This is a genomic window from Burkholderia sp. Ac-20344, assembly GCF_017104975.1.
Classification (GTDB): Bacteria; Pseudomonadota; Gammaproteobacteria; order Burkholderiales; family Burkholderiaceae; genus Burkholderia.
Map to the genome: position 1 here is coordinate 1 of NZ_JAAGPP010000040.1, position 53,026 is coordinate 53,026.

Below are 53,026 nucleotides of genomic sequence, written 5' to 3' on the forward strand. Positions count from 1 at the left end.
GATTCTTACATCCGCTGGTACAACGCCAAGCGGATTAAGATCTCGCTTGGCTCACTGAGTCCGCTCGAATACCGGGAGCGCCTCGGGCTCGCGGCATAAACCAGTCCAAGATTCTAGCCGCACCCCCAAAGCGGACATTTCAATCTAGCTACTACAAAATTTAACGTCGATAATGTTGAAGACGTCAAATCGCTAACTAAAGCTGGTACTACACCCGGCAGAACGTTGTCTGGCGGGCGTTAGCGCGAAGTACCAGCGTGCGAAAACCCTCGGAAAATTTCTCCAAAGCGTGCTCCCACAGCGAGCGACGCTCATCGTCCTTGATGCGCTCGATTCGAACCGACGCCATCACCTCAAACGGATTCAATCCCAGAATTTCCGCCACGCGAAGGCACACCTCATCGTCGAGCGTTGCGCGGCCGACGCGATAGCCGCTGACCGTTTGGCGGGTTACTTGAAGAATTTTTGCTGCTGCGTAGTCGGAAGGCAGGTCGAGCCGCGCCTTCACCGCGTCGAGCCATTCGGCCGAAGTTTTCATGACAGACCCCTTACAAAAAGTACTGACCCGGCGTCAAGAGTAGTCGAACGACAGAGGGGATACAACGCACGAGTGTTACAGACGTACGAATGTCTTGGACATGTACGAGACATCCGTACTATGATCCGACCCATCGCCCGGGCCGGTGTCCTGACCCTCACTGGCGCGCCCTGACGGGGGCGCTCCCCGGGCGACCAACCCATCGGGAAGGGTCAGGTAGGGGCAGAACATGCGTAAAGAGCCGTTACAAATTCACCAGGCCGCGCTCGGTGGCTACACCATCGACGGGCCGTACAGAGTTCAGGCGAGAGCGGGCGAGCGGGGCGGGCTAGTAGCAAAGCCGTCCCGCTTTTTTGCGTTCCGCCGCCTGGTCGCGCGGCTCTTCCGGTCGGGGGTGTGACGTGCTCTTCGCCTTCGGAATCGGCTTTGCCCTGGGCGCGACGGCCGCCGTCGCCGTCGTCGGCGATGTGATCGCCATCGCGCTGTGCCATTCGGACGACGGGGAGGGCGGACCATGCGCCTGATCCGCTGCAAGCACTGCGGCTCGATGCGCCGCCCTGGCACCGCCTGCATGCGGTGCCTTCGTCTTTTCGTGTGGGGTGTCTGATGGGCGGCTCGAATCCCTCACTCGCCCCGAACCCTGCCGGCCTGACGCCGGACGCGCGCGGCTACGACGCGTTCTATGACGGCCTGATGCTCGACGACAACCCCTGCGAGTGGCTGACGGACGACTGGCACGCCTGGCGCGCCGGCTGGTGCCGCGCCGAAGCGAATTTCAGCGAGGGGGAATCGTTCTGATGACAGGCCCCTCATCCGCTTTCCTCGACCTGGGCTATACCGAGCCCAGCGAGCCCCGCCCCCAGCGCGCCCGTCGCGCTTCTGCCGTCCCCGTTCCCGTCCATCACGAAACCGCCCCGGGCGATCGCTCGGCCGCTGCGGCCGCGCTGCGCGCGATGCGCTCGCAGCTCGACGCGAAGAAGGGCTATCTGCCGTCCGACCAGGGCGTGCGTGCCGGCGACGATCCGTTCGCCCGCACGCAGCTGACGCTCGCGTACGAGCGGCTGCGCTCGGCCCTGGCGCTCTACAACACGTTCGCGGCCGACCTGGACGTGCCTGGCGCGCGCGCCTTCATTGGCGACGTCGAAGTGCGGGAGGGCGGCCAGTGACCTCGATCGGTGGGAAATGCCGGCGCTGCGGCGGCCGGTGGCTCAACGCAACCCGGTGCCCGCGCTGCGGCCGCGTCACGCGCGTGGGCGCGCTCGGCCGCGCCTTCCGGATGGGGAGGCGCGCCCCGTGAAACCGCACATCTTTCTCGACCGTTTGAACCGCCAGACCAGGTGGATTTGCCTTTCGACGCTCGGCCCCGTGATGGCGGGCTATGGCGTGACGCCGCTCGAAGCCTATACCCAGTGGTGGGAAGTCTGGGGCCGTTACAACGGGGCGCGCAGACCATGAAACGCACGATCAAGCGACGCGGCATGAAGCCGCGCATCTTCCGCTGCCCGTGCGGCTGCGGTGGCTGGTACGTCGACGGGCCGCTCGGCTACGTGTCGGGCCCGACGATCGCCATCGCGTGGCGCGCCTACGCGTCGGGGAGGTTCGCGTGGTGACCACCCCCGAAAAATTGCCGTCTGGTTTTCTTGGTATAAACGCGAAATCGATACACGCTCCCCGCACGCCCAATACCGACGCGGTTTCCCGGGCGAAGGCGAAGGGCCGTTTGCACGATCTGCTGCGCGTCTCGCAGTCGGTCATCTACGATCCGGCCGCGGCAAAGGAAGCGCAGCACCGCACGTGCTGGTGCCAGCGCGCGCTCACGTCCCCTGGCGAGACGCTCGGCGTGCGGCGCAACGTCGACGGCTCCGGCGCGAGCCTGGCCGGCGTGTCGACGTGCGGCTCGGTGTGGGCCTGCCCGGTCTGCTCGCTCAAGGTCTGCATGCAGCGCCAGGCCGAAGTGGCGGACGGCATGAAGGCCCACGTCGGCAACGGCGGCTACGTCTGGCTGATGACCAACACCTTCCCGCACGAAGCGGGCGAGCGCCCGCTCGCCGACATGCTCGCGCTGCAGGCGAAGGCGATGCAGAAGTTCCAGAACTGCCGCACGTACAAACGCATCCTCGGCAAGGGCGTGCGCGCCGGCTCGATCAAGGCGCTCGAAATCACGCTCGGCGCGCACGGCTGGCACCCGCACACGCACTCCCTGGTCTTCGCCACGCCCGACGCGTTCGGCGACGTGAAGGAAGGCGACACCGGCCGCATGGCCTCCCGACTGATCGACGAGCTGAAGCGCGCATGGTACGAGGCGCTGCTGAAGGTCGGCCTGTGCGAGCCGTCGCAGCTGTCCGACGTGCTCGACCATGGGCTCGACGTGCGCGGCGGCCAGTACGCGGCGGAGTACGTCGCGAAGTTCGGCCGTGACACGAAGTGGGGCCTGTCGCGCGAGCTGACGATGAACGCAGCCAAGACCGGCGGCGGCCAGAAGGGCGCGCACCCGTTCCAGTTACTCGAGTGGGCGGCGGCCGGCGACGGCCAGGCGGCCGCGCAGTTCCGCGAGTACGTCGCGGCTTTCACCGGCCGCCGCATGCTGACCTGGACGCCTGGCCTGAAAGCGGCGCTCGGCCTGGACGAGCTGGAACAGTCCGACGAAGAAGCGGCCGCCGCGCAGCTGCCCGAAGAAGAGGTGGTCGGCGCGATCTCGGCCGAAGACCTGTCGGTCCTCACCGCGCGCAGCATGCTCGGCCGCTTCCTCGCGTTCGTGTCGGAGTACTGCTACGACCCGTCGACGGCCCAGGCCGATATCGACGACTTCATGGCGTTCGCGCGCGAGCACGAACGCAGGGCGAGCGGCGCCATCAGCGCGCCGTACTGGAGCGCCCGCACCCGCAAGTTCTACGACCCGGAGAAGGAAACCCATGCCTGACACAAACGACACCCGCTTCGTGCAGGTCGAGCGCGCGACGCTGGCCGAAGCGCGCGACGCCGCGCGCGAGCTGCGCACGATGTACGACGCGCTCACGCCGTTCGAGCGCGGCCTGGCGGCGAAGCAGATCGCACCGATCAAGCGTCTCGTCGACGCCGTCGACAAGCTGTAACGGCACGCGGCCGGCCGCCCACGGCCGCACACCACCGAGAGGTAGACCATGTCCGAACTGCAATCCATCATCGCGGCCGTGAAAGAGAAGGCCGAAGAGCTCGTCGTGCTTGTCGCCGGCAACCTGCCGCACAACCAGACGCTCACCGAGCTGGCCAGCGCACTGCACGACGCCCTGGCCGATATCGACGGCCGCGTCGCCGCGATCGAAGCGGCCGCGAAAGCCGACCTGTCCACGCTCGAAGACGCGCTGACCGAGAAACTGACCGCGTTCGTCAACGGCAAGATCGACACGTTCGCCCAGGGCGTCACGTCGACGCTGCAGAGCCACATGTCCCAGGTGCAGCAGGCCGTCACGATCGCCGACAACGCGCACGCCGCTGTCGCCGCGCTGCAAGCCATCGTCCAGCCGAGCGGCACGTCGGCCTAAGGGGAGGGCGCACCCATGTCCACCCCTGGCAAGTACATCGGCACCACGCCCTGCAAGACGAAGGGCTGCTCGGAAGTCGTGAGGGTCAAGCTGAACAGGGGCGGACGCGCCTACGGCAAGTGCGATCGCTGCACCTGCCGCTTCGAGTTCGACGGCGTCGCGCACTCCCAGCGCTTCGTGCGCGAGGAAGTCACGCTGCTGGCCGACCCGTACGACGACAACCCCGGGAATCCCGGGGAAACCACGCCCCCTGGCGGCCCGGCACCGGCCGTCGATCCCAAGAAAACCCAGGAAAAACCGAAGCGGCGCTCGCTGCTGTCCGGCACTCCTTTCGAAGGGCTCTGACCATGATGGACGTTAAAGCGCTCGACCAGATCGGGCAGGAAGAGGCAGCGGAGCGCGTCGCGCTCGCCGAAGAACAGCAGCAGGAGCTGCAGGCCGAAGAGGCGAAGGAAGCCGCGTCGCTGTCGGACCAGTATTTCTTCGGGCTGAACAAGGCGCGCGGCGTCGTGCTCAAGATGCTGCCGGAGTGCACGGACGACTGGACCGACGACGTCACGCGCGAGATCGCGGACGCGCTGGCCGACTGCGACGCGTACTACGGCTGGGGCGGCGTCACGAACGCGCTCAAGCATCCGCTGCTGAAGCTGGTCGTCGCCGCCGTGCCGCTCGCCTGGAGCCTCGGCTTCGCTCTCCGTAACCGGCGTATCCGCGCGCAGATGGAAGCGGCGGCCGCCGGCAAGCATCACGTCGTGCGCGCCGTCGCGCCGGCACCGGCGAAGCCCGGGCAGAACGTCGAGCCGATGCCGGCTGCAGCTGCAGCGCCGGAACCGGCCGCGCCGGCCGGTGAGCCTGCCTTCGTCGGCGTCGACCCGGGCGCGCTGATGGCTGACCAGATGGTGGCGGCATGACGCGGCGCACCGGCACGCGGCACGGCGGCATCATCGGCGTGATCGGCCGCTCGCGCTCGGGCAAGGGCGTGTGGATCAAGCGATATTTCCTCCCGAAGGTGCGCGGCCCGATCCTGGTGTGGTCGCCGCTCGAAATCTCCCGGCCGGACGACTACGCGGGCGAGATCGGCGGCGAACGCGTATACACGATCCAGGAGCTGGTGAAGGCGCTGGCCGCCGGCAAGACGCGCCTGGTGTTCGTGCCGTCCCAGGACGATGCGGAGCGCGAAGCGCAGTTCGATCGCTTCTGCAGAATCCTGGAGAATCCCGGGTTCAAGCGCTGGACCGTTATCGTCGAAGAGCTGATGCTCGTGACGAAGCCGCACAAGGCCCCGACCGCCTGGAAGAGCATGACGACGGCCGGCGCGCACTCGCGTGAGATGACCCTCATCGGCGTCTCGCAACGGCCAGCCCAGGTCGATAAAGACTTCCTCGGCAACTGCACCGAAATTCACTGCTACGCGGTGTCGAACGTGGCCGATGCGAAGGTGATGGCCGACGTGCTGTTCGTCGACAAGGCCGAAATCCTCGGCCTGCAGAAGTTCCACTACATCCACCGCGACGCGGAGAAAGGCGAAGTGACGACGGGCGTCGTCTCGTACGAGTAGCGTCGAAACAACATTTTTTGCAGGCCCGGAAAGCCGGGAATCCCTGATCTGACAAGGGATTCCCGGCTTTTGTCATTTCCGGCGCCCGTCCGCAGGATGAGGGCTCTTTCACCCCATAGAGCGCTACGTGTCCGTCTCCGCCTACCTGCCTACGAAGCACCGGCTCGCCCAGGAAATCATCGCCACTACGGTGGGCGTCCTGGTCGCCGCCTGGATCATTTCGAAGTGGCCTGCCGCTAAGAAGCTGGTCGACGGAAACACGATCTGGTCCACGTCGCAATCTGACTTCCCCACCTCCTGAGGTCCATATGAAAAACCCGCACGTCAAGACCGCAATCGTCGTTCTCGGCACCTTTGCACTTTGCGCCTTCATCCAGAAGTCGGTGTTCCAGATCCCGGTGATCGGCCCGTACCTCCCGGGCGGCGCTAGCGCAGCCTAAGCGCCTCGCGGCAACGGTCCACCTTCACGAACATAGGAGCGCGCGATGCGCAAAGAGCAACTCGTCAACCTGCAGAACGTCAACCCGGGGCAGACCGCGCTGCTGTCGATCCCGTGCGGCCCGACGTACGAGCGGATCAAGCTGTACTTCACCGGCGGCCTGCTGATCTCGATGATCGACCTCATCACGATCAAGCAAAACGGCAAGCCCGTGTGGGCGGTGGCCGGCTCGGACCTGCTCGCACAGAACCTGTACGAGGGCAAGCCGAACCCGACCAACGTCGCGCTGATCGACTTCACGCGTCGCGGCGCGAAAAGCTCGGCGACGAAGAGCAGCGCGGGCGTCGTGGTCCAGTCCACGCAGGTGCAGGAAGAGCTGTTCACGTGCCTGGCTACGGCCGGTCTGCAGCAGTGCACGATGGAAATCAAGATCAACGCGGCCGCGCCGGCCGGCGTCGGCATGACGGCGTGGGCGCAGGAAAGCGACCCGTCGAAGAACCCCTGGGTGTTCAAGGAACAGTCGGCGACCTACGCGCTGATGACGGTCGGCCAGAACGACATTCCGCTGCCGGTGCAACAAGCCGGCTCGGTCATCACGAAGATCTACCTGCACCAGTCGAACTACGGCCAGGCCGGCGCGGGTTCGATCCAGTCGCTGCAGATCCGCAACAACCAGGTGATCATTTCCGAAGGCACCCCGGCGGTGTACCAGGACGACCAGACCGACTACCAGAAGGTGCCGCAGGCAGGCCTCTTCGTCGTCGACTTCGACCTGCAGGGCATGCGCGAGAAGTGGCTCAACACGACGCTGTCGAAGAACGTGTTCATCCGCATCATCACGCAGACCGGGCCGGTGTTCCTGACGGGCTACGCGAAGATCGTCGACCCGATCAACCGCTAACCGACCGGGAGGCGGCATGTCGCTCTATGACTTCTCCCTCGACGGGACCGACGTTGGTTCCGGCTCGTACGATGCGAGTGGGGCGGACGCGTCGACGCTGTACGGGATCTACGGACCCGATGCGACGAATTCGAACTACACGTATGCGACGAGCCCGGACACGTCGAACAACACGAGCCTGCCGTCGACGCTCGGCCAGCTGCAGACGAACGGCAGCACCGATTCCAGCGGCTCCAACGGCGCGCTGTGGCTCTCCGGCTTCCAGTCGCTGCTCGGCGCGGCGGTGGCCGGCGACGCGATCGCCAATGGCCTGACGGCGCAAGGCAACGTGCCGTACTACCGCGCGCCGAACGGTACGACCTACCCGGTCGGCACCGGGCCGAGCCTGACGCGCGGGAACGGCATGGGCATGCTGTTGCTGATCGGCCTGGTCGTGCTGCTGCTCGACCATGAAGGGAGGGGCTGATGACTTCCCCGATCACGGCGGGCGCGCCGTCCTGGGCCGGCATGCCGAACCTGTCTCTCGGGCTCGGCGGCGGCCCGTCCGGCGCGTACTCGACGACCAACAGCTCGTTCAACGACGGTTCGTTCGTCGTCTCGAACGGCGGCGGTTCGCTCGATACCGCGCTGGCCGGCACCGCGGCGGTCGGCAGCGGCATCCTGCAGCAATACCTTCCTTACCTCTTGCTCGGGGCGGTCGCATGGTACGTGCTGAAGCACCGCAAAGCGTGACCATGCGGCCGGCGACGCTCGACGAGATCGCCCGCATGTTCTCGCCCGTCGATCGCTGGATGACGACGGGCGAGGGCGCGGCCGCGTGCGCGGCGAAGGGTGATTGCTTCGTGCTCGAGCAAGACGGCGTGCCCGTGCTCGCCTGGTCGCTGAAGGTCGACGGCGACGAACTGTTCATCCAGGCGGCCGCCGGCCGCGCTGGTTTCGATCTGACCGAGTTCGGGCTCGCGCTCGTCGAGCGTCAGGCGGACGGCTTCCGGTCGATCGCCTTCCGCACGCGCCGGCGCGGCCTCATGAAAAAAGCGATCGACAACGGCTTCTACCCTGCCTGGCGCAAGGGCGATGTCGTGCTGATGCGAAAGGATCTGCGATGATTTTTCGACCACAACAGCTTCACCTGGTCCGCCTCGGCCTGCCGGCGACGCCCTGCAACGGCGGCAGCTCGGACAGCAAGACGAGCACCAGCAACCAGAACATCGACCAGCGGCTCGACGTAGGCGGCGGCGGTGTCGGCGCGACCGCGTCGAGCGGCGGTTCGGTCAACATCAACGTGACGCCGACCGACCAAGGATCGATCCAGGCATCGTTCGGCCTGGCGCACGACGCGCTGTCGGACGTGACCGCGATCGGCACGTCGTCGGTGAGCGCGAGCTCGCACACGGCGGAGCTCGCGATCAATGGCGCACTCGATAGCGTCGCGGGCGCACAGGCGGCGTTCCAGCAAGCCACGCAGGCCGTGCAGTCGGCCTACCAGGATTCGTCGCAGCAGGTGTCGGCCGCCTACCAGGACGCGAAGACCGGCAATCAGCGCGTGATCGTGATCGGCGCGCTCGTCGTCGTCGGCCTGGTCGTGCTCGCGCCGGTGCTGCGGGAGGCCGCGTAATGCAGACCATCACCACGCAGCTTCTCGCCGGCCAGCGCATGGCGATGCCGATCGCCGGCACGGTATTCCTGATCCAGGCGGCGGACCAGGGCAACAACCTGAACGTGCGCTTCTTCAGCAATAACGCTGTCGTCGGCGAAGTCGACAACGTCGGCACCGCGTTCAAAACGGCACCGGCCGGCGGCTTTAGCGGTATCGATCTGCTCGCGGCCGTCAATACGAACGTGACGTTCATCATCGCGACCGGCGACGTCGACCTGCAGCTGTCGAACCTTGGTGTGCAGATCACGAACACGCCCGGCAACCCGGTGCCGGTGTCGATCATCGGCGAGCCCGGCGCGCCGTTCCCGGTGCAGCCGGTGCCGGCCGGCACCGTGGCGACCGATCTCGCATCGGTCGCGGTCGCAAATGCCGGCGGAGTGCTCGTCGCGGCAGCGGCCGGCCGCAAGTCGCTGCGCGTGCGCAACGTCGGTCCTGGTCAGCTCGCGATCACGGCAGCGGCCGGCACGGCATTCGCGAACGCCGCGATCGTGCTGCAGGTCGGTGATACGTTTATCGAAACGGACGCCCCACAGGCCGCGTGGTATGCAGTGAGCGACACGAACACCACAGCCGCCATGCAGGTGGTCGCATGACGACGATCATTCGCAAAAGCGTCGCGCCAGGCGCGCAGGCACTGCAATCGGGAACGACGGCGCAGCGGCCCGCGCCGTCGTTCGTCAACCAGACCTATTTCGATACGACGCGCGGTTTCCAGGTCACGGCAAAGCAGCTCGCGCCGGTGATCTGGGTCGACGCGGCAGGAGTCCAGGTATGAAGAAGATCTTCGGCGCGGTGCTCGCGCTTATTGCAACGGCCGCGCTCGCACAGACGTTCCCGGTGCAAAACCTCCAGGTCAACGGCAATGCGACGCTCGGCGCGAACGTGTCGGTCACGGGCGGCACCGTCGACGGTGTCGCGATCGGCAACACGACGGCCGCAACCGGAAAGTTCACGACGTTGAACGCGACCGGCCCGTCGACGTTGAATGGTGCGGTCGCCTCGCAGGGAACGTCGACGGCTGCGCTCACGACCGACCAGGCACAGGTCACCGCGCAGCTGAACAACGCGACCGCGACGGCGGAGTACATCTACGGTGCCGCGATCGGTGCTGTAGGGCAAACCGTTTATGACGCCGCCGGGATTCGGGGCGTCGCCACGCAGACGGCCGGCTCGACCAACTGGACCGTCGACGGCCTCTCCGGCTTCGTGCTGAACAACCAGGCCGGCGGCACCGCGACGAAATCGGCGGTCGGCGTGTTCGGCGTGAACATCTGCGCCGTCGACAACTGCCAGTCGTGGGGCATGGATTCGATCGTCACCGATACGCTCGGCTTCACGGCCGCGACGACCGGAGTCGGCCGACAGCTCTACGGCAACGAATCGGACCTCAATGTATCGAGCCCGAACACGAACGGCATCGCGTATTTCGCGGGCGGCACTGCCCTTACGAGCGGCGCGTATCTCGTCGGCTTCCAGCTCAACAAGCTCGGGGGCGGGGCGGGTGCGAAGTGGTCGCGCGGCTTCGTTTCTCCGGACGGCAACGCGACGAGCTTCGGCTATGTGGGGCTCGCCAGCACGGGGGCGAGCCAGTCGAGCCAGGACATCACGTTCGCGTATACCGACAGCGGTGGAACCGAACATTACCCGCAGATCAAGGCCACGCCGAACGGTCTGCAAACGACGGCCGCCGCGATCATTCCAGGCAGCGCGAACACGACCACGCTGGGTAGCTCGACGCTGCCGTTTCAGCAGGTCTACACGCAGCTCGTGACGCTCGCGGCCTATACGGTCAGCACGCTCCCCACATGCAATGCATCGCTCGCGAACGCACTCGCGGCCGTCACGGATGCGAACGCGCCAAGCTGGAACGCGACACTCACCGGCGGCGGCTCGGTGCACATGCTCGCGTTCTGCAACGGCACGAACTGGACGGCGCACTGATGAGCGATAACGCTGGCCTCGCGGTGTTGGTGCTCGCGGCCGGCGCGGCTGCGATGCTGACGATGAGCGGCAGCGCGAGCGCGATCGGGCTCGCGCCGGATAACGGAAGCGCTGACGGGAGCGTCGACTGGACCGGTAGTTTGGATAACGTAGGAGCGGATTTGATGAACAACCTTGGCCTCAACAACACGACGCAAGCTGGCGACCCGGGCACGAATCTCCGCGCCTTCCTCGACATGATCGCGATGAGCGAAATCGGGCCTTCGCTGCTCGCAAACTCGGACAACGGTTACAACGTCGTCGTGGGCGGTTCGCTGTTCGATAACGGATACGCGGACCATCCGCGCATCGTCGTGCGCACGCGCTACGGCCTGAGCGATGCGGCGGGCCGCTATCAAGCCATGGCGGCGGTGCCTGGCCAGATCAAAACCAACACGTGGGACTGGATCAGCGCGCGGCTTGGGCTGACCGACTTTTCGCCGGCATCGCAAGACGCCATGGCGACGTACATCCTGCAGTGGAAGGGCGCGTACAACGACGTGCTCGCCGGCAACATCCAAAGCGCGATCTCGAAGGTTGCGGGGCAGTGGGCCAGCCTGCCGGGCTCGCCCTACGGCCAAAGCCCGCATGACATGGGCACGGTGCTGTCCTGGTATCAATCGGCCGGGGGGGCCGTCGCATGAAAGACACGGCCAACAATCTCGCGCTCGGGCTCGGCGTCGCGGTGCTCGGCTTCGCGCTGTATCGCTACTTCCAGGGCCAGGGCGCTACGAACGCGGCCGCTCCGTCGTCGTCGACGCCGTTCGTAGCATCGGGGCAGACGGGGAGCGGCTTCCCTGGCGCGCTGTCGACGCTACTGAATTTCGGCGGCTCGACGAACGGGCCGTCGCCGCTCGCCGTCGACAACCCGTATGCGTCCACGTCGTGGAATCCGGATGCGTTGAGCGCGGCCATGTCGCAAGACCTGGGCGCGGCCCTGCAGGCCGCGAACGAGCGCGGCGTCAACTCTTACGGCTTCTACCTGCCATGAGTCTCAAAGCGAACGCGGCAGGGCTCGCGATCGGTGCGGGCGTGATCCTGATCGGCCTGGCCTACGTGAAGCGCGGCTCGATCGTCGCGTCGGCCGGCCAGGCGATCAGCAACGTCGACGGCACGCTGACCGATGCAGCGCTGCAGATTCCGGGCGTGTCCGCGCTGACCGATCCGGCAACGGGCGACTTCAACCCGGCTGCAGCTGGCTACGCGTCAGGCCAGGCGACGCGGCAATGGCTCGGCGAGCAATGGGGCAGCGTGAAGAACTGGTTCACGCTCGCCGGCACGTCGCCCGACCCGACGTTTGACACCGGCAACAGTGCAGGGTGGGGCGGCGGCACCCCTGAGGTTTCACCGGGCAACGGTGCGGCGCCGACCGATTTCGGCAACTTCCTTTCGTTGTGACACCAGGAGAAAACCATGTCCTTCCTCGATCGGCTCGGCGAACCGAGCACTCACGCCGGCATCGGCGTGATCGCAACCGCGGCGTCGACGGCCGCCATCCAGCTCGGCGCGAACCCGACCAAGGTCGGCGCGATCGCCGCGATCCTGCAGGCGCTTGTCGGCCTGTTCGCCGTCTTCGCGCCGGAAAGCGCGTCGACGCCGCCCGCCGGCCAGTAACGGAGGGCCTATGGACGCAGCTCAATGGCTGACCATCGGCGTGAGCATCGTGCAGATCCTGGTCGTGCCGGTGGGCTGCTTCCGCTACATCTTGGGGGTCGAGAAACGCCTCACGCGGATCGAAGCCAAACTCGGAATCGCAGACTGATCGGAGGATCTATGTCGAAGCACCACAAGCGCCGCACGCCGGCACGCGACAGCAAAGGCCGCTTCCGCCGCCGGAAGTAAAAAAGCCCCGGGAAACCGGGGCTTTTTGCTTTCAGTCATTGCAACCTATCTCGACGAATTCGTGACCTGGCACAGATACCGGCGAGGTGACCACATGGGCGCGGCTCCCTTTTACCTGCATCCTGCCGAAGTCTATGGTGCCCTCGACGACAACACCGTAGCCGTACGTGTCTGAGCCTGGATGCTTCACGCCGGCGGGATACGGAACATCGTGCCCGTACGCATATACGGCGACGACCGGATCGCTGTTGAACGTGACGCCTGGACGCGGTTTGAAATAAGCCACGCCGTCCGTCATGTGCGGTTTCGACTTCGGCGCGGCCGTCAGCGAAACAAACTCGCCAGGCGTGGCGTACGAGCCGCACGAACGGATCGCCGGGGAAACATCCTCGGCATGCGCTGACAGGCAAGCGAAAGCAAGTGTTATTGCAATGGTGGTTTTCAAGATGGTCTCCTGTTGATCGCGCGCCAATTATGCAACGATCCGCAGGTGCGGCCGCTCGCGCTTGGGAGTCTCGAGCCCGGACGGCTGCCAGGCGGCGTTGAACGCGAAGCGCAGCCGGGTCGCGTCGCGCTCGACCGCACGTAATCGGAGAATTTCCGGAGCCCACCAGGGCACGCGCTGGCGGCCAGACATCCAGTCGGCCACGCTGCGCTCGCTGCGGCGCAGCTCGCGCGCCACGTCGGCGGCCGTGCGGCCGTTCATGTAGTAGCGGAATTCTTCAGGTTTCCCGTATCGTAGGTTTGGGTATCGCATCGTTCTTTTTGTCCGAAAAAAAAGCCGGGGAATCCCGGCTTTGCTAGTGTGCGACTTAGACCTTTCGGCCACTTTAATCAGATAATCGGATCAATTGTTTCGGGATCTGGTTTCGCGATTTAAACGTCGATAATGTTGATTATGTCAAATATGGAATTACCATCCCAACCCCCGCGGCAAGCAGCCACCAACCGATCTGAAATACGATGCAAATTCAATGTTGGCAAGATCCTTCATGAAAAATCGACAAACACATTTCGCATAACGAATTAACTATCCCATGGTGTACCTACTTTCCCGGCACACGACCCTGTCACGCACGCACCGACAAGTGCCCGGGCACCGCGTTTTTCAGGACTGCATGCCCTGCATCTTGTGCGAGAAATGCGCGCGCTCGGCCGTCTCCATCAACGCCAGGAACTCATCCTGCGTCATGTGGATCAGCGCTTCGTGGTCGCCGGCCTCGAAATAGACTTCCGGCTGCTGCGCGAGACGTTCCTCGAGAAACGTCTTCATGCCGTACGCCATGCAGACCGGCGGCAACGCGCCCATGTCGCAATCCTTGAACAGCTCGCGCAACTCGACCTCCCGGGCGAGCACGAGATGGCGTCCCGTCTTCACCCAGAGATCCGACAGGCGCACGGCGTGTGTGGTCGGCAAGACGGCAGCGACGTAGCCTTCGTCGTCTTCGAGGAGCACGGTTTTCGCGAGGCGATCGCCGGGAATGTGCGCGGCGGCGGCCGTTTCCATGCTCGTATGGCTATAGGGGTGGTACACCACTTCGTACCGCGATGATTTCTGGCGCAGGCAATCCTGCAGGGTGGCTGACATGGGCATGGCACACCTCGACTGAACGATCGGGCGAACGGCGTTCGCACCGGATTCGTTCAGCATAGGTCGCATTCGGGCGGATGGAAATCCTCACCTCTACCGCACTTCATACGCGCTCAATTTCCGGGTCCGGCCCCCGGGTCCAGTCCCTTTTCGTACAGCCATTCCCGATTGAAAAGCCGTGTGCGATAGATGTCGCCGCGGTCGCACAGCAAGGTCACGATCGTGTGCCCCGGGCCCATCCGCTGGGCCAGCCAGACCGCCGCCGCGACGTTGATGCCGCTCGATCCGCCGACGTACAGCCCTTCCTCGCGCAGCAGCCGGTAGACCATCGTCACGCACTGCTGATCGTCGATCCGCACGGCGTCGTCGATCGGCGTGCCCGCAAGGTTCACGGTGACGCGCGTCGAGCCGATGCCTTCGGTGATCGAGCTGCCCTCTGCGTCGAGGTCGCCCGTTTTCACGTAACGATAGAGCCCGCTGCCGTGCGGGTCGGCCAGCACGATCCGGACGTCCGGATTCTGCTCTTTCAGATAACGGCTCACGCCGGCCAGCGTGCCGCCCGTACCGGTCGCGCAGACGAACGCATCGATCGTGCCCGCCGTATCGCGCCAGATTTCGGGCCCGGTCGTCTCGTAGTGCGCCTGACGATTGACGACGTTGTCGAACTGATTGGCCCACACTGCGTTGTCGAGTTCGTCAGCGAGCCGCCCGGCAATCTTCTGATAGTTGTTCGGGTCACGGTATGGCGCTGCCGGCACCGGGCGCACCTCGGCGCCGAGCGTGCGCAGGATCGCCAGCTTTTCCGGCGATTGCGTGTCGGGAATCACGATCACGCAGCGATAGCCGCGCGCCGCGCAGATATGCGCCAGACCGATGCCGGTGTTACCCGCCGTGCCCTCGACGACGGTGCCGCCCGGCTGCAGCACGCCACGCCGCTCGGCGTCGCGGATGATGTAGAGTGCCGCGCGGTCCTTCACCGACCCGCCCGGATTCATGAATTCCGCCTTGCCCAGGATCTCGCAGCCCGTCTCGGCGCTGAGCTTCGTCAGGCGAATCAGCGGCGTGCGCCCCACGCAGTCGACGAAGCCTTGTCGCACGTCCATGTCTCCCTCCGTTGCCTTCGCGCAGCACGCGCGCCACACACAACGAAGGATAGGCCGCCCTCGCGGCTTTCGTCGCCGGCCGCCGCGTATTAAGCTTGAAGAGCCCATTGCGGCGCACGCGCCGCATCGCGAGACGAGGTCCGCCATGCTGCAACTGCAAACCGTTGCCGTCGACAAGCCCGAGACCGTGAACTTCATCCTCGGCCAGTCGCATTTCATCAAGTCCGTCGAGGACATCCACGAGGCGCTGGTCGGCACCGTGCCCGGCATCCGCTTCGGGCTCGCATTCTGCGAGGCGTCGGGCAAGCGGCTGGTGAGGCACTCCGGCACCGACGCGGCGCTCGTCGAACTTGCCTGCCGCAACGCCAGCGCGATCGGCGCCGGTCACGCGTTCATCGTGTTCCTCGGCGACGGGTTCTATCCGGTCAACGTGCTCAATGCGATCAAGGCCGTGCCGGAGGTCTGCCGGATCTATTGCGCGACCGCGAACCCGACCGACGTGATCGTCGCGGAAACCGCGCAAGGACGCGGGATCGTCGGCGTCGTCGACGGCTTTGGGCCGCTCGGCATCGAAAATGACGACGACGTCCGGTGGCGCAAGGATCTGCTGCGCACGATCGGCTACAAGGCGTAGATGCGAGCCGCCGGAGGCGGCCTGCAGACCTTGGCTGCATCGAAACCGCGCCGCGGCCGGGATTTCAGGACGGATGCCGCCCAGACCGTTAGTTGCGTTTAAGGGCGTGGGGCGCGCCGCCGTTCGTGTCGTGCCGCTACCGTCCGCCTGCCCTATACTGGCCGCAGCAAACTGACTGACGGCCGCGCCGACGCACCGGCCGCCGCGATTCTCCCCGGAGCGACCATGCATTACCAGCTGATCTACGAACTCGTCGACGATTACCTCGCCCGGCGCGAAGCGTTCCGCGCCGAACACCTCGCCCTCGCACAGGCCGCGACCGAGCGCGGCGAACTCGTGCTTGCCGGCGCGCTGCAGGACCCGGCCGACCGGGCCGTGCTGGTGTTCGAAGGGGATTCGCCGGAAGCGGCCGAGTCGTTCGCACGCGCGGATCCTTACGTGCAGAACGGCCTCGTGAAATCCTGGTGCGTGCGGCCATGGCGCGTCGTGGTCGGCAAGCACGCGCCGCCCCGCGCGTGAAGCGAGCCTACAGCCACCCTGCCCGCTTGAAGCGCCACCACAGCGCGAAATCGGCCACGACCATCACCGCGATGCAGCCGTAGAAGCCGTATTTCAGGTGCAGTTCGGGCATGTTCGCGAAGTTCATCCCGTAGATGCCGGCGATCATCGTCGGTATCGCGAACAGCGCGGCGAACGAACCGAGCCGCTTCGTCACCTCGTTCTCGGCCAGCGAGATCATCCCGAGGTTGACCTGGATCGCCGTGACCACCATCTCGCGCCGCCCTTCGATCGTCTTCACGATCCGCTGCAGATGGTCGTACACGTCGCGAAAATACGGCTCCATGCCGCTGCAGACTTGCGGAATGCGCCCGCCGGTGAGCTTCGCGAGCGGCTCGACCAGCGGCGCCGTGTGCTGGTACAGCATCACGAGCCGCCGCTTCAGCGAATAGAGATCCTCGATGATCGCGCGCGACGACGCGGGCGTGGCCTTCGCGAAGATGCGGTCCTCGAGTTCCTCGAGTTCGGTGCCGAGCCTTTCGAGGATTGGGAAATAGCGGTCGACGACCTGGTCCATTAGCGCGTAGAACACGAATGCCGCCCCTTCCCGGAGCAGATGCGGCTCGCGCTCGCAGCGCTTGCGCACGTCGCGAAAATCCTGCTCGGTATGGCTGCGGATCGACAGCACGTAGTTCGGGCCGACGAACACGTTCAGCTCGCCGACATTGAATTCATCGTCGTGGTCCAGCTCGACCATATGCAGCACCGCGAACAGCGAATCGCCGTACTCCTCGATCTTCGGTCGCTGGTGCCCCTTGCGGGCATCCTCGAGCGCCAGTTCGTGCAGCCCGAACTCCTCGCCCATCAGGTCGAGTTCGGCGGGCGTCGGATCCTTCAGCGCGACCCACACGAAGCACTCGGGCTTCGACACGTAGTCGCTGATGGCGTCGATATCGATGTCGGCCAGCTTGCGGCCGTCCTGGTATGCAGCACAGTTGATCAGCATGGTGTTCGTGACGTTGCGGTTTACGCATCAGTTTACCGGTTTGCTGCGCGGGCGGCCCGGCTTGCGCGGCACGGCGATATTGGTCATGATCGGGCTGCGTGCACCGCAGCACGCGCCCCAGGACACTGCGGGACACACGCCGCACGGCCGTGCGGCCCAACCGTCAAGGAGACAGACCCATGTGGTATTTCTCGTGGATACTCGGCATCGGCGTGGCGCTCGGCTTCGGCATCATCAATGCGATGTGGCTGGAAGCGGAAGTATTCTCGCGCGGCGACAAGCGCAACGGCGCGTCGAGTCCGCAGCCGGGAGGCAAGGTTTCGTGACGCACCTGGTGTTCTTCTGCGGTCACGCCGGCACCGGCAAGACCACGCTCGCGAAGCGGCTCATCGGGCCGCTGATGCGCGCGACCGGCGAGGCCTTCTGCCTGCTCGACAAGGATACGCTGTACGGCCGCTACAGCTCGGCCGCGATGGGCGCGCTCACCGAGAATCCGAACGACCGCGACAGCCCGCTCTACCTGAAGCACCTGCGCGATCCCGAATACCAGGGCCTGCTCGATACGGCCCGTGAAAATCTCGCGCTCGGCATCGGCGCGCTCGTCGTCGGCCCGCTGTCGCGCGAAGTGCGCGATCGCCGCATTCTCGACCGCGCCTGGCTCGGCATCGGGCCCGACGTCACGCTGACGGTCGTCTGGGTCCACACGTCGGAAGACGTCGCGCACCAGCGGATCGTCGCGCGCGGCAATCCGAACGATGCCTACAAGCTCGCGCACTGGGACGAATACCGGCAGCGCCGCTTCGTGCCGACCGGTCACGAATGCGACGGCATCGTGATGTTCGACAACACCGCGCCATCCGATGCCGACGTCAATGCGCTGCTGTACCGCATCGCGCCGCCTCCGCCTGCGGCCACGATCGTCCCGCCGCTGCCGGCCTGACCGGCCCGCTTCTTCGCTCCCCGCAAATGAACAACGCCGGAAGCGCTGCTGCGCTCCCGGCGTCGTACGACCCTCGTGCCAGAGGCTGGCGGGTGGTCAGGCCACCGCGTGCACGCGCTCCATCGTGCCGCCTTCGTACAGCTTGCCGAAACGGTTCGACAGGAACGCCTTCAGCGACACCTTTTCCTGCGGGATGAAACCGCTCTGCGGCAGCTTCTTCTCGCGGAACAGATCCAGCACCGCGCACATCGCGCCGGCCGTCGTGATCTGGATCGCGCTCATGTGCATCCCGCACACGTCCTTCGCGAAAATCTTGCGCGTGAACACGTCCTGCACCAGCTGGCCGTCCTTCACGCCCGTCACCGTGATGAACACGAGCACGACGTCCTGCTTCGTCGACGGCACCGCGCGGCGCATGATCGACTTCAGCGTGTCGCGGTCGGTCGACAAGCGCAGGTCCTCGAGCAGGAACTGCACGAGATCGCGGTGGCCCGGATAGCGCACCGACTTGTAGTCGAGCGTCTCGACCTTGCCCGACAGCGTCTCGCACAGCGTGCCCAGGCCGCCCGACGTGTTGAACGCTTCGTATTCGGTGCCGTCGAGCGAGAAGTGCTCGAGGCCTTCGAGCGGCTGCACCCACTGCTTGCGGCCGTCGCGGATCGCTTCGCACGGCTGGCAGTATTCATTGATCAGGCCGTCGACGCTCCACGTCAGGTTGTACTTCAGCGCGTTGGTCGGATACTCGGGCAGCGCGCCGACGCGCATCTTCACGTCGCGCACTTCGCTGAAGCCGTTCACGAGCTCGTGCGCGGCAAGACCGATGAAGCCCGGTGCGAGGCCGCACTGCGGCATGAACGCACGGTCGGAGCCTTCGGCCAGTTCGCGGATCGCATGGGTGGCGCGCACGTCTTCGGTCAGGTCGAAGTAGTGAACGCCGGCAGCCTTCGCGGCAGCGGCGACGTTGACGGCGAGGTAGTAAGGCAGCGCGTTGACGAGCGCATCGAAGCCCTTCACTGCTTCGCGAATCGCGTTCGCGTCGGCCGAATCGACCCGTTGCGTCGCGATGCCTTCGCGCGACAGCTTCGCGAGCGCATCCGCATCGCGATCGAACGCGACGACTTCGTAGTCGCCCGTTTCACGCAGCATGTGAGCAATGGTGTGGCCGATCAGACCTGCGCCGACGATGGCGATTTTCATGCGCTTATCTCCTGATGATGGGTTGGTGTTGTGTACGGCGTCGAGCCATGTACACAGTGTAGGGACGCGCAAAATCAGTTCCAAGACGAAGAATGATGCGAAACGACCGGTAATTTCGACGTTTTGACCAAACATTTCGTCCAAACGACCAAATCATCTAAAAATCGCCTATAGGCGCTGGCCTCGAACGCGCTGCCTCGGGCTGCGTTCCCGAGGGCAAAAGGGAGGATGAGTGGCAAGGCGCAGGACGAGCGCACCGCATGCGCGCCGCGCGCGGCACGCCGGTCGACGCGAATGCGCGGGGAAATGCAGCAGAGCGGCGTCAGACGATGCGGAGGATCTGCCGTCCGCGTCCGCGCCGGTCACGAAACGCAGCGGCGCCGGGCGCGAACAAGCGACGCGCGTGCTTGCGACGCGCGCAAAACACGGCATACGTGAAGGGAAGAAAATCTGCGCAGCGAGTGTGCTGCGCCATCATGCACCGCGCTTGAACGTCAGCCGCCGATCGTCCCGCGATCGATCTTGCGCGACAGGATGATCGACGTCGTCGTGCGTTCGACGCCTTCGAGCGTGCCGATCTGGTCGAGCAGGTCGTTGAGCCGTTCGGGCGAATCGGCGCGCAGCCACGCAACGTAGTCGTACTCGCCACTCACCGCGCACAGCAGCTGCACCTCGGGCATCCGGTCGAGCTTGCGCAATACGTCCTTGCCGAACTTCGGCGTGAGGATGATGCCGACGTACGCGTAGATGCTCGCGTCGAGCACGTCCTGCCCGAGCCGGACGCTGTAGCCGGCGATCACGTTGGTGCGTTCGAGCCGCGCGATGCGTGCAACGACCGTCGTGCGCGCCACGTCGAGCTGGCGCGCGAGATCCGCGACGCTGGCGCGCGCATCGGCCTGCAGCAGCGCGACGAGTTGCCGGTCGAGATCGTCGAGTTGGTCGAGGCGGGGTGGGCGCATGAGGCTGGGCCGGAGCACGACGCACCGGCTGAGTGGAAGGTGACGCGATGATAGCGCCTAACGCCGGCCCGCCCAAACGGCATCGCGCGGATCCGATCCCAACCTTTCAATTTCGATTCGTATCGGATGTAAGCAAGTGTCGCATTCACTGCTGCGCCGTACTCAACGTGCTACTAATAATGGGCGACGCGAGATGCGCGCTTGCGGCAGTTGCCGCCGCGCCCGCTCGCAAGACACCACCCCGGAGAGCCAACCATGAAGAAAATCTCGCTCACCCTCGCTACGCTCGCCGTTGCAGCCAGCGCGTTCGCGCAAACCCCGGCGCAGCCGCAGGCGCCCGCCCAGGCCCCCGCAACGACGGCCGCGGCGTCGGCCCCGAGCGCCGAGCAGCGCGCGGCACGCCACGAAGCGCGCGTCGAGCAGCGCATCAAGTACCTGCACGACCAGTTGAAGATCACGTCGGCGCAGGAACCGCAATGGAAGACGTTCGCCGACACGATGCGCGACAACGGCGAAACGATGGGCCGCCTCTATCGCGAACGGATGGCCAAGCACGAAGTCTCCGCACTCGACGACATGAAGCAGTATGCGGAACTGTCGCAGGTGAACGCCGACGGCGCGAAGAAGCTCGCCGACGCGTTCGCGCCGCTCTACGAGAGCTTCCCGGCCGACCAGAAGGCACTGGCCGACACGACGTTCCGCGGCTGGCTGCATCACGGCGGCGAGCACCGCGGCAAGGGCAAGACGAAGGGCAAGGAAGGCAAGGCGGCAGCCGCGCCGGCCGCCAGCGCGCCCGCACAGCCCTGACACCCTCCCCGCCGGCGCCGTGCTGCCCGTCCGGGCCGAACGGCGCCGCGCCGCCGCATCAGGCGACCGGCGCGTCACACGGCGCGCCGGATTCGGGATAAGCTCCCGGCTTTTACAGCTTTCCCGCACTTCCCCGCCATGCTCGAACTCAAGCACCTCGACCTGCGTACCGATCCGCAGGCCCGTCGCGTCGTCAAGGACGAAACCGTCGCCGTTTCCTTCGCAGAGGCCGACGGCGAACTGATGAGCCTCGAAGGCCCGAACCGCTATGTGGCGGGCGACGCGCTGATCACCGGCTCGACCGGCGACCGCTGGGTCGTGTCGCGCGCGCGCTTCGACGCCAAGTATCTGCCCGCCGATCCGGCACTCGCACACGGCGCACCGGGCGCCTACCGGAACCGGCCGGCCGTCGTGCTCGCCCGCCGGATGGACGAGCCGTTCACGATCGCCCGCTCGGAAAACGGCGACACGCTGCGCGGCGTCGCCGGCGACTGGGTGATGCAGTACGCGCCCGGCGACTACGGTGTCGTGCAGGCACAGCGCTTCGCACAGGTGTACCGCGACGCGTAATGCAGCGCGCCGGCATCGCGCCGGCGCATACGGTCACGCGAAGTCTTCGTCGAGTTCGAGTTCGGCATCGCGCTCGACGGCCTCGCCGGCCGCGTGCCGCTCCTCGAGCGACCCGAGCATCGCCTCCGTATACGCATGCAGCACCGCATGGCTGCGCGCGCGCTGCATCGGCTTGAGCGCCAGATAGCGCGCGAGCGCGGCCGGCACGATACGGATATCGAGCGTCATCCGCTTCGGCGCCGAACCGAAACGCATCGCGAGCCAGTGCACGGACAGGAACCGCCCGCGCGCGTCGCTGCTTTCCGCAAAACGCGTCTGCTCCGGAAAGAGATCGCAGATCACGCGTGCGAGCGCGTCGAATTCCGCGCTCTGGCATTCGATCAGATAGTCATCCATTCCGTCTCTCCCGTCAGGCCGCCGATTGCGATGGCCGGCACGTCTTCACCAGCACCGCGACCAGGATCGCGGCCAGCACGAAATGCGCGGCCTCGACCCAGCCGGCCGGCAGCACGCGCACCTGGTACAGCAGCGCCGGCGCGGCCGCCAGCGCATGCAGCACGATCGCGAGCGGCAGCACGCCCGCACGGCCGGCGCGCACGCCGCGCCAGACCAGCACCGACAGCGCCAGCTGCAGCACGAACGCCGCGCAGCGTTCGAGCAGCAACAGCAGGATCGACTGTACCGACAGCGTCGCGAGCATCACGTGCAGCCGCACGACCGTATCGCCCGGCAGGTCGGCGAGCTGGGCCTCGAGCTGGCCGCGGCTCGCGAGCCACGCGAGATACGACCACTGGCCCCACACGAGTACGCCGACGAACCACGCTTCGGCGCCGCCGTGACCGATCCCGTAGCCGATTCCGCGGCTGTCGCCGGCCGACGGGCCGTAGCGGCGGTTCAGGAAACGCATCCCGAGATAGCGGCCGACTTCCTCGAACACGGCGGTCGCGAGCGCGCCGTACGCGACAAACGCGAGCGGCTGCGTCAGCCAGCCATCCGGCGGTGTCTGGCTCAGCACGAGCCCGTGGAACGCGCGTTCGAGGATCATCGCAAACAACGTGAAGACGGCCACGCCGACGATCGTGTCGCGGCGGTTCAGCGCCAGCGGCTTGCGCAGGATACGGAAGAGGACGAGCGGCAGGAGCGCGATGATCAGCGTAGCGGCGATCAGCACCGCCAGCGTGACGGGAGCGACAGTCATGTATTTCCTTGTTCGGGGCAGCGCACCTGACGCGCTGCGTGCCCCGAATGATACTCAGCTTGCGGTCGACGCGCGCGCGACCAGCTCGCCCGGCAACAGCGAGACACGCACGTCGCCCGCCGCGCCGTCGATCCGCTCGTGCACGAATTCGACGGCCTTGTAGCCGATTTCGTAGGTCGGCTGCCGGATCGTCGTGATGCCGATCAGCTCGGCCCATTCCGGATCGTCGATCGACAGCAGCGCCGCCTTCTGCTGCCATGCGGCGCCGAAACGCGCGCGCAGGTGGCGCGCAATCGCGAGCGCGACCGGCGCGTTCGCGGCGAACAGCGCCGCGCGCACGCCGCGCCGTGCCGCGTCGTCGATGCGGGCATCGATGTCGGCCAGCGCCGCCGCGTCCGCGTCGCGTTCGTTCAGGTCGAGCACGACCGTCGACGGCACCGGCAGCCCGCGCGCCCCCAGCGCCGCGCGGAACGCGGCCTCGCGCAGGCGCCGCGAGCTGACGCGCTCGAACGGCTGCACGACGAAATGGATCGCGTCGAAGCCGTGTTCGACCAGGTGCGCGAGCGCCGTTTCGATCGCGTCGGCGTTGTCGAGGCCGATCAGGTCGGCCTCGAAGCCCTCGACCGTCCGGTCGACGAGTACGGCCGGGATGCCGGCGCCGCGCAGCGGGCGCAGCACATCCTCGTCGGCGCCGAGCGCGTTGACGATCAGGCCTTCGACGCGGTAGGTCGTGAGCAGCTGCAGGAAGCGGCGCTCCATCTCGACTTCGTTTGCCGCGTGACAGATCAGCGGCATGTAGCCGAGCGCGTGGCACGCGGCCTCGACGCCCTGCAGCACTTCGACGGTGTAGGGATTGGTCAGGTCGGCCGCGAGCATGCCGAGCAAGCGGTTGCGGCCGCGCTTGAGCCCGCGCGCCATCTGGTTCGGCCGGTAGTTGAGCCGCGCGATTGCCGCTTCGATCCGCTGGCGCAGGTCGGTGGACAGCACGTGCGTCTCGCCGTTCAGGTAGCGCGACACGCTGGTCTTGCCCGTGCCGGCTTCGCGCGCGACATCGCTGATCGTCGCCGGACGCGTCGTGTTTGGTTGCGAATCGGTCACTGTCGTGCCTCGCGACGTACGATCCGCGCCGCTTCGTGAGCAGACGGACCTTTGTTGTTGGAAACGTAAGCCACCCGGTGGAATCTCCTGTCGATCCACGTTAGCGCTTTAGCGCTTACGTGGATCCCATGCTTCGCGGTCGATCCACGTTAGCGCTTTAGCGCTTGCGATGATCCCATGCTTCGCGGTCGATCGCCGCCGGCGCGTTGGCACCCGCCCCGGTCACGTGCAAAAGCAGTCGGCCGCACCGGATCTGGCGCGGATACCCGTCGCGGGACGCCACCGGCAGCATTGCCTGGCCGTCGATGCGACGCGCGGGCGATCATAACGCAGCCAGCCCTCCGGCACCAAGACCATCGACTCTAACGAAGCCGGCCCCCCACCGGCCGGACGTCGGCCAATGGCCGGTCCGTTCCCCCCGCAGCTTACGCGCGTGCGAGCGCATCCGGATTGACGAGATTCGTGCGCAGCGTGCCGGCCAGCGCGCCGACCAGGTTTTCCGCGGCACAGCGCGCCATCGCGTGGCGCGTCTCGTGCGTCGCCGAGCCGATATGCGGCAGTGCGACGACATTCTTCATCTGCAGCAGCGGCGAATCCGCCGGCAGCGGCTCCTTCTCGAACACGTCGAGACCCGCGCCGCGGATCGTGCCCGTGCGCAACGCATCGACCAGCGCGGCTTCGTCGACCACCGGCCCGCGCGATGCATTGATCAGGATCGCGCTGCGCTTCATCTTCTCGAATTCGGCCGTGCCGATCAGATGGCGTGTTTCCGGCGACAGCGGCACCTGCAGGCACACGAAATCCGACTGCGCGAGCAACTCGTCGAGCGTGACGCGCCGTGCGCCGTATTGCGTCTCGGCTTCCGCATGCGCGGAGCGATTCGCGTACAGCACCTGCATCCGGAAACCGAGCGCCGCGCGGCGCGCGACCGCGCCGCCGATCCGCCCGAGCCCGACGATGCCGAGCGTCTTGCCCTGCACGTCGGTGCCGTACAGGTCGGGGCCGATGCTGCGATGCCAGTTGCCGGCCTTCACCCACTCGGCCAGCTCGACCACGCGTCGCGCGGACGCGAGGATCAGCGAGAACACCGTATCGGCGGTCGACTCGGTCAGCACGTCCGGCGTATGCGCGAGCACGATCCCGCGCCGCGTGAAATCCGCGACGTCGAAGTTGTCGTAGCCGACCGAGATCGTCGACCACGCCTTCAGCCGCGGTGCGCGGTCGAGCATCTGCGGCGTGATCTTCAGGCTCGCGCCGATCGCGCCGTCCGCGCCGCCGAGCGCATCGGCGAGGGCTGCGGCGCCATCGGCCTGCACGACGTCCGCATGCTCGCGCAGGTACGCGAGGACGTCATCGGGCAGCGGCTTGTACGCGACGATACGGGGCTTCATCTGATTCATTTTCCTTGCAACGGCGCCGCGAGCGGATGCGAATCGCGCGCCTGGGGTTTGACGGACAGCGTGAGGATCACCGCGGCGACGAGCGCGGCGCTCATGAATGCGTACGACGCGACGGGCGAGCCGGTCGCACCGTTCAGGTAGCCGACGAAGTACGAGCCGACGAACGAGCCGAGCGCGCCCATGCTGTTGATCAGCGCCATCGCACCGCCAGCGACGTTCTTGGGCAGCAGTTCCGGCACGATCGCGAAGAACGGGCCGTACGGCGCGTACATCGCGGCGCCCGCGACGACCAGCAGCGCGTACGAGATCCAGAAGTGCGACGAGCCGAGTGCATACGATGCGGCGAACGCGGCCGCGCCGATCAGCAGGAACGGCCACACGAAGCCACGGCGCGAACCGACCTTGTCGGACGCCCACGACGCGGCGAGCATCGCGATCGTCGCGGCGAGATACGGCAGCGCGGACAGCCAGCCGGTCGCGACCATCCCGAGGTCGGAGCCGTTCTTGACGATCGACGGCAGCCACAGCACGAAGCCGTACACGCCGATGCTCCAGCAGAAATACTGTGCGCACAGCTTGATCACGGCCGGCGAGCGGAATGCCTCGCCATAGTTGCGCACGGGCTTGATCGCCGCCTGCTCGGCCGTGAGCGCGGCGTCGAGGTCGCGCTTCTCCTGCGCGTTGAGCCACGGCGAATCGGCCGGCTTGTCCTGCACGAGGAACCACCAGCACACGGCCCAGAGGACGGCCGGCACGCCTTCGGCGATGAACATGTGGCGCCAGCCGAATTCGTGCACGAGATAGCCGGACACGATCGACATCCACAGCACGGTCACCGGGTTGCCGAGGATCAGGAACGTGTTCGCGCGCGAGCGTTCGTTCTTCGTGAACCAGTTGCTGATGTAGATCAGCATCGCCGGCATCACGGCCGCCTCGACGACGCCGAGCACGAAGCGGATCGCCATCAGCGACGGGATGTTGCTGACCATGCCCGTGAGCGCCGCGCAGGCGCCCCACAGGATGAGGCTGACGAACACGAGCTTCTTCACGCTGCGGCGTTCCGCATAGATCGCGCCGGGGATCTGGAAGAAGAAGTAGCCGAGGAAGAACAGCGCGCCGATCAGCGACGACAGGCCCTTGCTGATTCCGAGATCCTGGTTGATGCCTGCCGCGGCCGCGAACCCGTAGTTCGCGCGGTCGAGGTAGGCGAGGCTGTATGTGATGAAGACGATCGGCATGATCGTCCACCAGCGGCGGGCAGCGAGAGTGTTGGCCATCAGAATGTCTCCTGTGTCGACCGGAGTTAGCGCTTTAGCGCTTACTCCGGTCCCATGCTTTGCGGTCGACCCGAGTTAGCGCTTTAGCGCTTACTCAGGTCCCGTACCTTGCCGTGCGCATGCACGACGAATTGAGTCCGCGGATTGTGCCGTGTCCGGCATCTCATTGCGCGGTGAAGGTTTCCTCTAAGCGATCGGCGCGATTGCTGACGTTTTCGAACCGATCGAGTGCGGCGCGGGTCGGCAGCCCTTCCGAGTCGCCGATCACCTGGATCGCGAGCGCGCCGATCCGGTTGCCGCGTGCCACGGCCCGCTCGATCGTCTTGCCCTCCAGCAGCGCGCTGACCACGCCGACCGCGAAGCCGTCGCCGGCGCCGACCGTGTCGACGACGTTCTGCACGCGCTCGCCCGTCACCGTTCCGTCGCAGCCGTCGGCCGTCCGGTAGTACGCGCCTTCGGCACCGAGCTTGATCACGACGCCGCGCGCGCCCTGCGCAAGATAGAAGCCCGCGATGTCGGCCGGCGTGTCGTGCCCGGTCAGCTGCCGCCCTTCGGCAACGCCCGGCAGCACCCAGTCGGCGAGCGACGCGAGCGCGTTCAGCGTCTTCGCCATCACGTCAGCGGACGGCCACAGCGTCGGGCGCAGGTTCGGGTCGAACGAGATCGTCTTGCCGGCCGCGCGCATTTCACGCGCGAGCTTGAATGCGAGTTCGCACGACGTCGCGGAAATCGCCGGCGCGACGCCCGTCAGGTGCAGGTGGCGCGCGCCGAGCACGTAGTCGTCCACGTAGTCGTCGCAGGACAGGTAGCTCGCGGCCGAGCCCTTGCGGAAATATTCGACGGTCGGGTCGCTGCCGTCGTCGTTGCGCGACTTCAACTGGAAGCCGGTCGGATAACGCGGATCGACAGTCACGCACGACGCGTCGATGCCTTCGCGCGCCAGCGTGTCGAGCACGTAGCCACCGAACGAATCGCGGCCGACGCGGCTCATCCAGCCGACCCGGAAGCCGAGCCGCGACAGGCCGATCGCGACATTCAGGTCGGCGCCTGCGACCCGCTTCGCGAATTGCGTCGCGTGCGCGAGATGGCCGGGCTCGGTCGCGACGAACATCGCCATCGCTTCGCCGTAGGTCACGACATCGAGTGCTGCTTTCATGAATGAATTCTCCAGGATCCTGCCGCCGTCACGCGGTTGCGAGCCACGCGACGCGCCGGCATGCATCGCCCGCCAGGTCGGCCGCATCGAACGGGAACTCGATGCCGCGCGGCGCCTGCTGCGGCAGCGCCGCGAGCACGCCGGTCACGAGCGGGTCGTTCGGGGCCGGTGCGGCGGCGAAACGACGCGCGCCCTCGCCCGCGACGGCCTTGCAATGAATGTATTCCACATGCGGCGCGAGCACTTGCGCGCAATCAAGCGGCGCCTCGCCCGGCCACTGCCAGTTGCCGATGTCGAACGTCATCCCGAGCGCATCGGGCATGCCGGCCGCGGCCAGTGCATCGAACAGCCCGCGGAACTGCGCGAGCGCGCCGCCCACCGCAAGCTGGCCGTTCTCGACCACCACGCGGGCCCGCGCGCCGCGCGACAGCGCGACGATGTCGGCCGCGTGCGCGTCGCCGGCGAAGCCGCCGAGCTGGAATTTCACGAAGCGCGCGCCGAGCGCGTCGGCTTCCGCGAGCGCGCTGCGCAGTGCGTCCGCATCGAGCGCGCCCGTGTCCGTGTACAGGTTGGCGGGCGTCGAATAGACCGACCACAGTCCGTGGCTGGCCAGTTGCGCGCCGAGCGCGGCCAGCGCGCCGGGCGCCGTGTCCTCTTCCGACGCGAACAGTTCACGCCGCACCTCGAAGCCGGTCGCGCCGGACGCCGCCGCGGTCGCGACGAATGCGCTGTGGCCCTCCTGACGCACGCGGTCCATCCCGAATGCGCTCGCCACGATCACGATGTCTGTCATGTTGCCCTTTTTTCACCGGAATGGAACCGGTTCCATTTGCTTGAAACGGATGGTGCGCTTCACGTTGGACCCACGCCATAGAGGAAATCCCTGAGACGGGGCACGACGCAAACGCACGCACGCCGGCTCGCATCGCGCGTTCCCGCGCCGGGTTCAGTCGCTCAGGCGATGTCGTGCGTGAGGCTCATCTCGAGGAATTGTGCCGCGACTCGCGACGGCGCGCCGCCATGCGGCACGAGGATGGAGAAGTGACGCGTGAGCGGCGCGGGTGCGAGCGACCGCAGGACGAGCGCGGCATCGTCGTGACGCAGCGACATCGCGGAAACGAACCCGACGCCCATCCCGGCACGCACGGCTTCCTTGACGGCCTCGACGCCCGCGATCTCGAATGCGACGCGCATCGGCGCCGCGCCTTGCGCGAACGCGCGCTCGACGAGTTGACGCACGGCGGAGCCTGCCTCGCGGAGCACGAGCGGATGGGCCGCCAGCGCGTCGAGCGTGACCCCCGGCGCGCATTCGGGCGCCGCCAGCGGATGCCCGGACGGCACGATCGCCACGATCTCGTCCTCGCGCCACGCATGCACCGCGGTGCCCGGCGGCAGCGCCTCGCCGGGCGGCCCTTCGATCATCGCGATATCGAGCGACGGCAACGCCGCGACCACGTCGGACGTATTGCCGCTCATCGTCTGGATGGCCACGCGCGGCGCGCGCGGCTGGAACGCCGCGATCAGGTACGGCAACAGGTAGCTCGCCGGCGTCGTGCTCGCGCCGATGCGCAGCGTGCCGGCCTCGAGGCCGCGCACCGCGTCGCGAAACGCACGCGCCTGCGCGAAGGTGTCGCGCTGCGCTTTCGCGTACTGCGCGAGCTGTTCGCCGACCGGGGTCAGGCGAATGCCGCGGCCTTCGCGCTGGTACAGCGGCTCGCCGAATTCGTCCTGCAGCAGCCGCAACTGGCCCGACACGGCCGGCTGCGACAGATGCAGCGCCACGGCAGCGTGGCTGATGTTCAGATGCTCGGCGACGGCGGCGAACGTTATCAGTTGATCCGGGGTCATGGGGATAAATTATCGGCTTTCCGGATAGCTTACGTCACAAATCACAATTTTTCATATCGATATAACGAAATTAGGATTACAGCATCGCAACACGCTCCATCACGGTGCTTCCATGTCCACTGCCCCGAGTCCCCATCTCAGCCATGCCGCGCCGTCGATGCGCGGCCAGTTGAACGGCGTGCTGTTCGTCGCGCTGTTCGCCGCCGCCGTCACGAGCCTGTCCCAGCTTCCCGCGATCGCGGGGCTCGGCCTGTCGCCGTTGATCGTCGGCATCGTCGCCGGGGCGCTGTACGGCAACGCGCTGCGCGACGGCATGCCGGCGAGCTGGGCGGCCGGCGTCAATTTTTCCGCGCGCAAGCTGCTGCGCATCGCGGTCGCGTTCTTCGGGTTGCGCGTGAGCCTGCAGGAAATCGCACAGGTCGGGCTGCCGGGCCTGACGGTGTCGGTGCTGGTCGTCGTCAGCACGCTCGTGATCGGCACCTGGGCCGGCATGAAGATCATGAAGCTCGACCGCGATTCCGCCCTGCTGACCGCCGCCGGCAGCGCGATCTGCGGCGCGGCCGCCGTGCTCGCGTTCGAGTCGACGCTGCAGTCGAAGCCGCACCAGAGCGCGATGGCCGTGGGCAGCGTCGTGCTGTTCGGCACGCTGTCGATGTTCCTGTACCCGCTCGCGTATCACGCCGGACTGCTGAACCTCGATCCGGCCGGCCTCGGCCTGTTCTTCGGCGGCACGATCCACGAGGTCGCGCAGGTGGTCGGCGCGGCGAGCGACATCAGCCCGCAGGTCGCGCACATCGCGACGATCGTCAAGATGACCCGCGTGATGCTGCTGGTCCCGGTGCTGCTGGTGCTCGGCTGGTGGCTCGCCCGCTCGGCGCGCGCCGCTGCCGGCGGCGCGCAAGGCAAGCGCAAGGTGGCCGTGCCCTGGTTCGCAATCGGTTTCCTCGGCTTCGTGATCGTCAATTCGCTGAACGTGCTGCCCGCCGACGTCACGCACATGCTGAACGTGCTCGACACCTTCGCGCTGACGATGGCGATGACCGCGCTCGGCATCGAAACCCGCGTCGCGCAGATCCGCGCAGCCGGCCCCCGCGCGCTGATGACGGGCCTGATCCTGTACGTGTGGCTGATCGCCGGCGGCTACGGGATCACCTGGGCCGTGCAGCACTGGCTTGGCTGAGTTGCCCGCCCGTGACACTTCGCGCGCCGCGCCCGACGGGATGGTCCCGCGGGCGCGGCGCAGTGCTATGCTTCGCGTCGTTTTCCATCGCCCTCTTTCAGCCGTGCTCTCGTTCCTGCTGAAGCTGCGCACTCGCGCCCAAACGCTGTTCCGCCTGTCGGACGCCCATACGATGCTGATCTGGTCGGCCATCGTCGGCGTCGGCGGCGCCTTTGCCACGATGGCGTTCCGCGAAGGCATCGACCTGATGCAGCACCTGATCTCCGGGCAAAGCGGCAGCTTCGTGCAGATGGCCAAGCGCCTGCCGTGGTACGTGCGGTTCTGGATGCCGGCCGCGGGCGGCTTCCTCGCCGGCTGCGTGCTGCTGCTCGCGACGCGCGGCGACAAGCAGGCCGCCAAGACCGACTACATGGAATCGGTCGCGCTCGGCAACGGCGTCGTGCCGGTACGCCAGAGCCTGTGGCGCAGCGTGTCGTCGCTGCTGACGATCGGCAGCGGCGGCTCGATCGGCCGCGAAGGCCCGATGGTGCAGCTCGCGGCGCTCGCCGCATCGCTCGTCGGCCGCTTCGTGCACTTCGACCCGCCGCGCCTGCGCCTGCTGGTCGCGTGCGGGGCGGCGGCCGGCATCACGTCCGCGTACAACGCGCCGATCGCCGGCGCATTCTTCGTGTCGGAGATCGTGCTCGGCACGATCGCGATGGAGAGCTTCGGGCCGATGGTCGTCGCGTCGGTCGTCGCGAACATCGTGATGCGTGAATTCGCCGGCTACCGGCCGCCGTACGAGATGCCGGTGTTTCCGGCCGTCACCGGCCCCGAGGTGCTGCTGTTCGTCGTGCTCGGCGCGCTGTGCGGCGTGCTCGCGCCGCAGTTCCTGCACCTGCTCGACGCGTCGAAGAACCAGTTCAAGCGGCTGCCCGTGCCGCTGCCCGTGCGGCTCGCGATCGGCGGCCTCGTCGTCGGCGTGATCTCCATCTGGATTCCGGACGTATGGGGCAACGGCTACAGCGTGGTGAACCACATCCTCCATTCGCCGTGGACCTGGCAGGCGCTCATCGCGGTGCTCGTGTTCAAGGTGATCGCGACGGCCGCCACCGCCGGCTCGGGCGCGATCGGCGGCGTGTTCACGCCGACGCTGTTCGTCGGCGCGGTGTTCGGTTCGTTGTTCGGGCTCGCGATGCAAGCGCTGTGGCCGGGCCATACGTCCGCGTACTTCGCGTACGCGATCGTCGGGATGGGCGCGTTCATGGCGGGCGCCACGCAGGCGCCGCTGATGGCGATCCTGATGATCTTCGAGATGACGCTGAGCTACCAGGTCGTGCTGCCGCTGCTGGTGTCGTGCGTGTTCGCGTATTTCGTCGCGCGCGCGACGGGCACGACGTCGATGTACGAGATCACGCAGCACCATTACCAGGACGCGCAGGAACGGATGCGGCTGCGCACCACGCAGATGCGCGCGCTGATCCAGCCCGCGCAGACGGTCGTGCCGCTCACGGCGAGCGTCGCCGACATGACGCGCGTGTTTCTCGAATATCCGGTGAAGTACCTGTACGTGACCGACGACGCCGGGCGCTTTCGCGGCGCGGTCGCGCTGAAGGACATCACGTCCGATCTGCTCGACAAGCGCGACACGACCGACAAGACGGCCGCGCACTACGCGCACACGCCGTTCCCGCTCCTCACGCCCGACATGCCGCTCGCCACCGCGCTCGAACGCTTCATGGCGTTCCAGGGCGAGCGCCTGCCGGTGATCGAAAGCGAGGCCGAGCCGACGCTCGCCGGGGTCGTCTACAAGACGTCGCTGCTCGATGCGTACCGGCGGATGACCGGCGAGCGCTGACCGGGCGGTTCGCCACCCGCAGCGCGAACGCGGCTCAATGTAAAGGACCGCTCAGTCCGGCGCACGCCCGAGCACGACGCGCGCGAAGAACCCCGCGAGCACCGATTCGGCCACCTCGGCCGAGACGTGCTGCGGGTCGGCCGTGTAGTACGACTGCACGCCGTCGCACAGGCACATCAGCCCGAACGCAAGCGTCTCCGCCGGCAGCAGCAGCGGCGTGCCCGCGCGCTCGGCGAAGCGCCGGATGAACTCGGCCATCTGCAGACGCTTGCCGTGCAGGAACTGGTTGAAGCACACGCGGAATTTCGCGTCGCGCGCGGCCTGCAGCTTCGCCTCGCCCCATAGCAGCGAATATTCGTCATCCTTGAACAGCGTCCGGTAATACGCGAGCGCCATCGATTCCATCTGCTCGCGCGCCCCACCCCCGTCGAAGATCGCCTGGAAGTCGGCCTGCACCTCCGCATGGTCGCGCTCCAGCAACGCCAGCAGCAGGTCGGACTTGCTGCGGAAATTCGAGTAGAACGCGCCGCGCGTATAGCCGGCCGCCGCCGCGATGTCCTCGACGCTCGCGGCGACATAGCCTTTCTTCAGAAAAATCCGGTGCGCGGCAATCAGCAGACGTTCGCGCGTCTGGTCCCTGCTCTGCTCGCGAGTTAAGCGCTGTGGTTTCATGGCGCGCAGTCTAGCACCCTTTACCTTTCGGATTCATCTTTGCATTCAGATACAGGTGTGCATTAGAATTCGCCACAGTTTCTGAAAGATGGTGTCCGCACGCCCGTGCCGGCACCGCTCGGGGCAAGCGCCCGCCGCGCTTGCCGGCTTCGTTCCGCTCTCGCTCTCACCTCATCTGGGGGTTTCGTGAATCGCTCCGGTTCCCGCGCCGCGCTGCTGATCGGCGCCGCGCTCGTCCTCGCCGCCTGTCATCCGAAAGAATCCGCGCCGCCTGCCCCGCGCCCCGTCGTCGCACTGCCCACCCATGCCGACGGCGCCGCGGTCGCCCGCACGCTGCCCGGCGAGATCCAGCCGCGCTACGCCACCCCGCTGTCGTTCCGCATCGCCGGCAAGATCATCGAGCGCAAGGTGCGCCTCGGCGATACGGTCAAGGTCGGCCAGGTCGTCGCGCTGCTCGATCCGTCCGACGTCGAGAAGAACGCCGCGAGCGCGCAGGCGCAACTCGAAGCCGCGACGCACAGCCTCGCGTTCGCGAAGCAGCAGCTCGACCGCGATCGCGCGCAGGCGCGCGAAAACCTGATCGCGACCGCGCAGCTCGAGCAGACCGAGAACAGCTACACGTCGGCGCTCGCGCAGCGCGACCAGGCGCAGCAGCAGCTCGCGCTCGCGAAGAACCAGCTCCGCTATGCGACGCTCGTCGCCGATCATGCGGGCACCATCACCGCAGAACAGGCCGACACCGGCCAGAACGTATCGGCCGGCCAGGCCGTCTACCAGCTCGCGTGGTCCGGCGATGTCGACGTCGTCAGCGACGTGCCCGAGGCCGCGCTGGCATCGCTCACACCCGGCCACACGGCCAGCGTCACGCTGCCGTCGCTGCCGGGCCGCCAGTTCGCCGCCAAGGTGCGTGAAATCGCGCCGGCCGCCGATCCGCAAAGCCGCACGTATCGCGTGAAGCTCACGCTCGCCGCGCCCGATCCGGCGATCCGGCTCGGGATGACGGCCAGCGTCGCATTCGACGGGGCGCCGCCCGCCGGCGACGCGCAGTCGATCACGCTGCCCGCGACCGCGCTGTTCCACGACGGCCAGCAACCGGCCGTGTGGGTCGTGCGCGCGAAGGACGACACGCTCGAGCTGCGCCGCGTCGACGTCGCGCGCTTCAACGAGCGCACGGTGACGGTGTCGCACGGGCTGCAGCCCGGCGAACGCGTCGTGCTGCAGGGCGTGCACACGGTCAGCGCGGGCGAGAAGGTACGCGCGATCGCGCCGCTGCATTCGGAGGACGTTGCATCGTGAGCGTTTCCTACGAAGAAGGCCGCTTCAACCTGTCGGCGTGGGCGCTGCGCCACCAGGCGCTGGTGGTCTACCTGATCGCGCTCGCGACGCTCGCGGGCATCCTCGCCTACACACGCCTCGCGCAGTCCGAAGACCCGCCGTTCACGTTCCGCGTGATGGTGATCCGCACGTTCTGGCCCGGCGCGACCGCGCGGCAGGTGCAGGAACAGGTGACCGACCGCATCGGCCGCAAGCTGCAGGAAACGCCGGCCATCGACTTCCTGCGCAGCTATTCGCGCCCCGGCGAGTCGCTGATCTTCTTCACGATGAAGGATTCGGCGCCGGTGAAGGATGTGCCCGAGACCTGGTACCAGATCCGCAAGAAGGTCGGCGACATCGGCTATACGCTGCCGCCCGGCGTGCAGGGCCCGTTCTTCAACGACGAATTCGGCGACGTCTACACCAACATCTGGACGCTCGAAGGCGACGGCTTCACGCCCGCGCAGCTCCACGATTACGCTGACCAGCTACGCACCGTGCTGCTGCGCGTGCCGGGTGTCGGCAAGGTCGACTATTTCGGCGACCCCGACCAGCGGATCTTCATCGAGGTGAACAACGCGCAGCTCACGCGCCTCGGCATCTCGCCGCAGCAGCTCGGCCAGGCGATCAACGCGCAGAACGACATCTCGTCCGCCGGCGTGCTGACGACCGCCGACGATCGCGTGTTCGTGCGGCCAAGCGGCCAGTTCGACAACGTCAACGCGATCGCCGACACGCTGATCCGCATCAACGGCCGCACGTTCCGGCTCGGCGATCTCGCGACGGTGACGCGCGGCTACGACGATCCGGCCGTCACCCAGATGCGCGCGAACGGCAAAGCCGTGCTCGGCATCGGCGTCACGATGCAGCCGGGCGGCGACGTGATCCGGCTCGGCAACGCGCTCGACGCGGAATCGAAGGACCTGCAGGCGCAACTGCCGGCCGGCCTCAAGCTGACGCTGGTATCGAGCATGCCGCACGCGGTCGCGCATTCGGTCGACGACTTCCTCGAAGCCGTCGCCGAAGCCGTCGCGATCGTGCTGGTCGTGAGCCTCGTGTCGCTCGGCCTGCGCACCGGGATGGTGGTCGTGATCTCGATCCCCGTCGTGCTCGCGGTCACCGCCCTCTTCATGTACCTGTTCGACATCGGGCTGCACAAGGTGTCGCTCGGCACGCTCGTGCTCGCGCTCGGGCTGCTCGTCGACGACGCGATCATCGCGGTCGAGATGATGGCCGTGAAGCTCGAGCAGGGCTACACCCGCGCACGCGCCGCCGCGTTCGCCTATACGAGCACCGCGTTCCCGATGCTGACCGGCACGCTCGTCACCGTGTCGGGCTTCCTGCCGATCGCGCTCGCGAAATCGAGCACCGGCGAATACACGCGCTCGATCTTCGAGGTGTCGGCGATCGCGCTGATCGCGTCGTGGTTCGCGGCCGTCGTGCTGATCCCGCTGCTCGGCTACCACATGCTGCCCGAGCGCAAGCGGCAAGCGCACGAGGCGCACCTGCCCGACGACCACGAGCACGACATCTACGACACGCGTTTCTACCGGCGGCTGCGCGGCTGGATCGACTGGTGCATCGAGCGGCGCTTCGTCGTGCTGCTGATCACGGGCGCGCTGTTCGTCGTCGCGCTGATGGGCTTCACGCTCGTGCCGCAGCAGTTCTTCCCGAGCTCAGATCGCCCCGAGCTGCTCGTCGATCTGCGGCTGCCCGAAGGCGCGTCGTTCGCGGCGACGCTGCGCGAGACCGAGCGCCTCGAGAAAGCGATCGACAAGCGTCCCGAGATCGACCACGCGGTGAACTTCGTCGGCAGCGGCGCGCCGCGCTTCTACCTGCCGCTCGACCAGCAGCTTCAGCTGCCGAACTTCGCGCAGTTCGTGATCACTGCGAAATCGGTGAAGGACCGCGAGAAGCTCGCGACCTGGCTCGAAACCACGTTGCGCGAGCAGTTCCCGGCCGTGCGCTGGCGGCTGTCGCGGCTCGAGAACGGCCCGCCGGTCGGCTACCCGGTGCAGTTCCGCGTGAGCGGCGACAGCATCGCGACGGTCCGCTCGATCGCGGAGAAAGTCGCGGCGACGATGCGCGGCGACGCGCGCACGGTCAACGTGCAGTTCGACTGGGACGAGCCGGCCGAACGCTCGGTGCGCTTCGAGATCGACCAGAAGAAGGCGCGCGAGCTGAACGTCACGTCGCAGGACGTGTCGAGCTTCCTCGCGATGACGTTGTCGGGCACGACCGTCACGCAGTACCGCGAGCGCGACAAGCTGATCGCGGTCGACATGCGCGCGCCGCGGGCCGACCGTGTCGACCCCGCGAAGCTGGCGGGGCTCGCGCTGCCGACCCCGAACGGCCCGGTGCCGCTCGGCTCGCTCGGCCGCTTCAAGCCGACGCTCGAATACGGCGTCGTGTGGGAGCGCGACCGCCAGCCGACCATCACCGTGCAGTCGGACGTGCGCGCCGGCGCGCAGGGCATCGACGTCACGCATGCGGTCGACGCGCAGCTGAACGCATTGCGCGCGCAGTTGCCGGTCGGCTATCAGATCAACATCGGCGGCTCGGTCGAGGAAAGCGCGAAGGCGCAGAAGTCGATCAATGCGCAGATGCCGCTGATGGCGATCGCCGTGTTCACGCTGCTGATGATCCAGCTGCAGAGCTTCTCGCGCGTGCTGATGGTCGTGCTCACCGCGCCGCTCGGGCTGATCGGCGTGGTCGCCACGCTGCTGCTGTTCGGCCAGCCGTTCGGCTTCGTCGCGATGCTCGGCGTGATCGCGATGTTCGGGATCATCATGCGCAACTCGGTGATCCTCGTCGACCAGATCGAGCAGGACATCGCGGTCGGCCACCGGCGTATCGACGCGATCATCGGCGCGACCGTGCGGCGCTTCCGCCCGATCACGCTGACGGCCGCGGCCGCCGTACTCGCGCTGATCCCGCTGTTGCGCTCGAACTTCTTCGGGCCGATGGCGACCGCGCTGATGGGCGGCATCACGAGCGCGACCGTGCTGACGCTGTTCTACCTGCCCGCGCTGTATGCGACGTGGTTCCGCGTGAAGCGCGACGAACGCGACCCGCAGGACGGCCCGCCGCCTGGCGGCACGCCTGCCGCGCCGTCGGGAGCCTGACCATGGATCGATCGATGAACCTGAAAACGAAAGCCGTGCGGGCACTCGCCGTGGCGAGCCTCGCCGGCCCGCTCGCGGGCTGTTCCTGGTTCGCGCCGAGCGGCGAGCCGCCCGCGATGCCGTCGCCCGCACACTACGGCACCACGCCGCAAGTCCAGCAGACCGTGTCCGCGCAAGGCGTCGCGCAGCAGTTCGAGGTCGGCGCGCAGCCTGTGCCCGACTGGTGGAAGCAGTACCGCTCCGATGCGCTGAACGCGCTCGTCGACGAAGGGCTGCGCAACAGCCCGACGTTGAGCGCAGCATCGCACTCGCTCGATGCCGCGCGCGAACAGTTGCGCGGGCAGGTCGGCAGCTCGATGCTGCCGTCGATCGACGCGGGCGGCCAGGCCACGCGCCAGCGTGCGCTCGGCGTGCCGATTCCCGCGCTCGGCGCGCCGACGCTGCTGTACGACACGTTCGTCGGCCAACTGCAGGCGAGCTACACGATCGACCTGTTCGGCGCGTCGCGTTTCGCGAACCGCGCGCTGGCGCGACGCGTCGACGTCAGCGCGTTCCAGCTCGAATCCGCGCGGCGCGCGCTGGCCGCGAACATCGTCACCGCGTCGATCACGGTGTCGGTGCTGAATGCGCAGATCAATACGACCGAGCGGCTCGTCGCGCTCGCCAACGACCAGGCGCACGATGCCGAGCGACGCTACGCGCTCGGTTCCGCATCGCGCAGCGACGCGCTGAACGCGCGGCAAAGCGCCGACACGTTCGCAGCGAGCCTGCCCGCGCTGCGTCAGCAGCGCGACTCGGCGCGCCATGCGCTCGCGGTGCTGGTCGGCCGCACGCCCGACCGGCCGCCGGCCGACCTCGCGCTCGCCGATCTGCACCTGCCCGAGCAGGTGCCCGTCGTCGTGCCGTCGGACCTGCTGCAAAGCCGCCCGGACATCCAGGCGGCCGACGCGGGGCTGAAGGCGGCCGCGGCCGAAGTGGGCCTCGCGACCGCGCAGATGTTCCCGCAGCTGTCGCTGTCGGCCGCGATGGGCAAAGGCGGCTTCAGCTGGCCGACGATGCTGTCGGGTGCCGGGTCGATCTGGAACATCGGCGCGTCGCTGAGCCAGCCGATCTTCCACGGTGGCGCGCTGCTCGCGCAGCGCCGCGCGGCGAAGGCGACCTACGAGGCTGCCGTCGACCAGTACAAGCAGGCCGTGCTCGGCGCGTTCCAGAACGTCGCCGATTCGCTCGCCGCGCTCGAGCACGATGCCGAGGCGCTCGACGCGTCGTCGCGCGCCGCGCTTTCCGCGCGTGGCGCATACGACGACGCAGCGGCCCGCGTGCGGCTCGGCGCGCTGCCGCCATCGGCCGCGCGCGCCAGCGAGCTGCAGTATCGCAATGCGCGGCTCGACGAGATCCGCGCGACCGGCGCGCGGTTCGCAGACACCGCGCGGCTTTACCAGGCGATGGGCACGCCGCCGGTCGACAAGGCCGGCCCGTCCGGCAAGGCCGACAAGGCGGCCGGCGACACCGCAACCGGCCAGCAAGCGCGCGCCGCCATCGACACCCCGCCCTCGCCGCAATAAGCCGCCCCTGCCATCGGGTGCGCGCGGCATCCCCCGCGCACCCGATTCCCGCTCTTCCGCTTGACCCTCACGTAGCGTAACGTTCGAGACTCCAGTGTGCGTACCGAACGGAGGAACGAATGCGACTGAAAGTGGGAGAACTGGCGAAACGCAGCGGGCTGACCGTCCGCACGCTTCATCACTATCACGCGATCGGTCTGCTGACGCCTTCGGCGCGCGCCGACAACGGCTACCGGCTGTACGACCGCAACGACATCGCCCGGCTCCACCAGATCCAGGCGCTGCGTCGCTTCGGCCTGTCGCTCACCGAAATCGGCGACCACCTGAACCAGCCCGGCACCCCGCTCGTCGATCTCGTCGCGAAGCAGATCGCGCTGCTCGACCGTCAGCTTGCGCAAACCGCGCAGCTGCGCGAGCGGCTCGTGAGCCTGCATGTGCAGCTCGCCGCGGGCTCGGAGCCGGAGCTGGCCGATTGGCTCACCACACTGGAGTTGATGACCGTGTACGACAAATATTTTTCCGAGGAAGAACTCGCGCGCCTGCCGATGTACCAGAAGAGCCAGGCAGGCGACGCTGAATGGATCGCGCTCATCGACGACGTTCGCGCGCTGCAGGACGCGGGCGTGCCCGCCGAGGACGAACGCGCCCGTGCGCTCGCCGGCCGCTGGATGACGCTGCTCGTGCGCGACACGAACAACGACCCGCGGCTGCTGGCGAAGCTGAACCTGATGCACGAACACGAACCGGCGATGCAGTCGAAGATCGGCATTTCGACCGCGCTGCGCGACTATGTGCTGCGCGCGTCGTCGGAAACCAAGATGCGGATCTTCGAGAAGTATCTCGCGCCGGACGAGATCCGCTTCATGCGGGCGCACTACGGCGAACGCTCGATGGCATGGCCGCAACTGATGGGCGACGTGCGCGACGCGATCGATGCGGGCGCCAAGCCGGATTCGCCGGAAGGCCGCGCGCTCGCACAGCGCTGGTTCGAGCTGTTCTGCAGCTACGCCGGCAACGATCCGGCCACGCATGCGAAATTCCGCCAGGCGATGATGAACGAGCCGGCACTGACGCGGGATTCGTGGGTCGACGACACGCTGATCGGCTTCGTGCGGGAGGCGATGGCGCAGCTTGCGCCTGCGCGTTGAGCCGGTTGAGTGCATGAAGGCGCGGGCGGCGGGCGGGTGTCCCGCTTGCCGCCCGTTTCACCATTTGCAGCCCGTATCGCGAACCGCATTCGGTACGAGCATCGGCAACGCCGCAGCCCTATACCTGAAGACGCGTGCCGGCAGCAGCCGCGACGGGTGCGTGTCGCCCACCCCGCCGTGCTCGCCGTGCGCATGCCTACCGATAATCGCGCACGCTGATCCCGTGCCAATGCTTCGTCATGTAGCGCAGAAATGCGGGATGGGCTTTCAGGTCCGCATTCGGTACGGGCGCCGCGCCGCCGTCCATGAACTTGCCGTTGACCGTGACGGTTTCCTCGCCGCGCAGCACGTACTTCGTGCCCTGGTCGATCAGGAAGTACTTGACCTGGTCGGCGCCGACGTCGCCGCGGCAGCCGATCTTGTACGCGAACAGGAACTGCTTGCGGCCGTTGCCGAGCAGGTCGCGCATTTCGATCGACGCAGGCACGACGTCGAGGATCACGTCGACCGGGCATGCCCTCACGTAGTCGCGCACCGCCCAGTCGGGCCGGCCGTCGAACGTCGCGGCAACCTTGAGCTCGACGTCATCGCCGGACGCGGTCCTGGCGAGCGTCACCGCATGCGCGCCGGCCGCATCGGTCCACGTGTATTCGGCGGCGGCCTGCGCCAGGTTGCACAGCGCAGCGGCTGCCAGAAACAGGCAAGGCGAAAGGAAGCGTCTCTTCATCGGCGAGGGGGTGGCTGGATCGAACGCGCCATTCTCGACAAAGCCGCCTGCCGCTGCCAGCCGCCCGCCGTACGACCGTTCAGCGCTCGCGCGCCCCGAGCCCGAGCGCCTTCATCCGCCGGTACAACGTCCGCTCGCTCATCCCGACCTGTTCGGCGAGCGCCTTGCGCGTGCCGTCGAACGTGCGCGCGATGCGCACGAGCTCCGCATCCGGCACGCCGCGCGCATCGGCCGTACGGTCCTGCGGCGCCGCCGATGCGGCGACCAGCTCGGCCGGCAGATGCTCGATCCGGATCGTCCCGTCGTCCGCGAACAGGCACGCGCGTTCGAGCACGTTGCGCAGCTCGCGGATGTTGCCCGGCCACGCATACGCATCGAGACACACACGCGCACGCTCGGTCAGCACGAACGGCCGTGCGCCTGCGTCGCCCGCGCTGGCGCGCGCATTCGCGATCCGCCGCAGGATCGACTCGGCCAGCAGCGCGACGTCCCCGCGCCGGTCACGCAGCGCCGGCAACGGAATCGGAAACGCGTTGATCCGGTAGTAGAGGTCCTGCCGGAACCGGCCGTCGTCGATCATCTCGCGCAGCGGCTTGTGCGTCGCCGCGACCAGCCGGAAATCCGCGCGCAGCGCCTCGACGCCGCCGACGCGGCGGAACGTGCCCGACTCGATCAGCCGCAGCAGCTTTACCTGCATCGGCAGCGGCACGTCGCCGATCTCGTCGAGAAACAGCGTGCCGCCCTGCGCGGTCTCGACGAGGCCCGGCTTGCGCTGGTTCGCGCCCGTGAACGCGCCCTTCTCGTAGCCGAACAGTTCGCTCTCGAACAGCGTCTCGGCGATCCCCGAGCAATCGACGACGACGAACGGCCCCATCGCGCGATCGCTCGCCTCGTGCAGCGCGCGGGCGAACAGTTCCTTGCCGGTGCCCGATTCGCCGAGCAGCAGCACCGGCAGCATCGAAGGCGCGACGCGCTGCAGTGCGCCGAGCGCCGCATTGAACGCGTCGGCGCCGCCGACGAGCCCTTCCGCACTGGGTTGCGCGGACGCGCTGCGCACCGTCGTCAGCCGCTCGACATACGCGATCACGTTACCGTGTGCATCGAAGATCGGCCGCAATTCGACGTCGACGTGCTCGGGGCCGCGCGGCGTGTGATGGATGTGCAGCACGCGGTTCAGCCCGCGCGATTCGAGCGCCTGCTTCATCGGGCAATGCTCGCCGGCCTGGTCGCACGGCACGTCGTAGTGATGCGAGACCTGGAAGCAGTGCCGGCCCACGTGCTCGACACCCGCGACGCCGAACTGGCGCCGGTACGCATCGTTCGCCGCGAGGATGCGGTAGTCGGGATCGACGACGATCATCGGCTGCGGATCCTGCTCGAGATACGCGACGAGCGCGCGCACGTCGGGCATGACGTCGTGGCGCGGCGCGGGGACGATCGGGATGGTGTCGTGCGGATTCATGCGGACGCTCGGTGAAAGGGCTGCCTGACGAACTGCCAGGAAGACTGCCAATTCTGCCACGACACTGCCAGATGTGGCAGTCAGCGGTGGCAGACAGATGCCGGCGACACCCGCGCATCGCTGCGGCCACACCAGAAATCCGAGCCGAATCAAGCCCCTGGCAGATCGGCCGGTGCCGCGGTGCAGGCTGGCACGCTTCTTGAGTCACCGATCCCGATTCAAGATGCAGAACCCGATCGAGGACACCCCGTGAGCGATGCCACCACGCTGTCGGTCGAAGGCTTTTTCGACCCGGCGACCCACACCGTCAGCTATCTCCTGCTCGATACCGCGAGCCGCGCGTGCGCGCTGATCGACAGCGTGCTCGACTACGACCCGAAGTCCGGCCGCACGCACACGGCGAGCGCCGACCGGCTGATCGCGCGCGTCGCCGAACTCGGCGCCGACGTGCACTGGCTGCTGGAAACCCACGTGCACGCCGACCACCTGTCGGCCGCGCCGTACCTGAAGGAACACGTCGGCGGCCGGATCGCGATCGGTTCGCACGTGCGCCGCGTGCAGCACGTGTTCGGCACGCTGTTCAACGCGGGCCCCGGCTTCGCGCACGACGGCCGCCAGTTCGACCGGCTGCTCGACGACGGCGACACGCTCGCGCTCGGCGCACTGACGATCCGCGCGCTGCACACGCCGGGCCACACGCCCGCGTGCATGACCTACTGCGTCGACGACGCGACGCAGCGCGCGGCATTCGTCGGCGACACGCTGTTCATGCCCGACTACGGCACGGCCCGCTGCGACTTCCCGGGCGGCGACGCACGCACGCTGTACCGCTCGATCGCGCGCGTGCTCGACCTGCCGCCCGACACGCGCCTCTACCTGTGCCACGACTACCAGCCGGGCGGCCGCGACGTGCAGTTCGTGACGACCGTGGCCGAGCAGCGCCGCGCGAACGTGCACGTGAAGGACGGCGTGACCGAGGACGATTTCGTCGCGATGCGCATCGCGCGCGACGCCACGCTCGCCATGCCCGTGCTGATGCTGCCGTCCGTGCAGGTCAACATGCGCGCCGGCCACCTGCCCGAGCCCGAAAACAACGGCGTGCGCTACCTGAAGATCCCGCTCGACGCGATCTGAGCCACCCGCCCCACCCGGAGAACCCCGACATGACCATCCGCAAGCTGACCGACACGCTGTCGGTCTCGCCGCAGATCGCGGCGGCCAACCTGCCTGCGCTTCACGCGGCCGGTATCCGCGCGATCATCTGCAACCGCCCCGACGGCGAAGGCCCCGACCAGCCGACCGTCACCGAGATCCGCGCGGCCGCCGCGCCGCTCGGCATCGACGTGCATTACCTGCCGGTCGATACGGGCAAGGTGACCGACGACCAGGCCGCGCAGTTCGGCACGCTCGTCGCATCGCTTGACGGCCCGGTGCTCGCCTACTGCCGCAGCGGCACGCGTTCGGCCACGCTGTGGGCGCTGTCGCAAGCCGGCCTGCGTCCGCTGAACGACATCGTCGCGACGGCCGGCGCAGCCGGCTACGACCTGCGCGCGCTCGCGTCGCGTGTCGTGCAAAGCGGCAAGCAGGCGGCACCGGCCGTCGACGCGCGGCACGACATCGTGATCGTCGGCGCGGGCGCGGCCGGCATCGCGGTTGCGTCGAGCCTGCTCGCGCGCGATGCGTCGCTCGATATCGCGGTGATCGATCCGGCCGACGTCCACTACTACCAGCCGGGCTGGACGATGGTCGGCGCGGGCGTGTTCCGGCCCGAGACCACCGCGCGCCGGATGACCGACGTGCTGCCGCGCGGCGTGCACCGGATCCAGGCCGCCGTCGCGGGCTTCGAACCCGACGCGCACACGGTCGTGCTCGACGGCTGCCGCCGCATCGGGTATCGCAAGCTCGTCGTGTGCCCGGGCCTCAAGCTCGACTGGCAAGCGATCGACGGCCTCGCCGACACGCTCGGCCGCAACGGCGTCACGTCCAACTACCGCTACGACCTCGCGCCGTACACGTGGGAGCTCGTGCGCGCGTTCCGCGGCGGCAACGCGCTCTTCACGCAGCCGCCGATGCCGATCAAGTGCGCAGGCGCGCCGCAAAAAGCGATGTACCTGTCGTGCGACCACTGGCGGCGCGCGGGCCGCCTCGAGGCCGCGAACGTCGAGTTCCTGAATGCGGGCGGCGCGCTGTTCGGCGTCGCCGACTACGTGCCCGCGCTGATGGAGTACGTGAAAAGCTACGACATCGCGCTGTCGTTCGGCCACAACCTCGTCTCGATCGACGGGCCCGCGCGCCGCGCGACGTTCGCGCGCGCGCTGCCCGACGGCGGCAAGGAAACCGTCGTGCGTTCGTTCGACATGATCCACGTCGTGCCGCCGCAGAAGGCGCCCGACTTCGTGCGTTCGAGCCCGCTCGCCGATGCGGCAGGCTGGATCGACGTCGATCCGGCGACGCTGCGGCACCGGCAGTTCCCGGACATCTACGCGCTCGGCGACGCCACCAACACGACCAATGCGAAAACGGCCGCGGCCGCGCGCAAGCAGGCGCCCGTCGTCGCGCACAACCTGCTCGCGTCGCTCGGCCGCGCGCACGGCGACGCCGCGTACGACGGCTACGGCTCGTGCCCGCTCACCGTCGAGCGCGGCAAGATCGTGCTCGCCGAATTCCTGTACGGCGGCAAGGTCGCGCCGACCTTCCCCGCGTGGCTGATCGACGGCAAGCGGCCGTCGCGGCTCGCGTGGCTGCTCAAGGAGCGCGTGCTGCCGCCGCTCTACTGGAAGGCGATGCTCAAGGGCCGCGAATGGCTCGCGAAGCCCGCGATCGCACGTTGACCGGAGCCCGCTGACGTCATGCTGATTTCCCTCGTACTGGGCGGTTTCGTCGGCGCCGTGCTCGGCCTGACCGGCGCCGGCGACGGCATCCTCGCGGTACCCGCGCTCGTCGTCGGCATGAGCTGGCCGATGCAGCAGGCCACGCCCGTCGCGCTCGTCGCGGTGGCCGGCAGCGCCGCGCTCGGTGCGCTCGAAGGCTTCCGCCGCGGGCTCGTGCGCTATCGCGCGGCGCTGCTGATGGCCGTGACCGGCGTGCCGCTGACCACGCTCGGCGTACGGCTCGCGCACGTGCTGCCGCAACGCCTGCTGCTCGCGCTGTTCGCGCTGACGATGCTGGTCGTCGCCGGCCGCCTGTTGCGGCAGGCGCTGCGGCACGCGCCGGTCGACGCGGAGGTATCGCCGCTGTGCGTCGGCCGCGTGAATCCCGATACGGGCCGGCTCGTATGGTCCTGGCCGGTTGGCGTCGCACTTGCGTCGACCGGCGCGATGACGGGCCTGATGACAGGGCTGCTCGGCGTCGGCGGCGGCTTCGTGATCGTGCCGATGCTGCGCAAGTTCACGAACGTGTCGATGCATGGCGTCGTCGCGACGTCGCTGATGGTGATCGCGCTCGTCGGCACCGGCGGTGTGCTCGCCACGCTCGTGTCGGGCACCCGCGCACCGCTCGACGTGACGCTGTGGTTCACCGTCGCGACCGCGCTCGGCATGGCCGCGGGTCGCGGCGCATCGCGCCACCTCGCCGCGCGGCACGTGCAGGCCGGGTTCGCGGCCGTGCTCGTGTGCGTCGCGCTCGGGATGCTGGCGAAGGCGGCGTTCGGCGCGTGAGCCGGCGCACGATCGGGCGCGGGAATCGAACCCGCGTCCCGGTCGCTGAGGTCCTTCCTCCGACGCGATCGCGTACTGACCGGCGCCGCCCCACATCCGGCGTCACCCAACAAAACGCCCGGCCCGACTCGTCGTCGGCACCGGGCGTTTTTCATGGCGATCGCAACCTGAACGTCAGGTCGCGAACCCCGCCATCCGCTTGCGCTCCTGGCGCAGCATCACGAAGTTCGCGATCACGACGCCGGCCGTCACCGCGACGATGAACAGCGTCGCGAGCGCGTTCATCTCCGGGTTCAGCCCGAGGCGCACGCGCGAGAACACCACGAGCGGCAGCGTCGTCGAGCCGGGGCCCGACAGGAACGCCGACAGCACCAGGTCGTCGATCGACAGCGTGAACGACAGCAGCCAGCCGGCGATCAGCGCCTGCGAGATCAGCGGCAGCGTGATCGTGAAGAACACCTTCAGCGGCGTCGCGCCGAGATCGAGCGCGGCTTCCTCCAGCGACGGGTTCAGCTCGCGCACGCGCGACTGCACGATGATCGCGACGTACGAGATGCACAGCATCACGTGGCCGAGCCAGATCGTGAAGACGCCGCGCTCGGCCGGCCAGCCGATCCACTTCGCCAGCTCGATGAACAGCAGCAGCAGCGAGATCCCCTGGATCACCTCGGGAATCACGAGCGGCGCGTTGATCATCCCGCTGAACAGCGCGAAACCGCGAAAGCGTCCCATCCGCGCGAGCACGAAGCCGGCCCACGTGCCGATGAACACCGATGCGAACGCGGTCAGCACGCCGATCTTCAGCGACAGCCACGCGGCCGTCAGCAGTTCGTCGTCCTCGACGAGCGCCGAGTACCAGCGGAACGAGAAGCCCGACCACACGGTGACGAGCTTCGACTCGTTGAACGAATAGACGATCAGGCTGATGATCGGGATGTACAGGAACGCGAAGCCGGCAAACAGCGCCGCGAACTGCAGGTAACGATTCGGCTTCATCGGCGGCCTCCCTGCTCCTTCGCCTGGAAGTGCTGGAACATCGCCATCGGCACGAGCAGCAGCAGCACCATCGCGCAGGTCACGGCCGATGCCATCGGCCAGTCTGCGTTGTTGAAGAACTCGTTCCACATCACGCGGCCGATCATCAGCGTGTTTGCGCCGCCGAGCAGCTCGGGAATCACGTACTCGCCCACCGCCGGGATGAACACGAGCAGGCAGCCCGCGATGATCCCGTTCTTCGACAGCGGCAGCGTAATCTGCACGAACGCCTTCCACGGCTTCGCGCCGAGGTCGTACGCGGCTTCGAGCAGGCGCAGGTCCATCTTCACGAGGTGCGCGTAGAGCGGCATCACGAGGAACGGCAGGTACGAATACACCATCCCGATGTACACCGCGTAGTTGGTGCGGTACAGCTCGATCGGCGTATGCGTCAGGCCGATCCACATCAGGAAGTTGTTCAGCAGCCCGTTGTTCTTCAGGATGCCGATCCACGCGTACACGCGGATCAGGAACGACGTCCAGAACGGCAGCATCACGCCCATCATCAGCAGGTTGCGGGTCGCCGGGTTCGAGCGCGCGATGTAGTACGCCATCGGATAGCCGATCAGCAAACACAGCAGCGTCGTGATCGCGGCCACCCACACCGAGTTCACGTAGGTCGCGAAATACAGGCTGTCCGTGAACAGGAACGCGTAGTGCGACAGGTTCAGCGCGACGTGCACGACGCCGTCGGCATACGACGCGAGCTCCGTGTACGGCGGGATGCCGAGCTGCAGCTCCGCGAAACTGATCTTGACGACCAGCACGAACGGCACGAGGAAGAACAGCACGAGCCACGTGAACGGGCCAGCCACGACCGCCGTGGCGCCCGTCAGGTTGAAGCGCCGCACCGGCCACGAAAGCATGGACTTGAATGCAGTCATGACGTCAGCACCACGCCGGCAGTCGCGCTCCAGCGCACGTAGATCTCGTCGCCGAGCGCCGGCGTGTCGAGCTCCGAAATCGCGAGGCTCGACACGTTCGCGATCACCGTCTTGCCGCCGTCGAGCCTCACGTGATACAGCGAATAGCCGCCCATGTACGCGACGTTGCCGATCCGGCCGCGCGCCCAGTTGAACGCGCCTTCGGGCGGCTTGCGCGTGAGCGCGATCCGTTCGGGGCGCACCGACACCGTGACCGGCATCCCGAGCGGGCCCGAGATCCCGTGGCTCACGTACAGCCGGCTCGGCAGCTCCGGCGATTCGATATACACGTGGTCGGGTTCGTCCTCGACGGTCACGCCTTCGAACAGGTTCGTCGAGCCGATGAATTCGGCCGAGAAGCGGCTGTTCGGATATTCGTACACTTCGTTCGGCGAGCCGATCTGCACGATCTGCCCTTCGCTCATCACCGCGAGGCGATTCGCCATCGTCATCGCTTCTTCCTGGTCGTGCGTGACCATGATGCAGGTGACGCCGACCTTGTTCAGGATGTTGACGAGTTCGATCTGCGTGCGCTGGCGGATCTGCTTGTCGAGCGCGGACATCGGCTCGTCGAGCAGCAGCAGCTTCGGTCGCTTGACCAGCGAGCGCGCGAGCGCGACGCGCTGCTGCTGGCCGCCCGACAGCTGATGCGGCTTGCGCTTCGCGTACTTGCTCATCTGCACGAGTTCGAGCGCCGCGGCCACGCGCGCCTTCAGCTCGGCCTTCGGCGTGCCTTCCTGCTTGAGACCGAATGCGACGTTCGACTCGACCGACATGTGCGGGAACAGCGCGTACGACTGGAACATCATGTTCACGGGCCGCTTGTACGGCGGCATCTGCGCGAGGTCCTCGCCGTCGATCAGGATCTTGCCCGACGTGACCGTCTCGAGGCCCGCGAGCATCCGCAGCAGCGTCGACTTGCCGCAGCCCGAGCTGCCGAGCAGCGCGAACAGCTCGCCCTGGCGCACGGTCAGGTTGACGCTGCGCACGGCTTCGGTGTCACCGAATTTCTTGACGACGTCGACGATCTGGACAAAGTTCTCGGCGCGCGCATCGGCGCCGGAGGAGGAAACGGAGAACGGCGCGCCCGCGACCGGCGCGCCCGACTGGCTATTCATGATGTGCTGCTTCTCTCCTGCGTTGAACGAACAAAGCCCCCGGGGGCACCAGGGGCTTCATGACTGCTGGGAACACCGGCTCGCGTCAGCGGCCCGACTTCAGCTCGGTCCACAGACGCGTCTGCAGACGCTGGATTTCAGGCGGCAGCGGCTTGAGCAGGAACAGCGTCTTCACGACGTCGGCCGGCGGATAGACGGCCGGGTCGTTCGCGACGTCGGGCCGCACGTACTTGCGGGCTTCGGCGTTGGCGCTCGGGTAGTACACCGCGTTCGTGATTGCCGCGTGCACCTTCGGATCCTCGATGTAGTTGATCCACTGCAGCGCGGCATCCTTGTTCTTCGCATCCTTCGGGATCGCCATCACGTCGAACCACACCGGCGCGCCGCCCTTCGGAATGTAGTACTCGATCTTGTACGCCTTCTTCGCCTCGATCGCGCGATGCTTCGCGATCACGACGTCGCCCGACCAGCCGAACGCGAAGCAGATGTCGCCGCCGACCAGGTCGTTGATGTAGCCCGACGAGTTGAATTGCGTGATGTACGGGCGGATCTTCTTCAGCACTTCCATCGCGGCCTTGTAGTCGGCCGGGTTCGTGCTCATCGGATCCTTGCCGATGTAGTGCAGCGCCGCCGCGAACATCTGGTCGGGTGCGTCGAGCACCGACACGCCGCAGGTCTTCAGCTTCGAGAGGTTTTCCGGCTTGAACAGGATGTCCCAGTTGTCGAGCGGTACCTTGCCCAGCGCCTGCTGCGCCTTCGTCAGGTTGTACGCGAGGCCGGTCGTGCCGTACGCCCAGGGCACCGAGTATTTGTTGCCCGGGTCCGCGCCGGCGACGAGCGCCATCAGTTGCGGATCGAGGTACTTGAGGTTCGGCAGCTTCGACTTGTCGAGCGGCGCGAAGATGCCGGCGGCGATCTGCTTGCCCGCATAGTTGCTGGTCGGCACGACGATGTCGTAGCCCGAGCTGCCCGTCAGCAGCTTCGCCTGCAGCGTGTCGTCGCTGTCGTAGTTGTCGTAGCGGACCTTGACGCCCGATTGCTTCTCGAAGTTCGGGATCGTGTCCTTCGCAATGTAGTCCGACCAGTTATAGACATTGAGCTGCGACTCCTTCGCCGCTGCCGCCGATGCACCCACGCACAGCGCGAGCGCTGCGAACCGGCCCACTACCTTTGCTTTCATCCCGTTCTCCCTCCGGCCGGACCTTGTGCCCGGCTGCCGTCTGCCTCGTCATGGCGGCGCATTCTGGTGCTCCGCCCCTCGAAAACCCCGAAAACTACCATCATTCGCGCGCCGTCACAAAAAAATCATGCCGGTGTCGCGCAAACGGAACAGATTCCCGCCGCCGGCCGGTCAGGCCGCCCGTGCGGCGGGATGTTCCCGGGGAATTCTATCGGGTAATCGGCGGCTGTCCACCGGGAAAAACGGGCGGCGGCGAAACCGCGTTCGCCGGCCCGATGCGCAAACCGTTCGTTGGCTGCGGTCGCGCCCGATGCCCGGCCGGACTGTCACGCCCCTGCACCCGTACAGCACGCCGGCCGCACCCGCCCGACCGTCCGGCCGCGATGCATTAAAATGGCGGCTGACGATTCAACTGCGCGAACCCTTCCGATGGCCTCCAATCTCCACGACCTGCCCGACAGCCCCTGCATCGGCGTGTGCTCGACCCTCTTCGACGAAGTCTGCAAGGGCTGCGGCCGCACGGCCGCCGAAGTGTCGAACTGGGTGTTCCTGAGCGACGACGAAAAGCGCGCGGTGTGGGAGCGCATCTCGCGCGAAGGCACCGCGATGCGCTTCCAGTACGACAAGCTGTAAATCCGCCGCGCAAAAAAAAGAGCGGCATGCCGACCGCCATGCCGCCAACCCCAACTCTGTTCTTTTCCCGCCGCGTCTAGAACTTCATCCCGACGCCCACGCCGACGATCAGCGGATCGATGTGCAGCGTGCCGATGCCCTTGTCGCCGAGCGTCGCATCGGTGCTCATCCAGATCTTCTTCACGTCGACGTTCATGAAGACCTTCTTCGTCAGCTGCACGTCCACGCCGAACTGCAGCGCGGGGCCGAAGCTGCTCTTGTTGATCGATACGCCCTCGCCGCCAACGTTGAGCCCGTTGTTGTAGAAGTACGTGTAGTTCACGCCCGCGCCAACGTACGGACGCACCTTGCCGGCATGGTTGAAGTGGTACTGCAGCAGCAGCGTCGGCGGCAGCACGCCCACGCCGCCGAGATTGCCGAGGCTCGACGTCACCTGGTGCCGCGACGTGCCGAGGATCAGCTCGACGCCGAGGTAGTCGCGGATCATGTACGTGAAGTCGAGCTCGGGCACGATCGCGTTGTTCACGCCGACGTTGAGCGCGCCCAGCGTGTCGCTCGCGCGTTCGTTCGGCTGGATGCTGATCGCGCGCAGCCGGACCAGGACGTCGCCCTGATTGATGCCGTCGCCCGGCGAGGCCGCGTGCGACAGCGAAGGCATCGCGGCGAAAGCGGCTGCAACGGCCGCAGCGGTGACACAAGTTCGAATCGTTTTATGCATGGTACGGCCCCCCAAAGAATGGTTTCCATTCTCCCTGTAGGGTCTTTTCGTCATCTTGATATTCGTCAAGCCAGCGTAAACGTGGGACGGTTTGCCGCAGGTTCGGTCGCACAGCCCGTCAGCAGCAGGTCGAGCAGATCGCGCACGCTGCGGATCGCACGGCCGAACGGCAGCGCTTCGCGGCCGCGGAAGAACAGCCCGTTCGCGACGTCGCCGCGCAGCGCTGCCGCCAGCCGCGTGTCGATGCAGAAATGGCCGAACTTCTCGATGCCGTCGCGCAGGCCGCATACGCTCAGGCATTCGAGCGCGGTCGGGCAGCGCTGCTTCAGCGCGCCGAGCTTGTTGCGGATGCGCGTCTCGTTGCGCAGGTAACGATCGAGCCACGGCGTTTTCACCGCGCGTGCGGGCAACCCCGTCACGCTGACGAATTCGACGATGTCGTCGGGTGTCGCGTCGGCCAGCACGCGCTTGAAGTGCGGATGCGCATCGCCCTCTTCCGTGACCGCGAACGGCGTCCCGACCTGCACGCCGTTCGCGCCGGCCTCGAGCGCCGCGCGCACCGTATCGTGACTGTTGATCCCGCCCGCAACGATCAGCGGGATCGTTTCGCGCGCAAGGCCGAGCGACGCCATCACCTGGGCGGTCTCGTCGAGCACGCGCGCGAAATCGAAACGACCGTCGTGCATGTCGTCGATCTGCGTGACGCCGAGATGGCCGCCCGCATGCGCCGGATGCTCGATCACGATCGCGTCGGGCAGGCGCCCCTTCTTCATCCACTTCTTCAGCACGAGTGCGATCCCGCGGCTGTCCGACAGGATCGGAATCAGCGCGATGTCGTGCCCTTGCGTGAGATCGGGTAGGTCGAGCGGCAGGCCCGCGCCCATCACGATCGCATCCGCGCCCTCGTCGCACGCGACCCGCACGTAGTCCGCATGCGCGCTCACGGCCTTCATCACGTTGACCGCGATCATCCCGCGCCCTTCGCTGTAGGTCTTCGCGAGGCGGATCTCGCGTG

General features: G+C 67.2%; 68 protein-coding genes (1 of these 68 cut by a window edge). 43 read left to right on the plus strand and 25 right to left on the minus strand.

From position 1 onward, the window contains the following. A partial coding sequence (locus G3N64_RS15025) for an IS3 family transposase (protein WP_205784712.1) occupies positions 1-99 on the plus strand: 99 nt, incomplete at its 5' end. A gap of 109 nt (positions 100-208) precedes the next feature. Here the strand turns inward: G3N64_RS15025 and G3N64_RS15030 are convergent. Then, entirely contained in the window at positions 209-538 is a 330-nt protein-coding gene (locus G3N64_RS15030) for a helix-turn-helix domain-containing protein (protein WP_205784663.1), read from the minus strand. 401 nt (positions 539-939) lie between these two features. Between G3N64_RS15030 and G3N64_RS40195 the strand changes: the two genes are divergently transcribed. From G3N64_RS40195 to G3N64_RS15150, 26 genes are all read left to right on the plus strand, one after another. Continuing rightward, the gene (locus G3N64_RS40195) at positions 940-1,062 is read left to right on the plus strand and encodes a hypothetical protein (RefSeq protein ID WP_277399108.1); all 123 of its coding nucleotides are present in this window, start codon (positions 940-942) and stop codon (positions 1,060-1,062) included. Between the two features lie 82 nt (positions 1,063-1,144). Next, entirely contained in the window at positions 1,145-1,336 is a 192-nt protein-coding gene (locus G3N64_RS15035) for a hypothetical protein (protein ID WP_205784664.1), read from the plus strand. Beyond that, positions 1,336-1,704 (plus strand): hypothetical protein, encoded by a 369-nt coding sequence (locus G3N64_RS15040; protein WP_205784665.1) that lies wholly within the window; start codon positions 1,336-1,338, stop codon positions 1,702-1,704. The genes G3N64_RS15035 and G3N64_RS15040 overlap by 1 nt, the downstream gene beginning before the upstream one ends. Before the next feature lie 127 nt (positions 1,705-1,831). Beyond that, positions 1,832-1,993: a hypothetical protein gene (locus G3N64_RS15045; protein ID WP_205784666.1), complete on the plus strand. Its 162-nt coding sequence runs from the start codon at positions 1,832-1,834 to the stop codon at positions 1,991-1,993. Then, positions 1,990-2,148: a hypothetical protein gene (locus tag G3N64_RS15050; protein ID WP_205784667.1), complete on the plus strand. Its 159-nt coding sequence runs from the start codon at positions 1,990-1,992 to the stop codon at positions 2,146-2,148. The genes G3N64_RS15045 and G3N64_RS15050 overlap by 4 nt, the downstream gene beginning before the upstream one ends. Positions 2,149-2,258: 110 nt before the next feature. Then, positions 2,259-3,458 (plus strand): protein rep, encoded by a 1,200-nt coding sequence (locus G3N64_RS15055; protein ID WP_205784668.1) that lies wholly within the window; start codon positions 2,259-2,261, stop codon positions 3,456-3,458. Then, positions 3,451-3,630: a hypothetical protein gene (locus G3N64_RS15060; protein WP_205784669.1), complete on the plus strand. Its 180-nt coding sequence runs from the start codon at positions 3,451-3,453 to the stop codon at positions 3,628-3,630. Before G3N64_RS15055 ends, G3N64_RS15060 begins: the two co-directional genes overlap by 8 nt. A gap of 48 nt (positions 3,631-3,678) precedes the next feature. Next, positions 3,679-4,059, plus strand: a complete 381-nt coding sequence (locus tag G3N64_RS15065) for a hypothetical protein (RefSeq protein ID WP_205784670.1) — start codon at positions 3,679-3,681, stop codon at positions 4,057-4,059. Positions 4,060-4,074: 15 nt separating this feature from the next. Next, entirely contained in the window at positions 4,075-4,404 is a 330-nt protein-coding gene (locus G3N64_RS15070; RefSeq protein WP_107313009.1) for a hypothetical protein, read from the plus strand. Between the two features lie 2 nt (positions 4,405-4,406). Beyond that, positions 4,407-4,970 (plus strand): hypothetical protein, encoded by a 564-nt coding sequence (locus G3N64_RS15075; RefSeq protein ID WP_205784671.1) that lies wholly within the window; start codon positions 4,407-4,409, stop codon positions 4,968-4,970. Next, a complete protein-coding gene (locus G3N64_RS15080; RefSeq protein WP_059728446.1) occupies positions 4,967-5,617 on the plus strand; it encodes a hypothetical protein in 651 nt (216 codons plus the stop codon). The genes G3N64_RS15075 and G3N64_RS15080 overlap by 4 nt, the downstream gene beginning before the upstream one ends. 127 nt (positions 5,618-5,744) lie before the next feature. Next, positions 5,745-5,918 carry a hypothetical protein gene (locus G3N64_RS15085; protein WP_185733033.1) on the plus strand — a complete coding sequence of 58 codons (174 nt, stop codon included), beginning with the start codon at positions 5,745-5,747 and terminating at the stop codon, positions 5,916-5,918. Between the two features lie 7 nt (positions 5,919-5,925). Further along, on the plus strand, positions 5,926-6,057 hold the full coding sequence (locus G3N64_RS40200; RefSeq protein WP_260449303.1) for a hypothetical protein: 132 nt from the start codon (positions 5,926-5,928) through the stop codon (positions 6,055-6,057). Positions 6,058-6,102: 45 nt separating this feature from the next. Then, positions 6,103-6,957 (plus strand): major capsid protein P2, encoded by an 855-nt coding sequence (locus tag G3N64_RS15090; protein WP_205784672.1) that lies wholly within the window; start codon positions 6,103-6,105, stop codon positions 6,955-6,957. A gap of 16 nt (positions 6,958-6,973) precedes the next feature. Further along, positions 6,974-7,423, plus strand: coding sequence for a hypothetical protein (locus tag G3N64_RS15095; RefSeq protein ID WP_059728448.1), 450 nt, complete (start codon positions 6,974-6,976; stop codon positions 7,421-7,423). Further along, positions 7,423-7,689: a hypothetical protein gene (locus G3N64_RS15100; RefSeq protein ID WP_107313011.1), complete on the plus strand. Its 267-nt coding sequence runs from the start codon at positions 7,423-7,425 to the stop codon at positions 7,687-7,689. Before G3N64_RS15095 ends, G3N64_RS15100 begins: the two co-directional genes overlap by 1 nt. Beyond that, on the plus strand, positions 7,659-8,063 hold the full coding sequence (locus G3N64_RS15105) for a hypothetical protein (RefSeq protein ID WP_205784673.1): 405 nt from the start codon (positions 7,659-7,661) through the stop codon (positions 8,061-8,063). The genes G3N64_RS15100 and G3N64_RS15105 overlap by 31 nt, the downstream gene beginning before the upstream one ends. Beyond that, positions 8,060-8,572 (plus strand): hypothetical protein, encoded by a 513-nt coding sequence (locus G3N64_RS15110; RefSeq protein WP_205784674.1) that lies wholly within the window; start codon positions 8,060-8,062, stop codon positions 8,570-8,572. The genes G3N64_RS15105 and G3N64_RS15110 overlap by 4 nt, the downstream gene beginning before the upstream one ends. Continuing rightward, positions 8,572-9,207, plus strand: coding sequence for a hypothetical protein (locus G3N64_RS15115; RefSeq protein ID WP_205784675.1), 636 nt, complete (start codon positions 8,572-8,574; stop codon positions 9,205-9,207). Before G3N64_RS15110 ends, G3N64_RS15115 begins: the two co-directional genes overlap by 1 nt. Next, on the plus strand, positions 9,204-9,389 hold the full coding sequence (locus G3N64_RS15120; RefSeq protein ID WP_205784676.1) for a hypothetical protein: 186 nt from the start codon (positions 9,204-9,206) through the stop codon (positions 9,387-9,389). The genes G3N64_RS15115 and G3N64_RS15120 overlap by 4 nt, the downstream gene beginning before the upstream one ends. Continuing rightward, the gene (locus G3N64_RS15125; protein ID WP_205784677.1) at positions 9,386-10,555 is read left to right on the plus strand and encodes a hypothetical protein; all 1,170 of its coding nucleotides are present in this window, start codon (positions 9,386-9,388) and stop codon (positions 10,553-10,555) included. The genes G3N64_RS15120 and G3N64_RS15125 overlap by 4 nt, the downstream gene beginning before the upstream one ends. Then, entirely contained in the window at positions 10,555-11,238 is a 684-nt protein-coding gene (locus G3N64_RS15130) for a glycoside hydrolase family 104 protein (RefSeq protein WP_241020980.1), read from the plus strand. The genes G3N64_RS15125 and G3N64_RS15130 overlap by 1 nt, the downstream gene beginning before the upstream one ends. Next, entirely contained in the window at positions 11,235-11,585 is a 351-nt protein-coding gene (locus tag G3N64_RS15135; RefSeq protein WP_124669030.1) for a hypothetical protein, read from the plus strand. The genes G3N64_RS15130 and G3N64_RS15135 overlap by 4 nt, the downstream gene beginning before the upstream one ends. Further along, positions 11,582-11,992 (plus strand): hypothetical protein, encoded by a 411-nt coding sequence (locus G3N64_RS15140; RefSeq protein ID WP_205784678.1) that lies wholly within the window; start codon positions 11,582-11,584, stop codon positions 11,990-11,992. The genes G3N64_RS15135 and G3N64_RS15140 overlap by 4 nt, the downstream gene beginning before the upstream one ends. A 15-nt stretch (positions 11,993-12,007) precedes the next feature. Further along, positions 12,008-12,208, plus strand: a complete 201-nt coding sequence (locus G3N64_RS15145; RefSeq protein ID WP_059728464.1) for a hypothetical protein — start codon at positions 12,008-12,010, stop codon at positions 12,206-12,208. Positions 12,209-12,218: 10 nt separating this feature from the next. Further along, positions 12,219-12,356 (plus strand): hypothetical protein, encoded by a 138-nt coding sequence (locus G3N64_RS15150; protein ID WP_155623362.1) that lies wholly within the window; start codon positions 12,219-12,221, stop codon positions 12,354-12,356. Positions 12,357-12,467: 111 nt separating this feature from the next. Here G3N64_RS15150 and G3N64_RS15155 read toward each other — a convergent pair whose 3' ends face one another. The 4 genes from G3N64_RS15155 to G3N64_RS15170 all read right to left on the minus strand — a co-directional run bounded on the left by G3N64_RS15155 (position 12,468) and on the right by G3N64_RS15170 (position 15,130). Continuing rightward, positions 12,468-12,881 carry a hypothetical protein gene (locus tag G3N64_RS15155; protein WP_205784679.1) on the minus strand — a complete coding sequence of 138 codons (414 nt, stop codon included), beginning with the start codon at positions 12,879-12,881 and terminating at the stop codon, positions 12,468-12,470. Positions 12,882-12,908: 27 nt separating this feature from the next. Continuing rightward, positions 12,909-13,193, minus strand: coding sequence for a hypothetical protein (locus tag G3N64_RS15160; RefSeq protein WP_205784680.1), 285 nt, complete (start codon positions 13,191-13,193; stop codon positions 12,909-12,911). 351 nt (positions 13,194-13,544) lie between these two features. Beyond that, the gene (locus G3N64_RS15165; protein WP_205784714.1) at positions 13,545-14,030 is read right to left on the minus strand and encodes a YbaK/EbsC family protein; all 486 of its coding nucleotides are present in this window, start codon (positions 14,028-14,030) and stop codon (positions 13,545-13,547) included. 110 nt (positions 14,031-14,140) lie between these two features. Further along, on the minus strand, positions 14,141-15,130 hold the full coding sequence (locus G3N64_RS15170) for a cysteine synthase A (protein ID WP_205784681.1): 990 nt from the start codon (positions 15,128-15,130) through the stop codon (positions 14,141-14,143). 145 nt (positions 15,131-15,275) lie between these two features. Here G3N64_RS15170 and G3N64_RS15175 point away from each other — a divergent pair, with 145 nt between their 5' ends. Together G3N64_RS15175 and G3N64_RS15180 are read left to right on the plus strand one after the other, a co-directional pair. Further along, positions 15,276-15,764, plus strand: coding sequence for an adenosine-specific kinase (locus tag G3N64_RS15175; protein WP_205784682.1), 489 nt, complete (start codon positions 15,276-15,278; stop codon positions 15,762-15,764). Between the two features lie 225 nt (positions 15,765-15,989). Then, on the plus strand, positions 15,990-16,283 hold the full coding sequence (locus G3N64_RS15180; protein ID WP_205784683.1) for a YciI-like protein: 294 nt from the start codon (positions 15,990-15,992) through the stop codon (positions 16,281-16,283). Between the two features lie 7 nt (positions 16,284-16,290). Here G3N64_RS15180 and corA read toward each other — a convergent pair whose 3' ends face one another. Continuing rightward, the gene (gene corA / locus G3N64_RS15185) at positions 16,291-17,268 is read right to left on the minus strand and encodes a magnesium/cobalt transporter CorA (protein ID WP_205784684.1); all 978 of its coding nucleotides are present in this window, start codon (positions 17,266-17,268) and stop codon (positions 16,291-16,293) included. Positions 17,269-17,447: 179 nt separating this feature from the next. Between corA and cydX the strand changes: the two genes are divergently transcribed. Together cydX and G3N64_RS15195 are read left to right on the plus strand one after the other, a co-directional pair. Continuing rightward, entirely contained in the window at positions 17,448-17,594 is a 147-nt protein-coding gene (gene cydX, locus G3N64_RS15190) for a cytochrome bd-I oxidase subunit CydX (protein ID WP_085039112.1), read from the plus strand. After that, positions 17,591-18,208 (plus strand): ATP-binding protein, encoded by a 618-nt coding sequence (locus G3N64_RS15195; RefSeq protein WP_205784685.1) that lies wholly within the window; start codon positions 17,591-17,593, stop codon positions 18,206-18,208. Before cydX ends, G3N64_RS15195 begins: the two co-directional genes overlap by 4 nt. Positions 18,209-18,304: 96 nt before the next feature. Here the strand turns inward: G3N64_RS15195 and G3N64_RS15200 are convergent, their stop codons facing one another. After that, entirely contained in the window at positions 18,305-19,405 is a 1,101-nt protein-coding gene (locus G3N64_RS15200) for a saccharopine dehydrogenase C-terminal domain-containing protein (RefSeq protein ID WP_011352168.1), read from the minus strand. 494 nt (positions 19,406-19,899) lie between these two features. Further along, positions 19,900-20,364, minus strand: a complete 465-nt coding sequence (locus G3N64_RS15205) for an Lrp/AsnC family transcriptional regulator (protein ID WP_006481526.1) — start codon at positions 20,362-20,364, stop codon at positions 19,900-19,902. A gap of 255 nt (positions 20,365-20,619) precedes the next feature. Between G3N64_RS15205 and G3N64_RS15210 the strand changes: the two genes are divergently transcribed. Together G3N64_RS15210 and G3N64_RS15215 are read left to right on the plus strand one after the other, a co-directional pair. Further along, positions 20,620-21,171: a Spy/CpxP family protein refolding chaperone gene (locus tag G3N64_RS15210; protein ID WP_205784686.1), complete on the plus strand. Its 552-nt coding sequence runs from the start codon at positions 20,620-20,622 to the stop codon at positions 21,169-21,171. Between the two features lie 138 nt (positions 21,172-21,309). After that, positions 21,310-21,741, plus strand: a complete 432-nt coding sequence (locus G3N64_RS15215; RefSeq protein ID WP_205784687.1) for a PGDYG domain-containing protein — start codon at positions 21,310-21,312, stop codon at positions 21,739-21,741. Between the two features lie 33 nt (positions 21,742-21,774). Here the strand turns inward: G3N64_RS15215 and G3N64_RS15220 are convergent, their stop codons facing one another. From G3N64_RS15220 to G3N64_RS15255, 8 genes are all read right to left on the minus strand, one after another. Continuing rightward, the gene (locus tag G3N64_RS15220; RefSeq protein ID WP_175956131.1) at positions 21,775-22,137 is read right to left on the minus strand and encodes a DUF3022 domain-containing protein; all 363 of its coding nucleotides are present in this window, start codon (positions 22,135-22,137) and stop codon (positions 21,775-21,777) included. A 13-nt stretch (positions 22,138-22,150) separates the two neighbouring features. Beyond that, entirely contained in the window at positions 22,151-22,939 is a 789-nt protein-coding gene (locus G3N64_RS15225; protein ID WP_205784688.1) for a YhfC family glutamic-type intramembrane protease, read from the minus strand. 54 nt (positions 22,940-22,993) lie between these two features. Next, entirely contained in the window at positions 22,994-24,037 is a 1,044-nt protein-coding gene (locus G3N64_RS15230; RefSeq protein WP_205784689.1) for a LacI family DNA-binding transcriptional regulator, read from the minus strand. 425 nt (positions 24,038-24,462) lie between these two features. Further along, positions 24,463-25,428 carry a D-glycerate dehydrogenase gene (locus G3N64_RS15235; protein ID WP_205784690.1) on the minus strand — a complete coding sequence of 322 codons (966 nt, stop codon included), beginning with the start codon at positions 25,426-25,428 and terminating at the stop codon, positions 24,463-24,465. 5 nt (positions 25,429-25,433) lie between these two features. Then, entirely contained in the window at positions 25,434-26,714 is a 1,281-nt protein-coding gene (locus G3N64_RS15240; RefSeq protein ID WP_205784691.1) for an MFS transporter, read from the minus strand. 163 nt (positions 26,715-26,877) lie between these two features. Next, a complete protein-coding gene (locus G3N64_RS15245) occupies positions 26,878-27,870 on the minus strand; it encodes a sugar kinase (protein ID WP_205784692.1) in 993 nt (330 codons plus the stop codon). A 28-nt stretch (positions 27,871-27,898) separates the two neighbouring features. Further along, the gene (locus tag G3N64_RS15250) at positions 27,899-28,663 is read right to left on the minus strand and encodes a sugar phosphate isomerase/epimerase (RefSeq protein ID WP_205784693.1); all 765 of its coding nucleotides are present in this window, start codon (positions 28,661-28,663) and stop codon (positions 27,899-27,901) included. Positions 28,664-28,824: 161 nt separating this feature from the next. Beyond that, on the minus strand, positions 28,825-29,718 hold the full coding sequence (locus G3N64_RS15255) for a LysR family transcriptional regulator (RefSeq protein WP_205784694.1): 894 nt from the start codon (positions 29,716-29,718) through the stop codon (positions 28,825-28,827). Between the two features lie 112 nt (positions 29,719-29,830). Between G3N64_RS15255 and G3N64_RS15260 the strand changes: the two genes are divergently transcribed. Together G3N64_RS15260 and G3N64_RS15265 are read left to right on the plus strand one after the other, a co-directional pair. Next, positions 29,831-30,898, plus strand: a complete 1,068-nt coding sequence (locus G3N64_RS15260) for a putative sulfate exporter family transporter (protein WP_205784695.1) — start codon at positions 29,831-29,833, stop codon at positions 30,896-30,898. Positions 30,899-31,001: 103 nt separating this feature from the next. Then, positions 31,002-32,735 (plus strand): ClcB-like voltage-gated chloride channel protein, encoded by a 1,734-nt coding sequence (locus G3N64_RS15265; RefSeq protein ID WP_205784715.1) that lies wholly within the window; start codon positions 31,002-31,004, stop codon positions 32,733-32,735. Between the two features lie 51 nt (positions 32,736-32,786). Here the strand turns inward: G3N64_RS15265 and G3N64_RS15270 are convergent, their stop codons facing one another. Further along, positions 32,787-33,407: a TetR/AcrR family transcriptional regulator gene (locus G3N64_RS15270; RefSeq protein ID WP_205784696.1), complete on the minus strand. Its 621-nt coding sequence runs from the start codon at positions 33,405-33,407 to the stop codon at positions 32,787-32,789. Positions 33,408-33,593: 186 nt separating this feature from the next. Here G3N64_RS15270 and G3N64_RS15275 point away from each other — a divergent pair, with 186 nt between their 5' ends. From G3N64_RS15275 to G3N64_RS15290, 4 genes are all read left to right on the plus strand, one after another. Then, the gene (locus tag G3N64_RS15275) at positions 33,594-34,703 is read left to right on the plus strand and encodes an efflux RND transporter periplasmic adaptor subunit (protein ID WP_205784697.1); all 1,110 of its coding nucleotides are present in this window, start codon (positions 33,594-33,596) and stop codon (positions 34,701-34,703) included. Further along, the gene (locus G3N64_RS15280; RefSeq protein WP_205784698.1) at positions 34,700-37,846 is read left to right on the plus strand and encodes an efflux RND transporter permease subunit; all 3,147 of its coding nucleotides are present in this window, start codon (positions 34,700-34,702) and stop codon (positions 37,844-37,846) included. Before G3N64_RS15275 ends, G3N64_RS15280 begins: the two co-directional genes overlap by 4 nt. Positions 37,847-37,848: 2 nt before the next feature. Then, on the plus strand, positions 37,849-39,411 hold the full coding sequence (locus G3N64_RS15285) for an efflux transporter outer membrane subunit (RefSeq protein ID WP_205784699.1): 1,563 nt from the start codon (positions 37,849-37,851) through the stop codon (positions 39,409-39,411). Positions 39,412-39,530: 119 nt separating this feature from the next. Then, complete coding sequence (locus tag G3N64_RS15290) at positions 39,531-40,559, plus strand: MerR family transcriptional regulator (protein ID WP_205784700.1); 1,029 nt, start codon at positions 39,531-39,533, stop codon at positions 40,557-40,559. Positions 40,560-40,755: 196 nt separating this feature from the next. Here the strand turns inward: G3N64_RS15290 and G3N64_RS15295 are convergent, their stop codons facing one another. Both G3N64_RS15295 and G3N64_RS15300 read right to left on the minus strand, forming a co-directional pair. Next, complete coding sequence (locus G3N64_RS15295; RefSeq protein WP_205784701.1) at positions 40,756-41,286, minus strand: DUF4124 domain-containing protein; 531 nt, start codon at positions 41,284-41,286, stop codon at positions 40,756-40,758. Between the two features lie 79 nt (positions 41,287-41,365). After that, positions 41,366-42,748, minus strand: a complete 1,383-nt coding sequence (locus G3N64_RS15300) for a sigma 54-interacting transcriptional regulator (RefSeq protein WP_205784702.1) — start codon at positions 42,746-42,748, stop codon at positions 41,366-41,368. Between the two features lie 249 nt (positions 42,749-42,997). Here G3N64_RS15300 and G3N64_RS15305 point away from each other — a divergent pair, with 249 nt between their 5' ends. Genes G3N64_RS15305 through G3N64_RS15315 form a run of 3 tightly spaced genes read left to right on the plus strand, consistent with a single transcriptional unit; the run spans position 42,998 to position 46,404 of the window. Beyond that, positions 42,998-43,882 (plus strand): MBL fold metallo-hydrolase, encoded by an 885-nt coding sequence (locus G3N64_RS15305; protein ID WP_205784703.1) that lies wholly within the window; start codon positions 42,998-43,000, stop codon positions 43,880-43,882. A gap of 29 nt (positions 43,883-43,911) precedes the next feature. Then, entirely contained in the window at positions 43,912-45,579 is a 1,668-nt protein-coding gene (locus G3N64_RS15310; RefSeq protein WP_205784704.1) for a bifunctional protein tyrosine phosphatase family protein/NAD(P)/FAD-dependent oxidoreductase, read from the plus strand. An 18-nt stretch (positions 45,580-45,597) separates the two neighbouring features. Then, positions 45,598-46,404 (plus strand): sulfite exporter TauE/SafE family protein, encoded by an 807-nt coding sequence (locus G3N64_RS15315; RefSeq protein ID WP_205784705.1) that lies wholly within the window; start codon positions 45,598-45,600, stop codon positions 46,402-46,404. 174 nt (positions 46,405-46,578) lie between these two features. Here G3N64_RS15315 and G3N64_RS15320 read toward each other — a convergent pair whose 3' ends face one another. The 4 genes from G3N64_RS15320 to G3N64_RS15335 all read right to left on the minus strand — a co-directional run bounded on the left by G3N64_RS15320 (position 46,579) and on the right by G3N64_RS15335 (position 50,660). After that, positions 46,579-47,400 carry an ABC transporter permease subunit gene (locus G3N64_RS15320; protein ID WP_166964606.1) on the minus strand — a complete coding sequence of 274 codons (822 nt, stop codon included), beginning with the start codon at positions 47,398-47,400 and terminating at the stop codon, positions 46,579-46,581. Beyond that, positions 47,397-48,323 carry an ABC transporter permease subunit gene (locus G3N64_RS15325; RefSeq protein WP_085039139.1) on the minus strand — a complete coding sequence of 309 codons (927 nt, stop codon included), beginning with the start codon at positions 48,321-48,323 and terminating at the stop codon, positions 47,397-47,399. Before G3N64_RS15325 ends, G3N64_RS15320 begins: the two co-directional genes overlap by 4 nt. Further along, positions 48,320-49,480, minus strand: coding sequence for a polyamine ABC transporter ATP-binding protein (gene potA, locus G3N64_RS15330; protein ID WP_205784706.1), 1,161 nt, complete (start codon positions 49,478-49,480; stop codon positions 48,320-48,322). The genes G3N64_RS15325 and potA overlap by 4 nt, the downstream gene beginning before the upstream one ends. 85 nt (positions 49,481-49,565) lie before the next feature. Continuing rightward, entirely contained in the window at positions 49,566-50,660 is a 1,095-nt protein-coding gene (locus G3N64_RS15335; protein WP_205784707.1) for a polyamine ABC transporter substrate-binding protein, read from the minus strand. 429 nt (positions 50,661-51,089) lie between these two features. Here G3N64_RS15335 and G3N64_RS15340 point away from each other — a divergent pair, with 429 nt between their 5' ends. Further along, positions 51,090-51,293, plus strand: a complete 204-nt coding sequence (locus tag G3N64_RS15340) for a DUF1289 domain-containing protein (protein ID WP_010095552.1) — start codon at positions 51,090-51,092, stop codon at positions 51,291-51,293. Between the two features lie 76 nt (positions 51,294-51,369). On the opposite strand, the gene G3N64_RS15345 is transcribed toward G3N64_RS15340, so the two are convergent. Continuing rightward, on the minus strand, positions 51,370-52,011 hold the full coding sequence (locus tag G3N64_RS15345) for an OmpW family outer membrane protein (protein ID WP_122945502.1): 642 nt from the start codon (positions 52,009-52,011) through the stop codon (positions 51,370-51,372). A gap of 65 nt (positions 52,012-52,076) precedes the next feature. Beyond that, positions 52,077-53,026: the 3' portion of a nitronate monooxygenase family protein gene (locus G3N64_RS15350; protein ID WP_205784708.1), read on the minus strand. The gene runs 241 nt beyond the window's last position; only the last 950 of its 1,191 coding nucleotides appear in the window; the start codon falls outside the window, past its right edge; it ends in the stop codon at positions 52,077-52,079.

Bases quoted from the DNA above. Each gene is read 5' to 3' on its own strand.
- G3N64_RS15160 (WP_205784680.1), bottom strand. From the start codon at position 13,193: ATGCGATACCCAAACCTACGATACGGGAAACCTGAAGAATTCCGCTAC.
- G3N64_RS15310 (WP_205784704.1), top strand. From the start codon at position 43,912: ATGACCATCCGCAAGCTGACCGACACGCTGTCGGTCTCGCCGCAGATC.
- G3N64_RS15165 (WP_205784714.1), bottom strand. From the start codon at position 14,030: ATGCCCATGTCAGCCACCCTGCAGGATTGCCTGCGCCAGAAATCATCG.
- G3N64_RS15060 (WP_205784669.1), top strand. From the start codon at position 3,451: ATGCCTGACACAAACGACACCCGCTTCGTGCAGGTCGAGCGCGCGACG.
- G3N64_RS15170 (WP_205784681.1), bottom strand. From the start codon at position 15,130: ATGGACGTGCGACAAGGCTTCGTCGACTGCGTGGGGCGCACGCCGCTG.
- G3N64_RS15100 (WP_107313011.1), top strand. From the start codon at position 7,423: ATGACTTCCCCGATCACGGCGGGCGCGCCGTCCTGGGCCGGCATGCCG.
- G3N64_RS15295 (WP_205784701.1), bottom strand. From the start codon at position 41,286: ATGAAGAGACGCTTCCTTTCGCCTTGCCTGTTTCTGGCAGCCGCTGCG.
- G3N64_RS15210 (WP_205784686.1), top strand. From the start codon at position 20,620: ATGAAGAAAATCTCGCTCACCCTCGCTACGCTCGCCGTTGCAGCCAGC.
- G3N64_RS15105 (WP_205784673.1), top strand. From the start codon at position 7,659: ATGGTACGTGCTGAAGCACCGCAAAGCGTGACCATGCGGCCGGCGACG.
- G3N64_RS15070 (WP_107313009.1), top strand. From the start codon at position 4,075: ATGTCCACCCCTGGCAAGTACATCGGCACCACGCCCTGCAAGACGAAG.
- G3N64_RS15135 (WP_124669030.1), top strand. From the start codon at position 11,235: ATGAAAGACACGGCCAACAATCTCGCGCTCGGGCTCGGCGTCGCGGTG.
- G3N64_RS15240 (WP_205784691.1), bottom strand. From the start codon at position 26,714: ATGGCCAACACTCTCGCTGCCCGCCGCTGGTGGACGATCATGCCGATC.
- G3N64_RS15235 (WP_205784690.1), bottom strand. From the start codon at position 25,428: ATGAAGCCCCGTATCGTCGCGTACAAGCCGCTGCCCGATGACGTCCTC.
- G3N64_RS15245 (WP_205784692.1), bottom strand. From the start codon at position 27,870: ATGAAAGCAGCACTCGATGTCGTGACCTACGGCGAAGCGATGGCGATG.
- G3N64_RS15220 (WP_175956131.1), bottom strand. From the start codon at position 22,137: ATGGATGACTATCTGATCGAATGCCAGAGCGCGGAATTCGACGCGCTC.
- G3N64_RS15225 (WP_205784688.1), bottom strand. From the start codon at position 22,939: ATGACTGTCGCTCCCGTCACGCTGGCGGTGCTGATCGCCGCTACGCTG.
- G3N64_RS15200 (WP_011352168.1), bottom strand. From the start codon at position 19,405: ATGAAAATCGCCATCGTCGGCGCAGGTCTGATCGGCCACACCATTGCT.
- G3N64_RS15120 (WP_205784676.1), top strand. From the start codon at position 9,204: ATGACGACGATCATTCGCAAAAGCGTCGCGCCAGGCGCGCAGGCACTG.
- G3N64_RS15065 (WP_205784670.1), top strand. From the start codon at position 3,679: ATGTCCGAACTGCAATCCATCATCGCGGCCGTGAAAGAGAAGGCCGAA.
- G3N64_RS15285 (WP_205784699.1), top strand. From the start codon at position 37,849: ATGGATCGATCGATGAACCTGAAAACGAAAGCCGTGCGGGCACTCGCC.
- G3N64_RS15080 (WP_059728446.1), top strand. From the start codon at position 4,967: ATGACGCGGCGCACCGGCACGCGGCACGGCGGCATCATCGGCGTGATC.
- G3N64_RS15130 (WP_241020980.1), top strand. From the start codon at position 10,555: ATGAGCGATAACGCTGGCCTCGCGGTGTTGGTGCTCGCGGCCGGCGCG.
- G3N64_RS15250 (WP_205784693.1), bottom strand. From the start codon at position 28,663: ATGACAGACATCGTGATCGTGGCGAGCGCATTCGGGATGGACCGCGTG.
- G3N64_RS15040 (WP_205784665.1), top strand. From the start codon at position 1,336: ATGACAGGCCCCTCATCCGCTTTCCTCGACCTGGGCTATACCGAGCCC.
- G3N64_RS15260 (WP_205784695.1), top strand. From the start codon at position 29,831: ATGTCCACTGCCCCGAGTCCCCATCTCAGCCATGCCGCGCCGTCGATG.
- G3N64_RS15315 (WP_205784705.1), top strand. From the start codon at position 45,598: ATGCTGATTTCCCTCGTACTGGGCGGTTTCGTCGGCGCCGTGCTCGGC.
- G3N64_RS15215 (WP_205784687.1), top strand. From the start codon at position 21,310: ATGCTCGAACTCAAGCACCTCGACCTGCGTACCGATCCGCAGGCCCGT.
- G3N64_RS15125 (WP_205784677.1), top strand. From the start codon at position 9,386: ATGAAGAAGATCTTCGGCGCGGTGCTCGCGCTTATTGCAACGGCCGCG.
- G3N64_RS15095 (WP_059728448.1), top strand. From the start codon at position 6,974: ATGTCGCTCTATGACTTCTCCCTCGACGGGACCGACGTTGGTTCCGGC.
- G3N64_RS15110 (WP_205784674.1), top strand. From the start codon at position 8,060: ATGATTTTTCGACCACAACAGCTTCACCTGGTCCGCCTCGGCCTGCCG.
- G3N64_RS15270 (WP_205784696.1), bottom strand. From the start codon at position 33,407: ATGAAACCACAGCGCTTAACTCGCGAGCAGAGCAGGGACCAGACGCGC.
- G3N64_RS15175 (WP_205784682.1), top strand. From the start codon at position 15,276: ATGCTGCAACTGCAAACCGTTGCCGTCGACAAGCCCGAGACCGTGAAC.
- G3N64_RS15345 (WP_122945502.1), bottom strand. From the start codon at position 52,011: ATGCATAAAACGATTCGAACTTGTGTCACCGCTGCGGCCGTTGCAGCC.
- corA (WP_205784684.1), bottom strand. From the start codon at position 17,268: ATGCTGATCAACTGTGCTGCATACCAGGACGGCCGCAAGCTGGCCGAC.
- G3N64_RS15205 (WP_006481526.1), bottom strand. From the start codon at position 20,364: ATGCGCCCACCCCGCCTCGACCAACTCGACGATCTCGACCGGCAACTC.
- G3N64_RS40200 (WP_260449303.1), top strand. From the start codon at position 5,926: ATGAAAAACCCGCACGTCAAGACCGCAATCGTCGTTCTCGGCACCTTT.
- G3N64_RS15325 (WP_085039139.1), bottom strand. From the start codon at position 48,323: ATGACTGCATTCAAGTCCATGCTTTCGTGGCCGGTGCGGCGCTTCAAC.
- G3N64_RS15335 (WP_205784707.1), bottom strand. From the start codon at position 50,660: ATGAAAGCAAAGGTAGTGGGCCGGTTCGCAGCGCTCGCGCTGTGCGTG.
- G3N64_RS15145 (WP_059728464.1), top strand. From the start codon at position 12,008: ATGTCCTTCCTCGATCGGCTCGGCGAACCGAGCACTCACGCCGGCATC.
- cydX (WP_085039112.1), top strand. From the start codon at position 17,448: ATGTGGTATTTCTCGTGGATACTCGGCATCGGCGTGGCGCTCGGCTTC.
- G3N64_RS15090 (WP_205784672.1), top strand. From the start codon at position 6,103: ATGCGCAAAGAGCAACTCGTCAACCTGCAGAACGTCAACCCGGGGCAG.
- G3N64_RS15050 (WP_205784667.1), top strand. From the start codon at position 1,990: ATGAAACGCACGATCAAGCGACGCGGCATGAAGCCGCGCATCTTCCGC.
- G3N64_RS15035 (WP_205784664.1), top strand. From the start codon at position 1,145: ATGGGCGGCTCGAATCCCTCACTCGCCCCGAACCCTGCCGGCCTGACG.
- G3N64_RS15030 (WP_205784663.1), bottom strand. From the start codon at position 538: ATGAAAACTTCGGCCGAATGGCTCGACGCGGTGAAGGCGCGGCTCGAC.
- G3N64_RS15320 (WP_166964606.1), bottom strand. From the start codon at position 47,400: ATGAAGCCGAATCGTTACCTGCAGTTCGCGGCGCTGTTTGCCGGCTTC.
- G3N64_RS15140 (WP_205784678.1), top strand. From the start codon at position 11,582: ATGAGTCTCAAAGCGAACGCGGCAGGGCTCGCGATCGGTGCGGGCGTG.
- G3N64_RS15180 (WP_205784683.1), top strand. From the start codon at position 15,990: ATGCATTACCAGCTGATCTACGAACTCGTCGACGATTACCTCGCCCGG.
- G3N64_RS15075 (WP_205784671.1), top strand. From the start codon at position 4,407: ATGATGGACGTTAAAGCGCTCGACCAGATCGGGCAGGAAGAGGCAGCG.
- G3N64_RS15290 (WP_205784700.1), top strand. From the start codon at position 39,531: ATGCGACTGAAAGTGGGAGAACTGGCGAAACGCAGCGGGCTGACCGTC.
- G3N64_RS15300 (WP_205784702.1), bottom strand. From the start codon at position 42,748: ATGAATCCGCACGACACCATCCCGATCGTCCCCGCGCCGCGCCACGAC.
- potA (WP_205784706.1), bottom strand. From the start codon at position 49,480: ATGAATAGCCAGTCGGGCGCGCCGGTCGCGGGCGCGCCGTTCTCCGTT.
- G3N64_RS15255 (WP_205784694.1), bottom strand. From the start codon at position 29,718: ATGACCCCGGATCAACTGATAACGTTCGCCGCCGTCGCCGAGCATCTG.
- G3N64_RS15340 (WP_010095552.1), top strand. From the start codon at position 51,090: ATGGCCTCCAATCTCCACGACCTGCCCGACAGCCCCTGCATCGGCGTG.
- G3N64_RS15115 (WP_205784675.1), top strand. From the start codon at position 8,572: ATGCAGACCATCACCACGCAGCTTCTCGCCGGCCAGCGCATGGCGATG.
- G3N64_RS15150 (WP_155623362.1), top strand. From the start codon at position 12,219: ATGGACGCAGCTCAATGGCTGACCATCGGCGTGAGCATCGTGCAGATC.